The sequence below is a fragment of the Kitasatospora sp. NPDC022785 genome, from assembly GCF_055561295.1.
The window spans coordinates 1-57,671 of the sequence record NZ_JBVHHB010000034.1; the positions used below are offsets into that span (position 1 = coordinate 1).

Annotated in this window: 32 protein-coding genes and 2 pseudogenes (1 of these 34 running past the window's edge); 27 read left to right on the plus strand and 7 right to left on the minus strand. The window is 74.2% G+C overall.

Annotated features, from left to right (window positions below; all coding sequences use genetic code 11):
* From ACZ3YO_RS35550 to ACZ3YO_RS35610, 13 genes are all read left to right on the plus strand, one after another.
* A partial coding sequence (locus ACZ3YO_RS35550) for a type I polyketide synthase (protein WP_465577828.1) occupies positions 1 to 3,768 on the plus strand: 3,768 nt, incomplete at its 5' end.
* Between the two features lie 190 nt (positions 3,769 to 3,958).
* Complete coding sequence (locus ACZ3YO_RS35555; protein ID WP_465577830.1) at positions 3,959 to 4,909, plus strand: proline iminopeptidase-family hydrolase; 951 nt, start codon at positions 3,959 to 3,961, stop codon at positions 4,907 to 4,909.
* Positions 4,906 to 6,111 (plus strand): cytochrome P450, encoded by a 1,206-nt coding sequence (locus ACZ3YO_RS35560; protein WP_465577832.1) that lies wholly within the window; start codon positions 4,906 to 4,908, stop codon positions 6,109 to 6,111. Before ACZ3YO_RS35555 ends, ACZ3YO_RS35560 begins: the two co-directional genes overlap by 4 nt.
* Positions 6,108 to 6,347, plus strand: a complete 240-nt coding sequence (locus tag ACZ3YO_RS35565) for a ferredoxin (protein WP_465546866.1) — start codon at positions 6,108 to 6,110, stop codon at positions 6,345 to 6,347. The genes ACZ3YO_RS35560 and ACZ3YO_RS35565 overlap by 4 nt, the downstream gene beginning before the upstream one ends.
* Before the next feature lie 11 nt (positions 6,348 to 6,358).
* Positions 6,359 to 7,327, plus strand: a complete 969-nt coding sequence (locus ACZ3YO_RS35570; RefSeq protein ID WP_465577834.1) for an ACP S-malonyltransferase — start codon at positions 6,359 to 6,361, stop codon at positions 7,325 to 7,327.
* A gap of 124 nt (positions 7,328 to 7,451) precedes the next feature.
* Entirely contained in the window at positions 7,452 to 7,700 is a 249-nt protein-coding gene (locus ACZ3YO_RS35575; protein WP_396325923.1) for a phosphopantetheine-binding protein, read from the plus strand.
* Complete coding sequence (locus ACZ3YO_RS35580) at positions 7,700 to 9,292, plus strand: AMP-binding protein (RefSeq protein WP_465577836.1); 1,593 nt, start codon at positions 7,700 to 7,702, stop codon at positions 9,290 to 9,292. Before ACZ3YO_RS35575 ends, ACZ3YO_RS35580 begins: the two co-directional genes overlap by 1 nt.
* Positions 9,293 to 9,451: 159 nt before the next feature.
* Positions 9,452 to 10,972: an AMP-binding protein gene (locus tag ACZ3YO_RS35585; protein WP_465577928.1), complete on the plus strand. Its 1,521-nt coding sequence runs from the start codon at positions 9,452 to 9,454 to the stop codon at positions 10,970 to 10,972.
* A complete protein-coding gene (locus ACZ3YO_RS35590; RefSeq protein WP_465577838.1) occupies positions 10,969 to 12,198 on the plus strand; it encodes a type III PLP-dependent enzyme domain-containing protein in 1,230 nt (409 codons plus the stop codon). Before ACZ3YO_RS35585 ends, ACZ3YO_RS35590 begins: the two co-directional genes overlap by 4 nt.
* Entirely contained in the window at positions 12,195 to 12,698 is a 504-nt protein-coding gene (locus tag ACZ3YO_RS35595; RefSeq protein ID WP_465577840.1) for a cobalamin B12-binding domain-containing protein, read from the plus strand. The genes ACZ3YO_RS35590 and ACZ3YO_RS35595 overlap by 4 nt, the downstream gene beginning before the upstream one ends.
* 62 nt (positions 12,699 to 12,760) lie before the next feature.
* Entirely contained in the window at positions 12,761 to 14,068 is a 1,308-nt protein-coding gene (locus tag ACZ3YO_RS35600; RefSeq protein ID WP_465577930.1) for a methylaspartate mutase, read from the plus strand.
* A gap of 295 nt (positions 14,069 to 14,363) precedes the next feature.
* On the plus strand, positions 14,364 to 25,241 hold the full coding sequence (locus ACZ3YO_RS35605) for an SDR family NAD(P)-dependent oxidoreductase (RefSeq protein ID WP_465577932.1): 10,878 nt from the start codon (positions 14,364 to 14,366) through the stop codon (positions 25,239 to 25,241).
* 20 nt (positions 25,242 to 25,261) lie between these two features.
* The gene (locus ACZ3YO_RS35610; RefSeq protein ID WP_465577842.1) at positions 25,262 to 35,824 is read left to right on the plus strand and encodes an SDR family NAD(P)-dependent oxidoreductase; all 10,563 of its coding nucleotides are present in this window, start codon (positions 25,262 to 25,264) and stop codon (positions 35,822 to 35,824) included.
* A 461-nt stretch (positions 35,825 to 36,285) separates the two neighbouring features.
* Here the strand turns inward: ACZ3YO_RS35610 and ACZ3YO_RS35615 are convergent, their stop codons facing one another.
* Positions 36,286 to 38,088, minus strand: a complete 1,803-nt coding sequence (locus tag ACZ3YO_RS35615; RefSeq protein ID WP_465577844.1) for an MFS transporter — start codon at positions 38,086 to 38,088, stop codon at positions 36,286 to 36,288.
* Positions 38,089 to 38,200: 112 nt separating this feature from the next.
* Between ACZ3YO_RS35615 and ACZ3YO_RS35620 the strand changes: the two genes are divergently transcribed.
* Entirely contained in the window at positions 38,201 to 38,845 is a 645-nt protein-coding gene (locus ACZ3YO_RS35620) for a TetR/AcrR family transcriptional regulator (RefSeq protein ID WP_465577846.1), read from the plus strand.
* Here the strand turns inward: ACZ3YO_RS35620 and ACZ3YO_RS35625 are convergent.
* Entirely contained in the window at positions 38,754 to 39,440 is a 687-nt protein-coding gene (locus ACZ3YO_RS35625) for an MBL fold metallo-hydrolase (RefSeq protein WP_465577848.1), read from the minus strand. The genes ACZ3YO_RS35620 and ACZ3YO_RS35625 overlap by 92 nt on opposite strands.
* Positions 39,441 to 39,704: 264 nt before the next feature.
* On the opposite strand from ACZ3YO_RS35625, the gene ACZ3YO_RS35630 reads away from it, so the two are divergent.
* The 8 genes and pseudogenes from ACZ3YO_RS35630 to ACZ3YO_RS35665 all read left to right on the plus strand — a co-directional run bounded on the left by ACZ3YO_RS35630 (position 39,705) and on the right by ACZ3YO_RS35665 (position 49,243).
* On the plus strand, positions 39,705 to 41,477 hold the full coding sequence (locus ACZ3YO_RS35630) for an LCP family protein (RefSeq protein ID WP_465577850.1): 1,773 nt from the start codon (positions 39,705 to 39,707) through the stop codon (positions 41,475 to 41,477).
* Between the two features lie 113 nt (positions 41,478 to 41,590).
* Positions 41,591 to 42,037: an SRPBCC family protein gene (locus ACZ3YO_RS35635; protein WP_465577852.1), complete on the plus strand. Its 447-nt coding sequence runs from the start codon at positions 41,591 to 41,593 to the stop codon at positions 42,035 to 42,037.
* Between the two features lie 241 nt (positions 42,038 to 42,278).
* Positions 42,279 to 43,064, plus strand: coding sequence for a VOC family protein (locus ACZ3YO_RS35640; protein WP_465577854.1), 786 nt, complete (start codon positions 42,279 to 42,281; stop codon positions 43,062 to 43,064).
* Positions 43,065 to 43,200: 136 nt separating this feature from the next.
* On the plus strand, positions 43,201 to 43,950 hold the full coding sequence (locus ACZ3YO_RS35645) for an HAD family hydrolase (RefSeq protein WP_465577856.1): 750 nt from the start codon (positions 43,201 to 43,203) through the stop codon (positions 43,948 to 43,950).
* Positions 43,947 to 46,355 (plus strand): glycoside hydrolase family 65 protein, encoded by a 2,409-nt coding sequence (locus ACZ3YO_RS35650; protein WP_465577858.1) that lies wholly within the window; start codon positions 43,947 to 43,949, stop codon positions 46,353 to 46,355. Before ACZ3YO_RS35645 ends, ACZ3YO_RS35650 begins: the two co-directional genes overlap by 4 nt.
* 111 nt (positions 46,356 to 46,466) lie before the next feature.
* Positions 46,467 to 48,200 (plus strand): annotated as a pseudogene (locus tag ACZ3YO_RS35655) (pyruvate dehydrogenase).
* Between the two features lie 177 nt (positions 48,201 to 48,377).
* Positions 48,378 to 49,013: a helix-turn-helix domain-containing protein gene (locus ACZ3YO_RS35660; RefSeq protein ID WP_465577860.1), complete on the plus strand. Its 636-nt coding sequence runs from the start codon at positions 48,378 to 48,380 to the stop codon at positions 49,011 to 49,013.
* A gap of 32 nt (positions 49,014 to 49,045) precedes the next feature.
* Complete coding sequence (locus tag ACZ3YO_RS35665) at positions 49,046 to 49,243, plus strand: DUF6126 family protein (protein WP_465577862.1); 198 nt, start codon at positions 49,046 to 49,048, stop codon at positions 49,241 to 49,243.
* A gap of 26 nt (positions 49,244 to 49,269) precedes the next feature.
* On the opposite strand, the pseudogene ACZ3YO_RS35670 reads toward ACZ3YO_RS35665, so the two are convergent.
* Positions 49,270 to 49,464: pseudogene (locus tag ACZ3YO_RS35670) on the minus strand (RNA-guided endonuclease TnpB family protein); the annotation flags it as partial.
* Positions 49,465 to 50,934 carry a MocR-like pyridoxine biosynthesis transcription factor PdxR gene (pdxR, locus tag ACZ3YO_RS35675; protein ID WP_465577864.1) on the minus strand — a complete coding sequence of 490 codons (1,470 nt, stop codon included), beginning with the start codon at positions 50,932 to 50,934 and terminating at the stop codon, positions 49,465 to 49,467.
* A gap of 234 nt (positions 50,935 to 51,168) precedes the next feature.
* Between pdxR and ACZ3YO_RS35680 the strand changes: the two genes are divergently transcribed.
* The 4 genes from ACZ3YO_RS35680 (at position 51,169) to ACZ3YO_RS35695 (ending at position 54,656) form a co-directional block, all read left to right on the plus strand.
* Positions 51,169 to 52,068: a sigma-70 family RNA polymerase sigma factor gene (locus tag ACZ3YO_RS35680; RefSeq protein WP_465577866.1), complete on the plus strand. Its 900-nt coding sequence runs from the start codon at positions 51,169 to 51,171 to the stop codon at positions 52,066 to 52,068.
* Between the two features lie 202 nt (positions 52,069 to 52,270).
* A complete protein-coding gene (locus tag ACZ3YO_RS35685; RefSeq protein WP_465546899.1) occupies positions 52,271 to 52,633 on the plus strand; it encodes a YciI family protein in 363 nt (120 codons plus the stop codon).
* Positions 52,630 to 53,880 (plus strand): RNA polymerase sigma factor, encoded by a 1,251-nt coding sequence (locus tag ACZ3YO_RS35690; protein ID WP_465577869.1) that lies wholly within the window; start codon positions 52,630 to 52,632, stop codon positions 53,878 to 53,880. The genes ACZ3YO_RS35685 and ACZ3YO_RS35690 overlap by 4 nt, the downstream gene beginning before the upstream one ends.
* A complete protein-coding gene (locus tag ACZ3YO_RS35695) occupies positions 53,877 to 54,656 on the plus strand; it encodes an alpha/beta fold hydrolase (RefSeq protein ID WP_465577871.1) in 780 nt (259 codons plus the stop codon). Before ACZ3YO_RS35690 ends, ACZ3YO_RS35695 begins: the two co-directional genes overlap by 4 nt.
* Before the next feature lie 55 nt (positions 54,657 to 54,711).
* Here the strand turns inward: ACZ3YO_RS35695 and ACZ3YO_RS35700 are convergent, their stop codons facing one another.
* The gene (locus ACZ3YO_RS35700; protein ID WP_465577873.1) at positions 54,712 to 55,497 is read right to left on the minus strand and encodes an alpha/beta fold hydrolase; all 786 of its coding nucleotides are present in this window, start codon (positions 55,495 to 55,497) and stop codon (positions 54,712 to 54,714) included.
* 115 nt (positions 55,498 to 55,612) lie between these two features.
* Positions 55,613 to 56,569, minus strand: a complete 957-nt coding sequence (locus ACZ3YO_RS35705) for a GlxA family transcriptional regulator (protein ID WP_465577875.1) — start codon at positions 56,567 to 56,569, stop codon at positions 55,613 to 55,615.
* Positions 56,570 to 56,671: 102 nt separating this feature from the next.
* Here ACZ3YO_RS35705 and ACZ3YO_RS35710 point away from each other — a divergent pair, with 102 nt between their 5' ends.
* Entirely contained in the window at positions 56,672 to 57,265 is a 594-nt protein-coding gene (locus tag ACZ3YO_RS35710; RefSeq protein ID WP_465577877.1) for an MBL fold metallo-hydrolase, read from the plus strand.
* 88 nt (positions 57,266 to 57,353) lie between these two features.
* On the opposite strand, the gene ACZ3YO_RS35715 is transcribed toward ACZ3YO_RS35710, so the two are convergent.
* Positions 57,354 to 57,671: the 3' portion of a hypothetical protein gene (locus ACZ3YO_RS35715; RefSeq protein ID WP_465577879.1), read on the minus strand. 102 nt of this gene lie beyond the right edge of the window; only the last 318 of its 420 coding nucleotides appear in the window; the start codon falls outside the window, past its right edge; the stop codon is at positions 57,354 to 57,356.

The following is a 57,671-nucleotide window of genomic DNA, read 5'->3' on the forward strand; positions in this document are numbered from 1 at the left end:
GGCCCCGACGGCGTGCTGACCGGCATGGCCCAGGCCTGTCTGGCAGACCCCGACGACGCGCTCCTCGTCCCGGCCCTGCGCAAGGGCCGCGACGAAGCCCCCGCCCTGCTGGCCGCCCTGGCCGCAGTGTTCGAGGCGGGCGCGGACGTCGACTGGGCGGCCGTGTTCCGGGGCAGTGGCGCGCGCCGCGTCGACCTGCCGACCTACGCCTTCCAGCACGAGCGCCACTGGCTCGACGCCGCGGCCGACCTGAGCGACGCGGCCGCCTTCGGGCAGGTCGATGCCGAGCACCCGTTCCTGCGGGCCGGTGTCGAACTCCCGGACTCCGGCGGGTTCGTGCTGACCGGGCGGATCGGGCTGGACACCCACCGCTGGCTCGCCGACCACACGGTGGCGGGCACCGTCCTGCTGCCGGGGGCGGCCCTGGCCGACCTGGTGCTCAGGGCGGGCCGGCAGGTCGGCTGCGAGCGGATCCGCGAACTGACCCTGACCGCCCCGCTGGTGCTGCCCGAGAGCGGCGCCGTCGTGCTGCAGGTGGTGCTCACCGGCGCGGACGAGGACGGCGAGCGCGAGGCCCGGGTGTACGCGCGGGCCGGTGACGCCGAGGAGGGCGCCGCGTGGACGCGGCACGCCACCGGCGTGGTGGGGGCGGGCCGCGGCGCGCCGGCCGACGACGCCGCCGCGTGGCCGCCGCCGGGCGCGCAGCCAGCCGACGTGGCGGAGCTGTACACGAACCTGGAGGAGGGCGGCCTGGTCTACGGGCCGGTGTTCCGCGGGCTGACGGCCGCCTGGACGCTGGACGGCGAGGTGTTCGCCGAGGTCGTCCTCCCGGACGGCGCGCACGCCGACGCCGAGCTGTTCGCCCTCCACCCGGCCGCCTTCGACGCCGCCCTCCACGCGGTGGGCCTCTCCGCGGCCGTGGGCGACGGCGGCCTGCCGTTCGCCTGGTCCGACGTCGAGGTCTTCGCCACCGGCGCGACGGCGCTGCGCGTCCGCGTTCGGGCGGCAGGCCCGGAGTCGGGCGGAGAGCCGGGCGCCGTGACGATCGACCTGGCCGACGGCGAGGGCCGCCCGGTCGCCTCGGTCGGCTCCCTGGCCGTCCGTCAGGTGCCGGCCGCCGGGCTCGGGCCGGCCGGCGGGGCCGGCGACGCGCTGTTCCAGCTCGACTGGGTGGCCGTACGCGCGCCCAAGTCCGTCCCCGTTCCCGCTGGTTGGGCCGTGCTGGGCGGCGGCGGGGCGGCCTTCGGGCCGGGCACGCCGGTCCACCCCGGGTTCGACGGGCTGACCGCGGCGCTGGACGCGGGCGAGGCCGTGCCCGAGGTGGTCGTCCTGCGGCAGCCGCCGGCCGCCGGGCAGGGCCTGGTCGAGCGGGCCCACGAGACGGCCCGGTACACCCTGGACGTGCTCCGGCGCTGGGTCGCCGAACCGCGCCTCGACGGCTCCCGCCTGCTGGTCCTCACCGAGGGCGCGGTGGCGGTCTCCGCCGAGGAGGCGGTGCCCGGGCTCGCCGAGACCCCGGTCTGGGGCCTGCTGCGCTCCGCGCACGAGGAGTACCCGGGCCGGTTCACCACGCTGGACACCGGCGGCGCCGACGTCGCGCCGCGGCTGCTGGCCGCGGCGGTGGCCCTGGACGAGCCCGAGCTCGCGGTCCGCGGGGGCCGGCTGCTGGCCCCCCGCCTGCGCCGCGCGGGGCGGTCCGGGGCGGACGCCGGGACGCCCGTGTTCGACCCCGACGGCACCGTGCTGGTCACCGGCGGCACCGGCGGGCTCGGCCGGGTCGTCGCCCGGCACCTGGTGGCGGCGCACGGCGTGCGGCACCTGCTGCTGGTCAGCCGCAGCGGCGAACAGGCGCCCGGGGTGGCGCAGCTGCGCGAGGAGCTGGCCGGTGCGGGCGCCGACGGCGTCACCGTCGCCGCCTGCGACGTCGCCGACCGTACGGCCCTGGCCGGGCTGCTCGCCGCCGTGCCGGCCGAGCACCCGCTGACCGGCGTCGTGCACACGGCCGGCGTGCTGGACGACGGCACCGTCGCCGCGCTGACGCCCGAACGCCTGGAGCGGGTGCTGCGTCCGAAGGTGGACGCGGCCGTGCACCTGGACGAGCTGACCCGCGGCGCCGGCCTGGCCGCGTTCGTCCTGTTCTCCTCGCTCGCCGGCACCATGGGCAGCGCCGGGCAGGCCAACTACGCCGCGGCCAACGCCTTCCTGGACGCCCTGGCACAGCGGCGCCGCGCCGCCGGCCTGGCCGCCGTCTCGCTCGGCTGGGGCCTGTGGACGGCGACCGACGGCATGGCCGAGTCCCTCGGCGAGGCCGACCGGCAGCGCCTCGCGGCCTCCGGCATCCTGGCGCTCTCCGGTGACGAGGGTCTGGAGCTCTTCGACACCGCACTGCGAGCCGACCGGGCCGCTCTCGTCCCGGTGCGGCTCGACACGGCGCCGATCAGGGCCCGGGCGGCCGTGGTCGAGGTGCCCGCCCTGCTGCGCGAGCTGGTGCGGGTGCCGGTGCGCCGGGCCCGGGAGGCCGGCGCGGCGGGCGGTCTGCCCGCCGGATTCGCCGGGTTGGCCGCCGCCGAGCAGGAGCGGATCCTGCTGGGCATCGTCCTGAGCCGGACGGCCGTGGTCCTCGGCTACGCCTCGGCGGACGAGGCGGAGCCCGAGCGGGACTTCCTGGAGGCCGGCGTGGACTCGCTGTCGGCGACGGAGATCCGCAACCTGGTGAACAAGGCGACCGGTGCGGACCTCACCACCAGCGCCCTGTTCGACCACCGCAACCCGGTGGCGCTCGCCGCCCACCTGCGCGAGCGGCTGGCCGACGCCGCCGTGCGGGGCGGCCGGCCCGGCCCGGCCGCCGAGGGGGCGGACCGGCCGGGGGAGAACCCGGAGTCCTTCCGCGGCCTGTTCCGGCAGGCGATCCTCGGCGAGAACCTGCCGGGCGGCATCCGGTTGCTGAAGGCGGCCGGGCACGTCCGGCCCTGGTTCCACTCGCTGGCGGACCTGCGGGAGAAGACGGCCGCCGAGGGCGGTCCGGAGGCGGCGGTGTTCCCCGAGCCGGTCCGGCTGGCGCGCGGGCCGCAGGGCCCGGCGCTGGTCTGCCTGCCGTCGCCGATGGCGATGGGCGGTGCCCAGCAGTACGCGCGGTTCGCGGCCGGCTTCCGCGACGTGCGGGACGTGATCGCCCTGCCCGTCATCGGGTTCCACCCCGCCGACCGGCTGCCGGCGACCGTCCCTGCGGCCGTGGAGGCCTTCGCCGCGCACATCCTCCAGGCGGCCGCCGGGCAGCCGTTCGTGATCGTCGGCTACTCGTCCGGGGGACAGTTCGCGCACGCGGCCGCCGAACACCTGGAGCGCGCGGGGACTCCCGCGGCCGGCGTGGTGCTGCTCGACTCCTACCTGCCGAACACCGGCGACGACGACAACCAGTCGCACGGGTTCTGGGGCCAGATGATGGTCGGCATGTTCGACCGGGAGGACGACTTCGGGGGGTTCAACGTGACCCGCCTCGGCGCCATGGGCCGCTACGTCGAACTGATCGGCAGTGTGCGGCCGGCCGAGATGGAGACCCCGGTGCTGTTCGTGCGGCCCACGGAGTCCTTCGTGGTCGTCCCCAAGGCCGGTGAGGAGGAGTGGCGGGCGGTCTGGCCGACCGCGCACACCCTCACGGAGGTTCCGGGCACGCATTTCACCATCATCGAGACCTACGCGGCGGACGCCGCCGCGGCCGTCGAGGAGTGGGTCCAGGTGGCGTGCCGTCAGTTTGCGTCCGGCCGTTGAGGAACAGCCTGGCTCTGGGGTTCGTAGGGGCCGCTTAGGGGTCTGTCCGGGGAAGGCGGCTCGTATAGCGTGCGTCCACAGGATCAGCTCCCGCGGCGCCGTCAGTACGGGCACGTCCTCCCCGGTGGACCCAGGCAGTTCAACCCGGAGGTGGGTAAATTCGCCGGACAATTCGGAGAGGAATAGAACGATGTCAAGACCAGCGAGTGCCAAGGGTGTTGTCTCTTTCGGGAAATACAAGACCTGGTACCGCGTGACCGGTGATCTGGCTTCGGGCAAGCCGCCGGTCGTGGTGCTGCACGGAGGCCCCGGCAGCACCCACGACTACCTGCTGGCGCTCACCGAACTGGCCGACTCCGGCTGGCCGGTGATCCACTACGACCAGCTCGGCAACGGCGGCTCCAGCCATCTCCCGGACCGGGGCAAGGACTTCTGGACCGTCCAGCTCTTCAAGGACGAACTGAACAACCTGCTCGACGCGTTGAACGTGGCCGACGACTACATCCTCTTCGGCCAGTCCTGGGGCGGCATCCTCGGAGCCTCGCACGCGGCCGGGCGTCCGGCCGGCCTGCGCGGCCTGGTGATCGCCAACTCCCCGGCCTCCTACGTCCTGTGGCTCCAGGAGATGGAGGTGCTGCGCGCCGGGCTGCCGGCCGACGTCCAGGAGACGCTGCGCCACCACGAGGTGGCCGGCACGACGGACAACGAGGAGTACTTCACGGCGATGCGGGTCTTCTACGACCGGCACGTCTGCCGGGTCGTGCCCTGGCCGCGGGACTTCGTCGCCTCCTTCATGGAGATCTACGACGACCCGACCGTGTACTACACCATGAACGGCCCGAACGAGTTCCACGTGATCGGGACGCTCAAGGACTGGTCGGTCATCGACGAGGTGGACCGCATCAAGGTGCCCACCCTGCTGCTCACCGGCCGGTACGACGAGGCCACGCCGGCCACCGTGCAGCCGTACTTCGACCGGATCCCCGAGGTGCGGTGGGAGATCCTGGAGAACTCCAGCCACGTGCCGCACCTGGAGGAGCCCGAGCGGTTCAAGGAGATCCTGCTCGGCTACCTCGAAGGACTTCTCCCCGGTGCCGGGCTGCCCCCCGACGCCGTAGCGGCACCCGGAGGACGCGGATGACGGCGAGCACACCACGGGTACGCGCGTACCCGTTCAGTCCGGCCCGGGCCCTGGAGCTCGACCCCGCCTACGCGCGGCTGCGCGCGGAGGAGCCGCTGAGCCGGGTGCGGATGCCGTTCGGCGAGAACGGCTGGCTCGTCACCCGGGCCGCGGACGTGCGCCTGGTGATGAGCGACCCCCGGTTCAGCCGGGAGCGCGCGGTCGCCGGCGACCCGCCCCGGCTGCGGGAGGTCGACGCCTCGGGCACCGGCCTGCTCGCCATGGACCCGCCCGACCACGCCCGCGTCCGCAAGATCATGGCGAGGGTGTTCACCGCCCGCCGGGTCGAGACGATGCGCGAGGACACCCAGCGGACCGTCGACGGGCTGCTCGACGAGCTGGTGGCGCGGCCCGGGGACCGGGTGATCGACGTGGTCGAGTCGCTGGCCTTCCAGATCCCCTCGGCGGTCATCGGCAAGCTGATGGGCCTGGAGGACAAGGACCAGGAGAACATCAAGGAGTGGTCCCAGGCCCTGATGTCGACGGCCGAGGGCAGCGAGGAGTCGGTCCGGCAGGCCTTCGAGGCGCTGTTCGGGTACGTCGCCGAGCTGGTGGCGACCCGCCGGGCCCACCCCACCGACGACCTGGTCGGCATCATGGTCGGGGCCCGGGACGAGGGACAGCGCCTCAGCGAGGAGGAACTCGCCACCCACATCGTCGGGTTGATCACCACCGGCGCCGAGACCACCTCCTCGCAGATCCCGAACTTCCTGTACGCGATCCTCACTCACCCCGACCAGCTCGCCCTGCTGCGCCGGGACCCTGCGCTGGTGCCGCGGGCGGTCGAGGAGCTGCTGCGCTGGATCCCGTTCAACTCGGCCGCGCTGTTCCCCCGGTACGCCACGGAGGACGTGCGGTTCCGGGACACGACGGTCCGCGCGGGCGAGTTCGTGCTGCCGTCGCTCTCGGCGGCCAACCGCGACCCGGAGGTCTTCGCCGACCCGGACCGACTGGACATCACCCGTGAGCACAACCCGCACATCGCCTTCGGGCACGGCGCGCACCACTGCGTCGGCGCCCAGCTCGCCCGGATGGAACTCCAGGTGATGCTCGGAACGATGGTGCGGCGCTTCCCGGAACTGGCCCTGGCCGGCGACCCGGTCGCCATCCCCTGGAAGCAGGGTCTGGTGCGCGGCCCGCTCGCTCTGCGGGTGACGTGGTGAGCGAACGTCCCGGAGAACGCTGGAACATCACCGTCGACACGGCCGCCTGCATCGGCTCGTCGATGTGCGCGGCCGCGGCGCCGCGCCACTTCGTCATGAAGGCCGGCAAGGCCGAATCGCCGGCCGGGACGGTCGGGCCCGACCAGACGGTGCTCGACGCGGCCGAGACCTGCCCGGCACTCGCCATCACGGTCACCGACGCAGACACGGGCCGCCAACTGGCCCCCGAGGCCTGAGAGGTACCTCCATGAACACCGCGATCAGGGCGCAGACCGCGATCGTCTTCCCCGGCATGAGCGCCTCCCCCTTCACCGAGGTGGGCAAGTTCATGCTGATCAACCCGGCCGCCCGCGAGTTCGTCGCGCGGGCGGACGAGGCGCTCGGCTACAACCTCCTCGACCGGTTCCGGGACGACCAGGACGGCGGCGACTACTCGGAGGCCTCGCAGGTGGCCTTCCTGGTGAACTGCCTGGCCTCCGCGGAGTGGGCGGCCGGACAGCTCGGCTTCGTGCCCGAGGTGTGCACCGGCCCCAGCTTCGGCGAGAAGGTGCTCGCCGCGTACTCGGGCGCGCTCTCCTTCGAGGAGGCGGTCCTGATGACGGCGGAGGTCGCCCGCTGCATGGAGGACTGGTTCCGCACCGAGCACCAGGACGTCGTGACGCACTCCTTCCTGCGCACCCCGCAGGAGCAACTGGCGGAGCTCTTCGCCGAGTTCGACGAGCGCGGCGAGTTCCGCGAGGTGTCGTGCCACGTCGACCACGACTTCCACATGGTGTCGATGCGCGAGCCGAGCCTGGAGTGGTTCCTGCCGAGGCTGCGCTCGCTGGGCGGCATGTCGCTCTACACCATGCGCCCCCCGGTGCACTGCACGGCCTTCGGCGGGCTCCGGGACCGGGTCGAGCGGGAGGTCTTCGGCTCGCTCACCTTCCACGACCCGAAGCTGCCCGTGGTCGCGGACCAGGACGGCCGCGTCCTGACGACCGCGGCCGAGGTGCGCACCATGCTCCTCGACAGCTTCGTCACGCCGATGCGGTGGCCCTCGGTCGTCGCCTCGCTGAAGGAGCTGGGCGTGCGCCGGGTGTGCGTGTCGGGGCCGGACTCGCTGTTCGGCCGCGTCCCGGTGACCCGCGACAACTTCGAGGTCGTCGCGGCCTCGCCGGCCCTCGCCATGCGGCCCCGCGCCCGTGCCCGCCGGGCGGCGGCGACCGCGGCCTGAGCCCGTACCGCCGCACCGCCGGCACCGCACCCGCACCGCCCGGCACCGCACCCGCACCGCACCCGCACCCGCATCCGCCTCACCCCGCCTCCGCGTCCACCTTCACCGAACAGGGAGACCACCCATGTGGGACGACACCTTCGAAGAGATCCTGCTCACCTACCTGCCCTTCCTCGACGAGGACGAGAAGCTGGAGGCCGACACGCCGCTGCGTGACCTCGGCCTCGACTCGCTCGGCACCGTCGAGCTGCTGGCCGCCCTCGAGAACGCCTACGACGTGCGCTTCCAGGACGACGCGCTGAGCCTGGAGACCTTCCGGTCGCCCGGCGTCCTGTGGGCCGCCCTCTCCTCGTTGCTCCAGCCGGCCGCGTGATGGGCGGGCCGTCTGCGCACACACTCGCCGGGCGGTTCCTGCGCGGTCTGGCGCTCTCGCCGCAGCGCGCGGCGTTCCGGGCCGGGGCCGAGACGCGTACGTACGAGCAGACCCACGAGCTCGCCCTGCGCTGGGCGGGCTCCCTGCTCGCCGCGGCGGACGGGCGGCCGGCGGCCGTCGGCGTGCTCGCGGGCAAGGGCGTCACCGCCTACACCGGCATCCTGGCGGCGCTCTACGCGGGCGCCGCCGTGGTGCCGCTGCGGCCCGACTTCCCGCAGGCCCGGACGAGGGCGATGCTGGACGCGGCGCCGCTGTCGGCGGTCATCGCGGACGGTCCGGGCAGCGCCGCGCTGCCCGGCCTGCTCGGCCCCGGCGGCGACGTCCCGGTGCTCGTCCCCGACGATGCGGTGCTGGGCGCGGGGCTGCGCCGGGTCGACGTCCGGGACCGGCACGCGCTCGACGCGCCCGCCGCCGTCCGGCCGGAGGACCGCGCCTATCTGCTGTTCACCTCCGGCTCGACCGGGCGGCCCAAGGGCGTGCCGCTCACCCACGGCAACACGAGCCACTACTTCGACCTGCTCGACCGGCGCTACGACTTCAGCCCGGACGACGTGTTCTCCCAGACCTTCGACCTGAACTTCGACTGCTCGCTGTTCGACCTGTTCTGCGCGTGGGGCGCCGGGGCGACCGCCCAGTGGATTCCGCCCCAGGGCTACCGCGACCTGCCCGGCTACCTGGCCGAGCACCGGATGACGGTGTGGTTCTCCACCCCCAGCGGCATCTCGCTGGCCCGCCGCACCGGTGCCCTCGCCCCGGGCGCCCTGCCCGGGCTGCGCTGGAGCTTCTTCGCCGGCGAGGCGCTCAAGTGCCAGGACACGGCCGACTGGCAGCAGGCGGCCCCGGGCTCGGTCGTCGAGAACCTGTACGGCCCCACCGAGTTCACCGTCACCATCGCCGCCCACCGCTGGGACCCGGAGCTCTCGCCGGGCCTGGCCGTCAACGGCGTCGTGCCGATCGGGGCCGTCCACGAGGGCCACGCGTACGAGTTGCTGGACGCGGACGGCCGAGTGGTGGCCGACGAGGGCGAACTCTGCGTCTCCGGGCCGCAGATGGCGCCCGGCTACCTCGACCCGGCCGACGCCGCCGGCCGCTTCGTCGAACGCGACGGCCGGACGTGGTACCTCACCGGCGACCGGGTGCGGCGGGTCGGCGATCCGGCCGGCGGCCAGCTCGCCTACCTCGGGCGGATGGACGCCCAGGTCCAGCTCCAGGGCTGGCGGGTCGAACTCGCCGAGATCGACCACGCGCTGAGCACCGTCGAGGGCGTCATCGAGGCCGTCACCGTGGACGCGGTGACGGACGACGGCATCCGGCTCGTCGTCTTCTACACCGGCCCCGAGGCGGTCCGCCCCGCCGCGTTCGCGAAACAACTGGGAGAGGTGCTTCCGCAAGGACTCCTGCCCAAGCGCTATGTACTGCTCGGTGAAATGCCCCTGAACGCCAACCGGAAAGTCGACCGCAAGGAACTGCGGAATCGCGCCGGCGCCCTGATTGCCGCAGGTAAAGAAGGCGGCGGCAGTAGGGGGAACTAGGGGTGGTGTGTCCGGCCCTCCGCTAAGTAGCGTCGTTGGGGATTGAATCCCCCATTCGAGGTCCGCGTCGGTCGTTTCCCGGCCGGCGCGGACCCCGGATTCGGCGACAGGAGAATGGCGTTGGACACCCTTTCCTACGGGGATCGAATAACTGCGGAAATAACCGCAGCAGGGAATTCCGGCCGGGCCGCACTCGTTCATGAACTGCTGGCCGAAGCGGTGGCCGACTCCGCCGGGTCCAAGGCGGTCAGCGACACCGCCGGCACCTGGACGTACGAGCAGCTCGACGGCTACGCCCAGGCATTCTCCGCCTGGCTGGCCGACCAGGGCCTGCGCCGCGGCGACCGGCTCGTCGTGCAGATCCCCACCACCCGGGAACTGGTCGCCATGTTCTTCGGCGCCGCCATGCGCGGCGTCGTCTTCGTCCCGCTCAACCCGGGGATGAAGAACTTCCACCTCGGGCCCGTCCTGGCGAATGCGGAACCGGCCCTGGTGCTGGTGACCGAGGCCGCCGCGGAGAACGTCTCCACCCTCACCGGGGCGGCCGTCCGCGACCGGGACTCCGTCTGGGGCGAGGTCGAGAAGTACGCCGAGACCGGTGCCCGGACGCAGAACGCCGCGGTCGAACCGGACGACGTGGCCGTCCTCGTCTACACCTCGGGTTCGACCGCCGCCCCCAAGGCGGTGATCTGCCCGCACGCCCAGATCACCTTCGCGTCCGCGGCCATCGAGAACGTCATCGGCTACCGCCCGGACGACGTCGTCTTCTGCCGCTTCCCGATCTCCTGGGACTACGGCCTCTACAAGGTCCTGCTCTCCGTCCTCGGCCGCTCCGAGATCGTCCTCGCCGACGGCGCCTCCGACCTGGTGCTGCTGCGCCGCATCCGCGAGTCCGGGGCCACCATCGTGCCGATCGTGCCCTCGCTGGCCGCGATGATCGTGCGCCTCGCCGAGCGCGAGGAGGACCCGGCGCCGAACGTCCGGCTCTTCACCAACACCGGTGCCGCGCTGCCGCAGGCGACCATCGACGCGCTGCGGGCCAAGTTCCCGGGCTGCCGGGTGGTCCGCCAGTACGGGCAGACGGAGTGCAAGCGCATCACCGTCATGCCGCCCGCGCAGGAGCGCGAGCGCCCCGACGCGGTCGGCCTGCCGCTGCCCGGTACCGAGGTGCTCATCCTGGACGAGGACGGCCGCGCGCTGCCCCCCGGCGAGACCGGCGAGATCGTCGCCGTCGGCCCCCACGTCATGCCCGGCTACTGGCGCAACCCCGAGCAGACCGCCCGGGCGTTCCGCACCGAACCCGTCACCGGCGCGCGCCGCCTGCACACCGGCGACTACGGCCGGCTCGACGAGGACGGCTACCTGTACTTCGACGGCCGGCGCGACGACATGTTCAAGCGCAAGGGCGTGCGGATGAGCACCGTCGAGATCGAGTCCGCCGCCACCGACATCGACGGCGTGCGCGCCGCGGCCGTGCTGCCCCCCGAGGGGGAGCGCGACCTGGTCCTGTTCGTCGAGACGCAGCGCGGCCGGGCCGAGGTCCTGCGCGAGCTCAACGTCCGCCTGGAGGCCCAGAAGGTGCCCTCCGCCTGCTACGTCGTCGACGCGATACCGCTCACCCAGAACGGCAAGAACGACAAGAAGAAGCTCGTCGAGCTTCTCGAGGGGACCTCCAAGTGACCCGTTACGCCGACCTCGCGGAGCGCTACGGCACCCCGCTGTACGTCTACGACCTCGACCGGGTCCAGGCGGCCCGGGACGACCTCTTCGCGGCGCTCCCGGAGGGCTTCGAGCTCTTCGCCGCCGTCAAGGCCAACCCGCACCCGGAGGTCCTCCGGGCGCTGCGGGAGGGCTCCGACCACGCCTGCCGCGCCGAGATCAGCTCCACCGGCGAGCTCGCCGCGGCCCTGACCGCCGGGTTCGACCCGGCGGAGATCCTCTACACCGGCCCCGGCAAGACCGACGGCGAGCTGGACGAGGCGATCGCCAAGGGCGTGCGGATGTTCTCCGTGGAGTCGGCCACCGACCTGGAGCACATCGGCGCCGTCGCCCTGCGCCACGGCGTCGTCGCCGACGCCCTGCTGCGCGTCAACAGCGTCTCGGCGAGCGCCACCACAAGCATCCGGATGACCGGCGCCCCCTCGCAGTTCGGCATCGACAGCGAGAAGCTCGTCGAGCTGATGCCGCGGCTGCGCGCGGTGCAGGGCGTCCGCCTCGCCGGCGCGCACTTCTTCCCGCTGAGCAACGCCCGCGACGAGGACGCCCTGATCGGGGAGTTCCGCAACACCGTCGCGGTCGCCGCCCAGACCTTCGCCGACACCGGCATCGAACCGCGGTTCCTGGACATCGGCGGCGGCTTCTCGGCCCCGTACGCGGTGCCCGGCACGCGCCCCGTCTACACGCGGCTGCGCGCCGCCCTCACCGAGATCCTCGACGAGCACTTCCCGCGCTGGCGCGAAGGGTTCCCCACGGTGGCCTGCGAGTCCGGGCGCTACCTCGTCGGTGACGGCGGCACGCTGCTCGCCGGGGTGGTCAACATCAAGGAGAGCCGCGGCCGCACCTTCGTCATCCTCGACGCGGGCATCAACACCTTCGGCGGCATGTCCGGCCTCGGCCGGCTGCTCCCGGTCGCGGTCAGCCCCGACGCGGAGGGCGCGGACACCGCCGAGTGGACCAAGGCCAGCCTGGTCGGCCCGCTCTGCACCCCCGGCGACGTCCTGGGCCGCGACGTGAAGCTGCCGCCGCTGGACGGCGGCGACGTCATCGAGATCCCCAACGCCGGCGCGTACGGGCCCACGTCGAGCCTGCTGATGTTCCTCGGCCGCCCGGCCCCGACCGAGGTCGTGGTGCGCGGCACCGAGGTCGTCTCCATCTCCCGCATCGAACACGTCAGGACGTACGCATGAGCGAGCTCACCCTGGCCGGTACCACCGCGGTCGCCGCCGGCCCCACCGCGACCGCCCTGCCCGACGCTCCCGGGCCCGGCGGCGGGACGGTCATCGTCAGCGGGCTCTCGTCGGACGCCCACACCTGGAACCTCGTCTTCCTCCAGCTCCTGATCGAGGAGCTCGGCTACGACGTCGTCAACCTCGGCCCGACCGTCCCGGACGAGCTGCTGGAGTCGGAGATCCGGGCGCACGACCCGGCCCTCGTGGTGATCAGCAGCGTCAACGGCCACGGCTACCAGGACGGGGTGCGGGTCATCCGCAAGCTCCGCGCCGTCCCCGCCCTCGCCCGCACCCCGATGGTGATCGGCGGGAAGCTGGGCATCGCCGGCGGCAGCGACGAGGCCCACCTCCGGGAGCTGGTCGAGGCCGGCTTCAACGCCGTCTTCGAGGACGGCCGCACGGAACAGGGCTCCTTCGAGCGCTTCCTCGTCTCGCTGCCGCAGAAAGCGCTCAGGTGACCGAGGAGAACGCCCAGTCCCCCGCCGTCCCGGCGGGATCCCCCGAGGCCCGGGCGGGCACCGTGCCCGCCGACTTCGGCCGCTTCGTGCGCGCCGCGCACGAGGCCGGCCGGCTGGTGGTGCAGCCGCGCATGGGGTTCAGCGACCCCGCGCGGATGCGCCGCGGCCTCACCGCCACCCGGAACGCCCGCGCGACCACCGTCGGCACCCTCACCCTCGACAGCTACACCCGGGTCGGGGACATGGCGGCCGTCGAGGAGGCGCTGCGCCTGGGCACCGGCATCAACGGCTACCCGATCGTCAACTACAGCCCGGAGCAGACCCGGGAGGTCCTCGACGGGCTGCACGGGCCCGCCTTCCCGGTGCAGGTCCGGCACGGCTCCGCCAAGCCGTTCCACATCTTCGAGGCGCTGGTGCGGGCCGGCCTGAGCGCCACCGAGGGCGGCCCCGTCTCCTACTGCCTGCCGTACGGGCGGACCCCGCTCGACCAGTCGGTGCGGGAGTGGGACCGCTCCACCAAGCTCTTCTCCCGGCTGCGCGAGAGCGGCGTCGAACCGCACCTGGAGTCCTTCGGCGGCTGCATGCTCGGGCAGCTCTGCCCGCCCAGCCTGCTGGTGGCGATCAGCGCCCTGGAGGCGCTCTTCTTCCACCGCAACGGCATCCGCAGCATCTCCGTCAGCTACGCCCAGCAGACCCACCCGGAGCAGGACGCCGAGGCGGTCGCCGCCCTGCGCGCCCTGTGCGCGCGGCTGCTGCCGGACACCGTCTGGCACGTGGTGATCTACACCTACATGGGGGTGTACCCGACCACCGACGCCGGGTCCTACCGGCTGCTCGGCGAGGCGGCCCGGCTGGCGGCGCGGTCCGGATCGGAACGCATCATCGTGAAGACGGTCGCGGAGTCCCGGCGCATCCCCACCATCGAGGAGAACGTCGCGGCGCTGGAGTACGCCTCGGACGTCGCGGCCGACGAGCCCGCCGTCCCGACCCTCGCGGCCGGGGCCGACGGCCGGTCGCCGGCCACCGAGGTCCTCGCCCGCACCGACTCCCAGACCTACACCGAGGCCGCCGCCCTCGTCGACGCGGTGCTGAACCTCCACGACGACGTGGGCCAGGCACTGCTGCTCGCCTTCAAGCGCGGGTACCTCGACGTCCCCTACTGCGTGCACCCCGACAACATGGGGCGCACCCGGAGCTTCATCGACGGCACCGGGCGGCTGCGCTGGGCGACCACCGGGGCCCTGCCGATCGGGCGCGTCGCGGACGCCTCGGGGAACCGGCGGGTGACGTCCCGTGAACTTCTCGAAGCGCTCACCTACATACAGCGCACCTTCGATGACGAGGCCTTCCGCAGCCCGCTGCCCGGATAGCGGAGCCGCAGGTCCGGCCCCGGCATAGGGGCCGTTAGGGGTGTGGCCCGCCCGATTCCTGTCGTTAGTTTTGGGGCGTATTGCCGTCCGGAGCGTCGAGGGCGTACCGCCCGACGCCCCGGGGCGCCTGCCGCCCGACCTTTCGCCTGCCAGCAACTGGATGAGTAGTGGAGTGCGCGGAATGAGCGAGTCCGAAAACTTGGTTCACCAGACGGGTGGCGCGCCGGTGCAGGACAGCAGCGCGCTGGCCCGCCGTCTCTCGGGGCTGAAGCCGGCCGAGCAGCTGCGCGCCGCGGTGGCACTGGTCGGCGAGCAGGTCGTCGCGACCCTGCGGCACGCCGGCGCCGAGGTGCCGCGCACCGTCGACGAGAACCGCCCCTTCCTGGAACTGGGCTTCGACTCGCTCGCCGCGGTCGACCTCCACGCGCGGCTGGCCGCGGCGACCGGGCTCGACCTCCCGGTCACCCTCGCCTACGACCACCCGTCGACCGCCGCGCTCGCCGCCTTCCTGCGCGGCACCGCGCTGGGTCTGGCCGAGGAGACCGTGGTCGCCGAGCGGGTCGGCGCCGACGACGACCCGATCGCGATCGTCGGCATCGGCTGCCGCTACCCCGGCGGCCTCTCCTCCCCCGACGACCTCTGGCGCCTGCTGATGGACGAGGCCGAGGTGCTCGGCCCGTTCCCCACCGACCGCGGCTGGGACGTCGAGGGCATGTACGACCCCGAGCCCGGCGTGCCCGGCAAGAGCTACGTGCGCGAAGGCGGCTTCCTCTCCGAGGCCACCCTCTTCGACGCCGAGTTCTTCGGGATCAGCCCGCGCGAGGCGGTCGGCATGGAGCCGCAGCAGCGGCTCGTCCTGGAGACCGCCTGGGAGGCGCTGGAGCGCGCCGGCATCGCCCCGGACACCCTGCGCGGCGCCCGCACCGGCGTCTTCGTCGGCGCCGAGGTGCACGACTACGGCACCCGCATCCAGGACGCCCCCGACGGCCTCGCCGGCTACCTGATGACCGGCAACACCCCGAGCGTCATCTCCGGCCGGCTCTCCTACCTGCTCGGCCTCGAAGGCCCGGCCATCACCCTGGACACCGCCTGCTCCGGCTCCCTGGTGGCCCTGCATCTGGCCGCCAACTCGCTGCGCCAGGGCGAGAGTTCGCTCGCCCTGGCGGGTGGCGTCACGGTCATGGGCAGCCCCGGGATGTTCAGCGCCTTCAGCCAGCAGCGCGGCCTCGCCCCCGACGGCCGCTGCAAGGCCTTCGCGGCCTCCGCGGACGGCACCGGCTTCGCCGAGGGCGTCGGCATCTTCGTCCTGGAACGGCTCTCCGACGCCCGCCGCAACGGCCGCCGGGTGCTCGCGGTGATCCGCTCCTCCGCGATCAACCAGGACGGCGCCAGCAACGGGCTCACCGCCCCCAGTGGCCCCTCGCAGCAGCGCCTCATCCAGCAGGCCCTGGCCAACGCGGGCCTCACCGCCGCCGACATCGACGCGATGGAGGCGCACGGCACCGGCACCACCCTGGGCGACCCGATCGAGGCCCAGGCCGTCCTCGCCACCTACGGCCAGGGGCGTCCGGCCGGCCGGCCGCTGCTCCTCGGCTCCATCAAGTCCAACCTGGGCCACACCCAGGCCGCCGGCGGCGTCGCCAGCGTCATCAAGCTGGTTATGGGCATGCGGCACGGCGTGCTGCCCAAGACCCTGCACATCGACGAGCCGACCCCGCACGTCGACTGGTCGACGGGCCGGGTCGAGCTGCTCACCGAGGCCAGGCCGTGGGAGGCCGCCGAGGGACAGCCCCGCCGGGCCGCCGTCTCCGCGTTCGGCATCAGCGGCACCAACGCCCACCTGATCATCGAGGAGGTCCCGGCGACCGAGGACGCCGGGCCCGCGGGGGACGCCGGCACCGAGCGGCCCGGCACGCTCACCCCGTGGCTCGTCTCCGGCCGCGGCGCCGAGGCGCTGCGCGGCCAGGCCGCCCGCCTCGCCGCGTTCGCCGCCGGCTCCGACGCCTCGCCCGCCGAGCTCGGCCACGCGCTGGCCACCACCCGCAACCAGCACGCCGACCGTGCCGTCGTCCTCGCCGCCGACCGCGAGTCCTTCGTGGCGGGCCTGACCGCGCTCGCCGAGGGCGTCTCCGTGCCTGCCGCGGTGTCCGGCCACGCCGGCCCCGGCCTGCTCGCCTTCCTCTTCACCGGCCAGGGTGCGCAGCGCCTCGGCATGGGCCGCGAACTGTACGACACCTTCCCGGTGTTCGCCGACGCGCTGGACGACGCCGCCGACCTCCTGGACCTCCAGCTGGAGACCCCCCTCCTCGACGTGCTGTTCGCCGAGCCCGGCAGCCCGGAGGCCGCGCTCCTGGACCGGACCGCCTACACCCAGACCGCGCTCTTCGCCGTCGAGGTGGCGCTGTTCCGCCTGCTCGAGTCCTTCGGCGTGCGCCCCGACCACCTGGCCGGCCACTCCGTCGGCGAGATCGCCGCCGCCCACGTCGCCGGCGTGTTCTCGCTGGAGGACGCCTGCGTGCTGGTGGCCGCCCGCGGCCGGCTGATGCAGCAGCTGCCGGCCGGCGGTGTGATGGCGGCGGTCCGCGCCGCCGAGGCGGACGTGCTCCCGCTGCTGGCGGGCCGCGAGCACGAGGCGGGCATCGCCGCGGTCAACGGCCCGGCCTCCGTGGTGATCTCGGGTGCCGGGGCCGCCGTGGACGAGATCCTCGCCGCGCTGGCGGACCGCGGCATCAGCGGAAAGCGGCTGACCGTCTCGCACGCCTTCCACTCGCCGCTGATGGAGCCGATGCTCGACGAGTTCCGGCGTGTGGTCCGGGCCGTCCGCTTCGACGAGCCGCTCATCTCCGTCGTCTCCAACGTCACCGGCCGCCTCGCCACCGGCGACGAGCTGCGCGACCCCGAGTACTGGGTGCGCCACGTCCGCGAGGCCGTCCGCTTCGCCGACGGTGTCCGAGCCCTCGAAGAGGCCGGTGTCACCACCTACCTCGAACTCGGCCCCGACGGCGTCCTCACCGCCATGGCGCAGCCCTGCCTCCAGGATCCGGACGAGGCCCTCCTCGCCCCGGTCCTGCGCCGGGAGCGCCCCGAGGAGCGCGAGCTGCTCACCGCACTCGCCCACGCCCACACCCGCGGCCACGCCGTGGACTGGACGCCGTTCTTCCCCGGCGTCGCCTCCCCGGGCGTCGAGCTGCCGACCTACGCCTTCCAGCGCCGCCGCTACTGGCTCGACGCGGGCACCTCGCAGAACGACCCGGCCGCCGTCGGCCAGTTCGCCGTCGACCACCCGCTGCTCGGTGCGGGCGTCCAGCTGCCCGGCTCCGACGGTGTCGTGCTCACCGGCCGCCTCGACCTGCGCACCACCGCCTGGCTCGCCGACCACGCCATCCGCGGGCAGGTCCTGCTCCCGGGCACGGCCTTCGTGGAGCTGGCCGTCCGGGCGGGCGACCAGGTCGGCTGCGAGGCCCTGGAGGAGCTGACGCTGCAGGCCCCGCTCGTCCTCCCCGAGGGCGGCGGGGTGGCGGTCAGCATCCTGGTCGGGCCGGCCGACGAGACGGGCCGCCGCAGCCTGGCGGTCTACTCCCGCGCCGACGACGTCTCGTTCGACGACCCGTGGACCCAGCACGCCGCGGGCGTCCTCGCCCCCGAGGCAGGCCCGGCCGCGCCGGCGGAGCTCACCGCCTGGCCGCCGCAGGACGCCACCGCGCTCGACCTCTCCGGCGCCTACGCCCGGATGACCGAGCAGGGCTACGACTACGGCCCGGTCTTCCAGGGGCTGCGCGCCGCCTGGCAGCGCGGTGACGAGATCTTCGCCGAGATCGCGCTTCCCGAGGGCGAGCAGGGCGTCGCGGCCGCGTTCGGCCTGCACCCGGCCCTGCTCGACGCCGCCCTTCAGGCCGCCGACCTGGCGTTCCCGGATGCCGGGACCGGCGACGACGCCACCCTGCTGCCGTTCGCCTGGAACGACGTCACCCTGCACGCGGTGGGCGCGGACACGCTCCGGGTGCGCATCGCGGTCGACGGCCGGGAGAAGTCCTCGTTGCTGATCGCCGACGGCACGGGCCGGCCGGTCATGTCGGTCGGCTCGGTACTGGCCCGCCCGGTCTCCTCCGCCCAGCTCTCCTCGACCGGCGCCGGCCCGCTCTACCGCTTCACCCTCAGGGAACTCCCGGTGGATGCGGGTGTGGTGCGGGAGGGTCGTTGGGTGGCGTTGGGTGCCGGGGTGTCCGGTGTGGAGGCGGTCGCGGATCTGGGGTCGGCTGCGGGTGCGGCCGTGGTGGTGCTGCCGGTGGGTGGTGGTGAGCCGCGGGACGCCGTTTCCGGTGTGCTGGCGATCCTTCAGGAGTGGTTGAAGGATGGGCGGTTCGCGTCGTCGCGGTTGGTGGTGGTGACGGAGGCCGGGTCCTTGGCCGGTGGTGCGGTGGCGGGTCTGGTGCGGTCGGCTCAGGCGGAGGAGCCGGGGCGGTTCGTGTTGGTGGAGCTGGCCGGCGGTGATGCGTGGCTGCGGCTGCTGCCCGCGGCCGTCGCCTCGGGCGAGCCCGAACTGGCCCTGCGGGACGGCACGGTGTTCGTTCCGCGGCTGGTGCGGGCCGAGACCGGGTCCGGTTCGCCGTTCGGCGGGGCCGGGACGGTGCTGGTGACCGGTGGCACGGGTGGTCTGGGTGCGGTGGTGGCCCGGCACCTGGTGACCGGCCACGGGGTGCGGAGCCTGGTGCTGGTGAGCCGCCGTGGTGAGGCGGCGCCGGGCGCTGCGGAGCTGCGGGACGAACTCGTGTCCCTGGGTGCGGAGTCGGTGCTGGTGGAGGCGGCGGACGTCGCCGACCGTGAGGCGCTGGAGGCCGTGCTGGGCCGGGTGCCGCAGGACCGTCCGCTGACGGGTGTGGTGCACACGGCCGGTGTGGTGGACGACGGGACGATCGGCTCGCTGACCCCCGAGCGGGTGGACGCGGTGCTGCGTCCGAAGGCGGATGCGGCCTGGCACCTGCACGAGCTGACGCGGGACCTCCCGGTCAAGGCGTTCGTCCTGTTCTCGTCCGTGGCGGGCACGCTGGACGGCGCCGGCCAGGGCAACTACGCCGCGGCCAACGCCTACCTGGACGCGCTGGCCCGCCGGCGCCGGGAGGAGGGCCTGCCCGCGCTCTCGCTGGCCTGGGGTCTCTGGGACACCGGCACCGGCATGGGCGGCAACCTCTCCCAGGCCGACGTCCAGCGTCTCAACTCCTCGGGCATGGTGGGCCTTTCGGCCGAGGAGAGCCTGGCCCTCCTCGACGCCGCGCTCACGAGCGACGAGCCCGTCCTCCTCCCCGTCCGCCTCGACCAGACCGATCTGCGGGCCCGCGCCGACGGCGTCCCCGCCGTCCTGCGCGACCTCGTCCGTACGACGACCCGGCGCGCCGCCGAGAAGGCCGGCGCCGGCCAGGCCGCGTCCCCGATCGCTCAGCGCCTCGCCGGGCTCTCCGCGGACGAGCGCACCAGGACCCTGCTCGACCTGGTGCGCACCCACGTCGCCGCCGTCCTGCACCACGACAGCAGCGCGGCCATCGACAGCAAGCGCGCCTTCACCGAGATCGGCTTCGACTCCCTCTCGGCCGTCGAGCTGCGCAACCGGCTCAACCAGGAGACCGGCCTGCGGCTGCCCGCCACGCTCGTCTTCGACTACCCGACCCCCCAGGCGCTCGCCGACCACATCAAGGAGACCGTGGTCGGAGCCGACACCCCGGCCGTCGAGGCCGCCCCCGCCGTGGTGCTCACCGACGACGAGCCGATCGCCATCGTCGGGATGAGCTGCCGCTTCCCGGGCGACGTCCGCTCGCCCGAGGAGCTGTGGGAGCTGCTGGCCGCCGGCCGCGACGGCATCACCCGGTTCCCCGAGAACCGGGGCTGGGACACCCAGGGCATCTACGACCCCGAGCCGGGCAAGCCGGGCAAGACCTACTCCAACGAGGGCGGCTTCCTGCACGACGCGGCCGACTTCGACGCCGAGTTCTTCGGCATCAGCCCGCGCGAGGCGATGGCCACCGACCCCCAGCAGCGCCTGCTGCTGGAGGCGTCCTGGGAGGCCATCGAGCGGGCCGGCATCGACCCGTCCTCGCTCAAGGGCAGTCAGACCGGCGTCTTCGCCGGTGTGATGTACCACGACTACGCCTCGCGCCTCGGCGCCGTCCCGGAGGACCTGGAGACGTACCTGGGCAACGGCAGCCTGGGCAGCGTGGTCTCCGGCCGCGTCGCCTACAGCCTGGGCCTGGAGGGCCCGGCGGTGTCGGTGGACACGGCCTGCTCGTCCTCGCTGGTGGCCCTGCACTGGGCGATCCAGGCGCTGCGCCGCGGCGAGTGCACGCTGGCCCTCGCGGGCGGCGTCACCGTCATGGCCACCCCCGAGACCTTCACCGACTTCAGCCGGCAGCGCGGCCTCGCCAAGGACGGCCGCTGCAAGGCGTTCGCGGAGGCGGCGGACGGCACCGGCTGGGGCGAGGGCGTGGGCGTGCTCCTGGTGGAGCGGTTGTCGGACGCGCGTCGGCTCGGGCACGAGGTGCTGGCCGTGGTCCGCGGTTCGGCGATCAACCAGGATGGTGCGAGCAACGGGCTGACGGCGCCGAACGGTCCGTCGCAGCAGCGGGTGATCCGGGCGGCGCTGGCCGACGCGGGGCTGTCGACGTCCGACGTGGACGCCGTCGAGGCGCACGGCACGGGTACGACGCTGGGTGACCCGATCGAGGCGCAGGCGCTGCTGGCGACGTACGGCCAGGACCGTCCGGAGGGCCGGCCGCTCTGGCTCGGCTCGATCAAGTCGAACCTGGGCCACACCCAGGCTGCCGCCGGTGTCGCGGGCATCATCAAGATGGTGCAGGCGATGCGCCACGAGGTGCTGCCGAAGACCCTGCATGTGGACGCCCCGTCCTCGCACGTGGACTGGTCGGCCGGTGATGTCGAGCTGCTGGCCGAGGCCCGCGCCTGGGAGAAGGCGGAGGGTGCGCCGCGTCGCGCGGGTGTGTCCTCGTTCGGCATCAGCGGCACCAACGCGCACGTGATCCTGGAGGAGGCCCCGGCGACCGAGCCCGTCGAGGAGCCCGTCGAGGAGCCCGGCGCGGGTTGGCCGGCGGGTGTGCCGGTGCCGCTCGCGGTCTCCGGGCGTACGGAGGAGGCGCTGCGGGCGCAGGCCGGGCGGCTGCGGGAGTTCGTCGCCGCCGACTCCTCGCGCCTGCTGGACCTCGGTCACTCGTCGCTGACCACGCGTACCGCGCACGCCCGGCGTGCAGTGGTGTTCGGTTCGACCCGCGAGGACTTCCTGAGCAGCCTGGCGGCGATCGCGGACGGCAACGGCACCGGGACGGGCGTTGCGCGCTCCGAGGGCCGGACGGCGTTCCTGTTCACGGGCCAGGGTTCGCAGCGGGTCGGGATGGGTGGTGAACTGTACGAGGCCTTCCCGGTGTTCGCGGCTGCGCTGGACGAGGTGTGCGCGCTGCTGGACGGCGAGTTGGGTGTGTCGCTGCGCGAGGTCATCGCCGGCACGTCGGGTTCGCTGGACGACACGGTCTTCACACAGTCGGCGCTGTTCGCGGTCGAGGTGGCGCTGTACCGGCTGGTCGACTCGCTGGGTGTGCGCGCGGACTTCCTGGCCGGGCACTCGGTGGGCGAGATCGCGGCCGCGCACGTGGCCGGCGTCCTGTCGCTGGCGGATGCGTGCACGCTGGTCGCCGCGCGTGGCCGGCTGATGCAGGCGCTGCCCGCCGGTGGGGTCATGGTCGCTGTCCGGGCGGCCGAGGCGGACGTGCTGCCGCTGCTGAAGGGCCACGAGAAGCAGGTCGGTGTCGCGGCGGTCAACGGCCCCGCCTCCGTGGTGATCTCGGGTGCCGAGGCGTCGGTGGGCAAGGTCGTGAAGAAGCTGGAGGAGCGCGGCATCGCCTCCGTCCGGCTGACCGTCTCGCACGCGTTCCACTCGCCGCTGATGGAGCCGATGCTGGAGGAGTTCCGGACCGTCGTGAGCGGCCTGGCGTTCGCCGAGCCCAAGCTCGCCGTCGTCTCCAACGTCACCGGAGAGCTCGCCACCGGCGAGGACCTGCGCGACCCGGAGTACTGGGTGCGCCACGTCCGCCAGGCCGTCCGCTTCGCCGACGGCATCCGGGCGCTGGAGGACGCGGGCGTGACCCGCTTCCTGGAGCTGGGCCCCGACGGCGTGCTGACCGGCATGGCCCAGGCCTGCCTGGCAGACCCCGACGACGCGCTCCTCGTCCCGGCCCTGCGCAAGGGCCGCGACGAGGCCCCCGCCCTGCTGGCCGCCCTGGCCGCAGTGTTCGAGGCGGGCGCGGACGTCGACTGGGCGGCCGTGTTCCGGGGCAGTGGCGCGCGCCGCGTCGACCTGCCGACCTACGCCTTCCAGCACGAGCACTACTGGCTCGACGCCGTGGCGGCGGCCGGTGATGCGGCCTCCCTGGGCCAGGCCGCGACGGAGCACCCCTTCCTGGGGGCGGCCGTCGAACTGCCCGACTCCGACGGCTACCTGTTCACGGGCCGGGTCGGTCTCGACTCGCACCCCTGGCTGGCCGACCACACCGTCGCCGGGTCCGTCCTGCTGCCGGGCACGGCCTTCGTCGACCTGGCGATCCACGCGGGCCTGCACACCGGTCACGGCTTCCTGGAGGAGCTGACCCTCCAGGCGCCGCTGGTCTTCCCCGAGCGCGCCGGCTGCCAGCTGCGGGTCGTCGTCGGCGAGACGGAGGAGGCGGGCCGACGCCCGTTCTCGGTCTACTCCCGGCTGGAGGACGCGCCGGGTGAGCGCCTGTGGCTGAAGCACGCCACGGGCACGCTGACCGACGCCGCACCGGAGGCGGCCGCGGGCCTGAGCGTCTGGCCGCCGAAGGGCGCCGAGGCGATCGCCCTGGACGGCCTCTACGCCGAACTGGCCGCCGACGGGCTGGGCTACGGCCCGGTCTTCCAGGGGCTGCGGGCCGCCTGGAAGCGCAACGGCGAGATCTTCGCGGAGATCGCCCTCCCGGAGGAGGCGCACGTGGACGCGGCCGCCTTCGGCCTGCACCCCGCGCTGCTCGACTCCGCGCTGCACGCCACGGAGTTGCTCGACAACTCCCCGCGCGGCACCGAGGGGGCCTCGCTGCCCTTCGCCTGGTCCGACGTCTCCCTGCTCACGCCGGGCGTCACCGGGCTGCGGGTGAAGGTCTCCTCCTCTTCGCCGGACGAGTCGTCGCTGGTCATCGCCGACAGCGCGGGCCTGCCCGTGATGACGGTGGGGTCGATGGTGGCGCGGCCGGTGTCGGTCGACCAGATCGAGGCGGCGCGCAGCGGCGGCGCCACCCGCACGGTCTACCGGATGGAGTGGGTGGCCGAGCCGCTGGACCCCGCGGTGCCGATGGAGGGCCGCTGGGCCGTGGTCGGCCCGCAGTCGGACGCCTGGGCGGCCCAGTGGGGCGTCGAGGCCGCCCCGGAGCTCGACGCGGTGGCCGGTTCGAAGGTCGTGCTGCTGCCGGCCGGCGGGCCGGACGACAGCTCCGCCGGGGTGCGGGCGGAGACGGCCCGCGTGCTGGAGGTGCTCCGGTCCTGGCTGGCGGACGAGCGGTTCGAGTCCTCGCGCCTGGTCGTCCTGACGGAGGCCCCGTCACTGGCCGGCGGTGCGGTGGCCGGCCTGGTGCGGTCGGCTCAGGCGGAGAACCCGGAGCGGTTCGTGCTGGTGGAGCTGGCCGGCGGCGACGCGTCGCTGCGGCTGCTGCCCGCGGCCGTCGCCTCGGGTGAGCCCGAACTGGCCCTGCGGGACGGCACGGTGTTCGTTCCGCGGGTGGTGCGGGCCGAGACCGGGTCCGGTTCGCCGTTCGACGGCACCGGGACGGTGCTAGTGACCGGTGGCACGGGTGGTCTGGGTGCGGTCGTGGCCCGGCACCTGGTGACCGGCCACGGGGTGCGGAGCCTGGTGCTGGTGAGCCGCCGTGGTGAGGCGGCGCCGGGCGCTGCGGAGCTGCGGGACGAACTCGTGTCCCTGGGTGCGGAGTCGGTGCTGATGGAGGCGGCGGACGTCGCCGACCGTGAGGCGCTGGCGGCCGTGCTGGGCCGGGTGCCGCAGGACCGTCCGCTGGCCGGTGTGGTGCACACGGCCGGCGTGGTGGACGACGGGACGATCGGCTCGCTGACCCCGGAGCGGGTGGACGCGGTGCTGCGTCCGAAGGCGGATGCGGCCTGGCACCTGCACGAGCTGACGCGGGACCTCCCGCTGCGCGCCTTCGTCCTGTTCTCCTCGGTGGCGGGCACGCTGGACGGCGCCGGCCAGGGCAACTACGCCGCGGCCAACTCCTACCTGGACGCGCTGGCCCGCCAGCGCTGGCTGGACGGCCTGCCCGCGCTCTCGCTGGCCTGGGGTCTCTGGGACACCGGCACCGGCATGGGCGGCAACCTCAGCCGCGCCGACGTCCAGCGCATCAACTCCTCCGGCGTGGTGGGCCTTTCGGCCGAGGAGAGCCTCGCCCTGTTCGACGCCTCGCTGAGTGCCGACGAGGCGGTGCTGCTGCCCGTCAAGCTCGACCCGGCGGGCCTGCGCGCCCGTACCGGCGGCGTCCCCGCCATGCTGCGGACCCTGGTCCCGGCGGCCGAACCCCGCGCGCCCCGGGCGGCCAAGGGCGCTCCGGCCGCCGCGCCCGCGGCGGACGAGAGCCTGGAGTCGCAGCTCGCAGGCCTGTCGCAGGACGAGCAGCTCCACCTGCTCCAGAACCTGATCTGCGCGCACGTGGCCGCCGTCCTGGGCCACACCTCCGCCGCCACGGTGGACCCGGCGCGCTCCTTCCAGGAGGTCGGCTTCGACTCGCTCACCGCCGTCGAACTGCGCAACCGGCTCAACAAGGCCACCGGGCAGCGCCTGCCCGCGACGCTGATCTTCGACTACCCGAGCCCGGTGGCGCTCTCCAAGTACCTGCTCACCGAAATGCTCCCGGACATCCCCGAGGTGGCCGCCGCCTCCGGCGGCGAGCTGGACGAGGAGGCGTTCCGTCAGACGCTCGGCACCCTCTCGCTCACCCGCGTCCGCGAGGCCGGGCTGCTCGACCAGCTGCTCGCGCTCGCCGGACCCGGCGGGCCCGCGCAGCAGGACGACACCGCGCAGGCGGACCAGAGCGAATCGATCATGGCGATGGACCTCGAGGCCCTGTTGGCCGAGGCGGCCCGGCGCAGCGACTCCGAGTGACCGAGGAAGGCGTAGGAACTGTGAGTACTTCTGTCGAGCAGATAGCGGACGCGCTGCGCAAGTCGCTGCTGGAGAACGAGCGGCTGCGCCGGCGGCACGACCAGGTCACCGCCGCGGCCCAGGAGCCGATCGCGATCGTCGGGATGAGCTGCCGCTTCCCCGGCGGGGTCGAGAACGCGGACGACCTGTGGCGGCTGGTCGCCGAGGGCCGGGACGCCGTCACCGGGTTCCCCGAGGACCGGGGCTGGGACCTCGAAGGCGTCTTCGACACCGACGCCTCGCGGTCCGGCAAGACCTACGCCAAGGAGGGCGGGTTCCTGCACGACGCCCCGCTGTTCGACGCGCCGTTCTTCAGCATGAGCCCGCACGAGGCCTCCGCCACGGACCCGCAGCAGCGGATGGTCCTGGAGGCGTCCTGGGAGGCGTTCGAGCACGCCGGCATCGACGTGCACACGCTGCGCGGCAGCCAGACCTCGGTGTTCGTCGGCGTCATGGCCGCCGACTACCACGCACGGCCCGGCACGGTCGCCGAGGGCGCGGAGGGGTTCCTGGTCGTCGGCACGGACAGCAGTGTCGTGTCGGGGCGCGTGTCGTACAGCCTGGGCCTGGAGGGTCAGGCCATCTCGATCGACACCGCCTGCTCGTCCTCGCTGGTGGCCGTGCACCTGGCGGCCCAGTCGCTGCGCCAGGGCACCTCCACGCTGGCGCTGGCCGGCGGTGTGACGGTGATGTCGACGCCGCGCACCTTCGTCGAGTTCAGCCGTCAGCGCGGCCTCGCCCCCGACGGCCGCTGCAAGTCCTTCGCCGAGGCCGCCGACGGCACCGGGTGGTCGGAGGGCGTGGGCATGCTGGTCCTGGAGCGCCTCTCCGACGCGCGCCGGAACGGGCACCGGGTGCTGGCCGTCGTCCGGGGCTCCGCCCTCAACCAGGACGGCGCCAGCAACGGGCTCACCGCACCCAACGGCCCGTCCCAGCAGCGCGTCATCCGCGCCGCGCTCGCCAACGCCCGGCTCTCCGCCGCCGAGGTCGACGCGGTGGAGGCGCACGGCACCGGCACCCGCCTCGGCGACCCCATCGAGGCGCAGGCGCTGCTCGCCACCTACGGCCGGGAACGGCCGGAGGGCCGGCCGCTCTGGCTGGGCTCGATCAAGTCCAACATGGGCCACACCCAGGCCGCGGCGGGTGCCGCGGGCATCATCAAGATGGTCCAGGCGATGCGCCACGGGGTGCTGCCCCGGACCCTGCACGTGGACGCGCCGACCTCCCAGGTGGAGTGGGAGGCGGGCGCCGTCGAACTGCTCGCCGAGGCCCGGCCGTGGGAGCAGGCGGACGGCGCGCCGCGCCGGGCCGGCATCTCCTCGTTCGGCATCAGCGGCACCAACGCGCACGTGATCATCGAGGAGGCCCCGGCCGAGGAGGACGCGGCCGCCCAGGAGGCCCCGGCCCGCGGCGACGCGGCGCCGGCCGGCACCGACGGGCCCCGGGCCTGGACGGCCGGGGGCACCGCCGCGCTGCCGTTCGTGCTCTCCGCCCGGGACGAACCCGCCCTCCGCGCCCAGGCCGAGCGCCTCCTGCACCGCCTGGAGGAGGCAGGCGCCCCCGGCCTGCCGGACGTCGCGTACTCCCTGGCGCTGTCCCGTGCGGCCCTGGAGCACCGGGCCGCGCTGACCGTCACCGACGCCGAGGCGCTGAGCGCCGGCCTGCGCGCCCTCGCCCGGGGCGAAGAGTCCGCCGGGCTGGCCCGCGGTGTGGCCGGGCGAGAGCCCCGCACCGTCCTCGTCCTGCCCGACCACGGCGGCGCCGCCGGCACCGGGCCCGCCGACTGGGCACCGCTCGCCCGCGGTCTGGCCGCCGCCTCCCCGCTCTTCGCCGAGCAGCTGCGGGCGGTGGCCGCCGAACTGCGCACCCACACCGGCTGGGACCTCACCGCGGTGGTCGGGGGAGCGCCGACGGCGCCGGCCCCGGACCGCCCGGACGTCGCCCGGGCCGGCGCCTACGCCGTCCAGGTCGCGCTCGCCGCCCTGTGGCGCGCGCACGGCCTGCGCCCCACCGCCGTGCTCGGCCACGGCAGCGGCGCGATCGCCGCCGCCCGGCTGGCCGGGACCGTCGCCCCGGAGGAGGCGGCCCGGCTCGCCGCCGACGCCACCGCCGAGCTGCCGGCCGGCACCGGCACCGGCACGGCGGCCGTCCAGCTCCACCTCAGCCGGACGGACGAGGAGTACGCCCGGGCGGTGCACGCCCTGGTCGGGAACGGCCACACCCTCTTCGTCGACGCCGGCCCGGCCGCCCTGCCCGCCGCCATCGTCCTGGAGGCGGCCACCGCCGACGTCCCCACCGCCGTGATCGCCCCGCCGGGTCCGAACGCCCCCGCCGAGGGCTTCACCGAGGCGCTCGGCCGGGCGCACACCCTGGGCGTCGCGGTGGACTGGCAGGTCTTCCACGCGGGCCGCGGCGCCCACCGGGTGGACCTGCCGACCTACGCCTTCCAGCACGAGCGCTACTGGCCCGAGTCCGTCGCCGACACCGGCGACCCGGCCGCGCTCGGCCTGGCCGCGGCCGACCACCCGCTGCTCGGCGCCGCCATCGCCATCGCCGACGCGGACGAGGCACTGCTCACCGGGCTGCTCAGCCTGGAGACCCAGCCGTGGCTCGCCGACCACGCCGCGGGCGGCACGGTGCTGCTGCCCGGCACCGCCTTCGTCGAGATGGCGATCCGGGCCGGTGACCAGGTCGGCTACGGCCTGCTGGACGAACTGACCCTGACCGCGCCGCTGGTCCTGCCCGCGCGGGGCGGCGTGCAGGTCCAGGTCTCCGTCGGCGCCCCCGGCGACGGCGGCGGCCGCCCCGTCCGCATCCACGCCCGCCCCGACGACCGGTCGGTCTCCGCCGGCGCGGGGGAGCGGCCGTGGACCGTCCACGCCACCGGCACGCTGCTGCCGGGGCAGAGCGGGCCGTCCTTCGACCTGACCGCCTGGCCGCCGAAGGGCGCGGCCGAGGTCGACGTGTCGGACGCCTACGCGCGGATGACCGGACAGGGCTACGGCTACGGGCCCGCCTTCCAGGGGCTGCGCGCCGCCTGGCGGCGCGGTGACGACGTCTTCGCCGAGGTCGTCCTGCCCGAGGAGGTCCGGGACCAGGCCACCCGCTTCGGCCTGCACCCGGCGCTGCTCGACGCCGCCCTGCACGCCGCCGGCCAGGGCGCCCAGGTGGCGGACACCGCGCTGCGGCTGCCCTTCGCGTGGAGCGGCGTGCGCCTGCACGCCACCGGGGCGTCCGCGCTGCGGGTCCGGCTCACGGCCCGGGGCGCCGGGGCGATCTCCCTGGAGCTCGCCGACCCGAGCGGCGCGCCCGTCGCCTCCGTCGACTCGCTCGCCCTGCGCACCGTCACCCCCGAGCAGCTCTCGGCCGCTCCGGCCGCCACGCACGACGCACTGTTCCGGCTGGACTGGACTCAGCTCCCGGTGGATGCGGGTGTGGTGCGGGAGGGTCGTTGGGTGGCGTTGGGTGCCGGGGTGTCCGGTGTGGAGGCGGTCGCGGATCTGGGGTCGGCTGCGGGTGCGGCCGTGGTGGTGCTGCCGGTGGGTGGTGGTGAGCCGCGGGATGCCGTTTCCGGTGTACTGACGGTCCTTCAGGAGTGGTTGAAGGATGGGCGTTTCGCGTCGTCGCGGTTGGTGGTGGTGACGGAGACCGGGTCCTTGGCCGGTGGTGCGGTGGCGGGTCTGGTGCGGTCGGCGCAGGCGGAGGAGCCGGGGCGGTTCGTGTTGGTGGAGCTGGCCGGTGGTGATGCGTCGCTGCTGGGGGCTGCGGTGGCTTCTGGTGAGCCCGAACTGGCCCTGCGGGACGGCAGGGTGTTCGTTCCGCGGCTGGTGCGTGCCGAGGCCGGGACGGAGTCGCCGTTCGGTGGTGCCGGGACGGTGTTGGTGACCGGTGGCACGGGTGGTCTGGGTGCGGTCGTGGCCCGGCACCTGGTGACCGGCCACGGGGTGCGGAGCCTGGTGCTGGTGAGCCGCCGTGGTGAGGCGGCGCCGGGCGCTGCGGAGCTGCGGGACGAACTCGTGTCCCTGGGGGCGGAGTCGGTGCTGGTGGAGGCGGCGGACGTCGCCGACCGTGAGGCGCTGGCGGCCGTGTTGGGCCGGGTGCCGCAGGACCGTCCGCTGGCCGGTGTGGTGCACACGGCCGGTGTGGTGGACGACGGGACGATCGGCTCGCTGACCCCCGAGCGGGTGGACGCGGTGCTGCGTCCGAAGGCGGACGCCGCCTGGCACCTGCACGAGCTGACGCGGGACCTCCCGGTCAAGGCGTTCGTCCTGTTCTCGTCCGTGGCGGGCACGCTGGACGGCGCCGGCCAGGGCAACTACGCCGCGGCCAACGCCTATCTGGACGCGCTGGCCCGCTGGCGCCGGGAGGAGGGCCTGCCCGCGCTCTCGCTGGCCTGGGGTCTCTGGGACACCGGCACCGGCATGGGCGGCAACCTCTCCCAGGCCGACATCGACCGCATCGCCGCCGGCGGCGTCCTCGCGCTCACGGCGGAGAAGGGCGTGGAGCTCTTCGACGCGGCGCTCGCCTCCGAGGAGCCGGTGCTGCTGCCGGTCCACTGGGACTTCGCCGCCGTCCGGCGCTCGGCCGAGCCCGTGCCGGCGATGCTCCGCGGTCTGGTCCCCGTGGCCGCCCGCCGGGCCGCAGCCGGAGCCGGCGCGTCCGACAGCCTGCGCGACCGTCTCGTCCGCATGGCGGCGGACGAGCGCGACACCTTCCTGCTCGACCTGGTCCGCGCCGAGGTCGCGGGCGTCCTGGGCCACGGCGGCAAGGACGCCGTGGAGCCGCAGCGCGCCTTCAAGGAGCTCGGCTTCGACTCCCTCGCGGCAGTGAGCCTGCGCAACCGGCTCAACCAGGAGACCGGCCTGCGGCTGCCCGCCACGCTCGTCTTCGACTACCCGGCCTCCGACGTGCTGGCCCGCTTCCTGCGGGACGAACTCGTCGGCGCCGAGAAGGAGTCCGGCGCCGAGGCAGGCCCCGCTGTCGTGTTCTCGGACGACGAGCCGATCGCGATCGTCGGCATGAGCTGCCGCTTCCCCGGCGACGTCCGCTCGCCCGAGGAACTGTGGGAGCTGCTGGCCGCCGGCCGTGACGGCATCGGCGGATTCCCCGAGAACCGTGGCTGGGACACCGACGCCATCTACGACCCGGAGCCGGGCAAGCCGGGCCGGACCATCAGCCGCGAGGGCGGGTTCCTGTACGACGCGGCCGACTTCGACGCCGAGTTCTTCGGCATCTCCCCGCGCGAGGCGCTGGCCCTCGACCCGCAGCAGCGGCTGCTGCTGGAGGCGTCCTGGGAGGCCATCGAGCGGGCCGGCATCGACCCGTCCACGCTCAAGGGCAGCCAGACCGGCGTCTTCGCCGGCGTGATGTACCACGACTACGCCACCCGGCTCGACGCCGTCCCCGAGGACGTCAGCGGCTACCTGGGCAACGGCAGCCTGGGCAGCGTGGTCTCCGGCCGGGTCTCCTACAGCCTCGGTCTGGAGGGCCCGGCGGTGTCCGTCGACACCGCGTGCTCGTCCTCGCTGGTCGCCCTGCACTGGGCGATCCAGGCGCTGCGCCGCGGCGAGTGCGACCTCGCACTGGCCGGCGGTGTCACCGTCATGGCCACCCCGGACACGTTCATCGACTTCACCCGCCAGCGCGGTCTGGCCGCGGACGGCCGCTGCAAGCCGTTCGCCGAGGCGGCGGACGGCACCGGCTGGGGCGAGGGCGTCGGTGTGCTCCTGGTGGAGCGGCTCTCGGAGGCCCGCCGCAAGGGCCACCAGGTCCTCGCGGTCGTGCGGGGCTCCGCGGTGAACCAGGACGGTGCGAGCAACGGGCTGACGGCGCCGAACGGTCCGTCGCAGCAGCGGGTGATCCGGGCGGCGCTGGCCGACGCGGGGCTGTCGACGTCCGACGTGGACGCCGTCGAGGCGCACGGCACGGGTACGACGCTGGGTGATCCGATCGAGGCGCAGGCACTGCTGGCCACCTACGGCCAGGACCGTCCGGAGGGCCGGCCGCTCTGGCTCGGCTCGATCAAGTCGAACCTGGGCCACACCCAGGCTGCCGCCGGTGTCGCGGGCATCATCAAGATGGTGCAGGCGATGCGCCACGAGGTGCTGCCGAAGACGTTGCACGTGGACGCCCCGTCCTCGCACGTGGACTGGTCGGCCGGCGACGTCGAGCTGTTGACGCAGGCACAGCCGTGGGAGAGGACGGACGGCACACCGCGCCGGGCCGGTATCTCCTCGTTCGGCATCAGCGGCACCAACGCGCACGTCATCCTGGAGGAGGCCCCGGTGGCCGAGCCCGTCGAGGAGACCGAGCGGACCGCCGAGGGGCAGTGGCCCGACGGCGCCCTGGTCCCGCTCGCGGTCTCCGGCCGGACGGAGGAGGCGCTGCGGGCGCAGGCCGAGCGGCTGCGGGAGTTCGTCGCCGCCGACCGCTCCCGCCTGCTGGACCTCGGCTACTCGTCGCTGACCACGCGCACCACGCACCCCCACCGCGCGGTGGTGCTGGGTGCGACGCGTGAGGAGGTGCTGGCCGAGCTGGCCGCGGTGGCCGAGGGCCGCCCTTCGGACCTGGCGGTCACCGGCCGGGCGGGCACAGGCCGGACGGCGTTCCTGTTCACCGGTCAGGGTTCGCAGCGGGTCGGGATGGGCGCCGGGCTGGCGTCGGTGTTCCCGGTCTTCTCTGCCGCGCTGGACGAGGTGTGCGCGCTGCTGGACGGTAAGTTGGGCGTGTCGCTGCGCGAGGTGATCGCGGGTGCGTCGGGTTCGCTGGACGACACGGTCCACACCCAGGCGGCGCTGTTCGCCGTCGAGGTGGCGCTCTACCGGCTGGTCGAATCGCTCGGCATACGCGCGGACTTCCTCGCCGGACACTCGGTCGGCGAGATCGCGGCCGCGCACGTGGCCGGCGTCCTGTCGCTGGCGGATGCGTGCACGCTGGTCGCCGCCCGCGGCCGGCTGATGCAGGCGCTGCCCGCCGGTGGCGTCATGGTGGCCGTCCGGGCGGCCGAGGCGGACGTGCTCCCGCTGCTGAAGGGCCGTGACACCCAGGTCGGGGTGGCGGCCGTCAACGGGCCCGCCTCCGTGGTGATCTCCGGTGCCGAGGCCGCAGTGGACGAGGTGGTCACTCAGCTGAAGGAGCGCGGCATCGCCTCCGTCCGGCTGACGGTCTCGCACGCGTTCCACTCGCCGTTGATGGAGCCGATGCTGGAGGAGTTCCGGACCGTCGTCCGGGGCCTCTCCTTCGGCGAGCCCAGGCTCGCCGTGGTGTCGAACGTGACGGGTCGCATCGCGGCCGGTGACGAGCTGCGTGATCCGGAGTACTGGGTGCGCCACGTCCGCCAGGCCGTCCGCTTCGCCGACGGCATCCGGGCGCTGGAGGACGCCGGCGTCACCCGCTACCTCGAACTCGGCCCCGACGGCGTGCTGACCGGCATGGCCCAGGCCTGTCTGGCCGACCCCGACGACGCGCTCCTCGTCCCGGCCCTGCGCAAGGGCCGCGACGAGGCCCGGACCTTCCTCGCCGCCGTCGCGGACGCCTACATCAGCGGCTGGGTGCTCGACGGCGAAGGCCTCTTCCACGGGTCCGGCGCCCGCCGGGTGGACCTGCCGACCTACGCCTTCCAGCACGAGCGCTACTGGCTCGACGCGGCGCCCGCCGCCGTGGACGCCTCCGCCCTGGGCCTGCGGCCGACCGCGCACCCGCTGCTCGGCGCGGCCGTCGAACTCCCCGACTCCGACGGCGTGGTGCTCACCGGCCGGCTCTCCGTGGCCGCCCAGCCCTGGCTGGCCGACCACGCGGTGGCCGGCACCGTCCTGCTGCCCGGTTCCGCGTTCGTGGAGCTGGCCGTCCGGGCCGGTGACCAGGTCGGATCCGGTCGGCTCGACGAGCTGACGCTGACCGCCCCGCTGGCCCTGCCCGAACACGGCGCGGTCCAGATCCAGGTGGCGGTCGGCGCACCGGACGAGGAGGGGCAGCGGCCGGTCCGCGTCCACGCACGCCCCGAGGGCGCGGAGCCCGGCCACGAGTGGACGGTCCACGCGAGCGGCATCCTGCTGCCCGGCGACCAGTCCGCCGAGGAGGGCGCCGAGGAGAGCGCCGAGCTGACGGTATGGCCGCCCGAGGGGGCCGAGGAGCTGCCCGTCCTGGACGCCTACGACGAACTGGCCGGCCAGGGCTACGGCTACGGCCCGGCCTTCCAGGGCCTGCGCAAGGCCTGGCGGAGCGGCGACGACGTGTTCGCGGAGGTGGCGCTGCCCGAGGAGGCCCACGCGGACGGCGAGGCCTTCGGTCTGCACCCGGCCCTGCTCGACGCGGCGTTGCACGCGACGCTGCTGCCGGGCGCCGGCGTGGACGACGACCCGGCGGCCGGGCCGCGGCTCCCGTTCTCGTGGAACGGCGTGACGCTGTTCTCGGCGGGGGCCACCGCCCTGCGCGTCCGGCTCCGGGTCTCCGGGCCCGAGGTGGTCGCCGTCGAAGCCGCCGACCCGTCGGGTGCACCGGTCCTCTCGGTGCGCTCCCTGGTGGCGCGCGCCGTGCCGGCCGAGCAGCTCGCTCCGGCCGGAGGCGCCGCCGGTGCGATGTACCGGATCTCCTGGCGGACGGCGGCCGCGCCCGCCACCGTCCCGGACGTCCGCTGGGCCGTCCTCGGGGCCGGCCCGGCCGCCGACGAGCTCGGCGCGGGCGTCGACACCTGGGGCGAACTCGCCGATCTCACCCGGGCGTTGGATGAGGGTGACACCACGCCCGAGGTGATCGTCCTGCACGACCCGGCCGGTGGCGAGGCACGGGCGGTCGTCCGACGCACCGCCGAGACGCTCGCCCGGCTGGTCGCCGACGACCGGCTGGAGGGCGCCCGCCTGGTCGTCCTCACCGCGGGCGCGGTGGCGGCCACGGCCGGGGACGCCGTGCCGGATCTCGCCCACGCACCGCTGTGGGGCCTCCTGCGCTCCGCTCAGGAGGAGTACCCGCAGCGGCTGACCCTGGTCGACGCGGACCCGGCGGACGGCTTCGGGCTGCTGCCCGCGGCCGTGGCCCTCGGTGCGCCGGAGGTGGCGGTCCGCGACGGCGCGCTGCTGGTCCCGCGCCTGGTCCGGGCCGAGCCTCCGGTGACCGGCGGTGCGACCGACGACTCCGAGCCCGCCTTCGACCCGGACGGAACGGTGCTGGTCACCGGCGGCACCGGCGGCCTGGGCACCGCCGTGGCCCGCCACCTGGTCTCCGGGCACGGCGTGCGGCACCTGCTGCTGCTCAGCCGGCGCGGGGAGCGGGCGGCCGGAGCACCGGAGCTCCGTGACGAACTGCTGGAGCTGGGCGCCAAGAGCGTCACCGTCCGGGCCTGCGACGTCACCGACCGGGCGGCCCTGGCCGAGGCGCTGGACGCGATCCCGGGTGCGCACCCGCTCACCGGGGTGCTGCACACGGCGGGCGTCCTGGACGACGGGACCTTCGCGTCCCTGACCCCGGAACGCTACGACACGGTGCTGCGGCCCAAGCTCGACGCCGCCGCCCACCTGGATGCCCTGACGGCCGGTCACCCGGTCCGCACGTTCGTCCTCTTCTCCTCTCTGGCCGGCACCATGGGCAGCGCCGGCCAGGCCAACTACGCCGCCGCCAACGCCTATCTGGACGCCCTGGCGCAGCACCGCCGGGCGGTCGGCCGGCCCGCCGTCTCGCTGGCCTGGGGTCTGTGGGAGTCGGGCGGCCGGGCGGTCGGCCGGCCCGCCGTCTCGCTGGCCTGGGGTCTGTGGGAGTCGGGCGACGGCATGGGCGAGGGGCTCGGCGAGACCGACCGGGCGCGGATGTCGCGTTCGGGGGTCACCGCGCTCCCCGTGGCGGAGGGCCTCGCGCTCTTCGACGCGGCCCTGCGCTCCGACGAGGCCGTGCTCCTTCCGGTCCGCCTCGACATCGCGCCGATCCGGGCGCGGGCCGCGGCGGAGGGTGTTCCGCACCTGCTGCGCGAACTGGTCCGGGTGCCGGTGCGGCGCGACCGCCGGGCGGCCGGGAGCGGGCAGCAGGCCGGGGCCGACGGCCTCGTTCAGCGGCTGTCGGCGCTCGCCGAGGAGGAGCAGCTCGCCCTGCTGCTGACCCTGGTCCGGACGCACGTCGCCGCGGTCCTCGGCCACGCGGGCCCGGAGGCGGTCGACGCCGAACGGGGCTTCTCCGAGCTGGGATTCGACTCGCTGGCCGCGGTCGAACTGCGCAACCGCCTCGGGGCGGCCTGCGGGGTGCGGCTCCCGTCCACGCTGATCTACGACCAGCCGACCTCGGCCGCCGTCGCCGCGTACCTGCGGGGCGAACTGGTCGGGACGGCCGGCGCGCCCAGCCTGGAGGACGAACTGGCCCGCCTGGAGGCCGTCCTGGGAGCCGCCACCCCCGACGGGGCCGAACACGCCCGGATCGCGGCCCGGCTGCGGGCGCTCAGCGCCCGTTGGGCCGACGGCCCGGGCGCCGAGGAGAACGGAACGGAGCCCGCCGCCGAGGCCGCGCTCGAAGCAGCCTCCGCCGAGGACCTGTTCGACATCCTCGACAACGAACTGGGCGTCTGACCGGACGCCTCGCAGGACCTGCCTCCCCGAGGCCGGGTCGGGCCGTTGCCCCCCACCGACGGCCCGACCCGGCCGAGCCCGTGCCACCGGGGCCTTCCCCGTGTCTCCGGTGGCACGGGCCTTTTCGTGTGTCGGGGCCGGCCGTCCGCGCCGGGGGAGCGGGGCGTCCGTCTCCTTCCTTCTCCTCCCCTCCCCTCTCCTCTCCTCTGCTCTCCTCTCCGCCCCCGGCCGGCCCTCCGCCGCACCGCCCCGCCCGGTCCAGGACCGCTGTCCGCCCCGGCCGTCCCGAGCCCCTCGCCGTCGCGAGCCCCCTCGCCGTCCCGACCCCCGGGGTCGTCCCGGCCCCCGTCGGCGCCGAGCCATTCGGTGACCCCGGACCGCCCCCGCCACGCAAAGAAGCGTGTGCCGGACCGGTTGCCCGGTCCGGCACACGCTTCGGTTGCCGCTGTCCTGCCGTTCACTCACCGCCGTTCGAACGGGTTCTCCTCACCTCCCCGGCGGTGCCGCGCCCGGCCCTGGCCCGCGGTGCCGTAGCTGCCGGGGTCGCCGTACTGCTCGGAACCACCCTGCGGGCCGTAGAAGTTGGCCTCCGTCGACCCTCCGTAGCCGGCGGACCGGTCCTGGGAGGTGCCGTAGCCGTCGTGGCCGTACTGGCCCGGCGCCCCCTGGAAGGCGTGGACCGGCCGCGGCTCGGGCTGGTGCAGCACCGGGGCCACGGGGGCCTCGGGGGCGGCCGGCTCCGCCGACTTGGTCGGGATGCTGACCTTGCGCAGCAGCGTGACGGCCAGCAGCGCCATCAGGACCAGCAGGCCGGCGGCGGTGAACATCGCCATCTGGAGGCCGTGGGTGAAGGAGGTCCGGGCCGCGTCGGCGAGCGCCTGGCCGAGGTCCTTCGGCATCCGGCTGGTGACGTCGAGGGCGGTGCCGAGCGTGTCGCGGGCCGATTCGAGCGTCGCCGGGGCGACCCCCTGCGGTGCCTTGTCGGCGAGGTCCGAGCGGTACACCGCGGTGCCGACGCTGCCCAGGATGGAGATGCCGAGCGCTCCGCCGAACTCGGTGGCGATCTGGGAGAGGCCGGAGACCGTGCCCGCCTTCTCCGGCGGCGCGGTGGAGATGATCATGTCGGAGGAGATGGTCAGGACGAGCGTGATGCCGCCGGCCATGGTCGCGGTGCCGGCGACCAGCGCGGCGATCCCGGTGCCGCCGTCGACCTGGCCGAGGATGACGAAGCCGACCGCACCGATCAGCAGGCCGGTGCCGACGACGAAGGCGGGGCGCACCCGGCGGACGACGATCGGCGCCAGCGAGGCGGCGGTCATCGCGGCGCCGGCCGCGGGGAGTGCGTACAGACCGGCGACGAACGGCCGGACGCCCGCCACCATCTGGAGGTACTGGGTGGTGAAGAGGCTGGAGCCGACCATCGAAAAGACACCGAGCGTGTTGGCGGTGATCGACGCGGTGAAGGCCCGGCTGCGGAAGAGCTTGATGTCCAGCATGGGCTGGGCGAGCATCCGCTGGCGGCGCAGGAAGACGTAGCCGACGGTCAGACCGATCACGATGGTGGCGATCGGCAGGGCGCTGACGCCCTCCCCGGCCATGTGCTGCACGCCGTAGATGGTGGGGAGCAGCGCGGCCAGCGAGAGGAACGAGCTGAGGAAGTCGAACCGGCCGGGGTTCGAGTCCTTGGACTCGGGGAGCAGCAGCGGCGCGAGCACCACGAGCACAGCCATGACCGGGAGGTTCACCAGGAAGACGGCGCCCCACCAGAACTTCTCCAGGATCGCGCCGCCCATGAGCGGTCCGAGCATGGCACCGCCGGCGAACGCGCCGGTCCAGACGGCGATGGCGGCCCGGCGCTGCTCCGCGTTGTGGAACATGTTGCGGATGAGCGAGAGCGTCGACGGCATCAGGGTCGCGCCACCGACGCCGAGCAGTGCGCGGGTCAGGATGAGCATTTCCGCGCTGCTGGAGTAGGCGCCGAGCGCGGACGCGGTGCCGAAGGCGACCGCACCGAACATCAGCAGCTTCCGCCGGCCGATCCGGTCACCGAGCGTGCCCATCGTGAGCAGCAGCCCGGCCAGCATGAACGGATAGATGTCGATGATCCACAGCAGCTCCGAGCTGCTCGGTTCCAACGAGCTGCTGATCATGGGCAGCGCGTAGGACAGGACGTGCATGTCGAGGGAGACCAGCAGGACGGGAAGGACCAGGACGGCAAGACCGATCCACGCCTTCCGGTCGGCACGTTGCGTGTCTGCGTTCATGGTTGAAGCATACGTACGTCCTAGATGCTTGTCTAGTACGCCCGTCTAAGATGTACGAGCGTCTCTGACGAACGTATGTCGCAAACGGCCTTCCGTGGCTACGATGGGCAACGTGGGAAATCGTGAAGATCTGCTGGTTGGTGCCAAGAAATGCCTGTATGAGCGGGGCTATGCCCGGACCACCGCGCGCGACATCGTCGCCGCGTCCGGGGCCAACCTCGCCTCGATCGGGTACCACTTCGGCTCGAAGGAGGCGTTGCTCAGCGAGGCAGTGATCGAATCGTTCGAGGACTGGGGTACCGAGCTCCGCAGAATCCTCGACGAGGCCACCGATCCTTCGATCGACACGGCCTGGCGGAGCGTCACGGAGTTCTTCGACTCCCAGCGACCCCTGCTGCTCGCCAGTATCGAGGCGTTCGCCCAGGCCGACCGGGTGCCGGGCCTGCGCGAACAGCTCGCCCGCGCCTACGAGCGGGCCCGGCTCGCCCTGGCGGCGCCGCTCGGCCTGGACGAGATCGGCGAGGGGGACGAGAAGACGGTGCGGCTGGTGGGCTCGTTCCACCTGGCCCTGGTCTCGGGTCTCGGCCTGCAGTGGCTGCTCGACCCGGAGGGGGCGCCGAGCGGGGACGAAATCGCCCAGGCTATGCGGGTGTTCGTCGACGCGGTCAACCGCGCCGGCGCCGCTCCGGAGGCCGGCGCCGCTCCGGAGGGCGGTGCCCCGGAAGCCGGCGCTCCGCCGGCCGCGACCGCCGACTGAGGCGTCGCGGCCGACACCCCCTATGGGGGGCGTGGGGCCTAACTCCACCTCTCATAGGGGGCTTTGGCAGGTTCTCGTAGCGGCGGGCCCGGCCTAGCCTGGGATTGTTACCGTCAGCGGTCGGCCGTGCGTGAGGAGCTACCGGCTCCGGAGGCCGACTGCCGGGCATCCGGCCAGCCAAGAGGAGCTTGCGTTGAGGGAGGACGAGGAGATGTGGACACGGGTGCGGCCCGTGTCCGGCGTGACCGGCTCCGTCGGAGCCGGGGGCATGCTCGAACTGCGCCGGGGTGCGACCGGCGAGCGGTGGAGCTGCGGGGCCTCCGCGGCGGCGATGTGGATCGCCCTGCAGCAGCACGGCTGGCGCCTCGACGCCACCGCGGTCGGCCTGAGCCGCGCCTGGGGGATGGACCCGCTGCTGGTGCGGGTGGCGCTCGGCCGGTGGGTGGAGGAACTCCTGGAGCAGGGTGTGGTCGAGGACGCCAGTGAGCCCTGCCTGCGCGGCCGCCCGCCCGGGAGCGTCGCGGGCGACCACATCGACCCCGGAGGCCTCCCCGCCGATTCCTGACGCCGCGCCACCCTGGCGCGTCCGTACCACCCGCCCCGTCAACTGCCGTGTTCGCCCGGGGCCATGCCCGGGGGGACCCGGAGCGGGCCGAGAAAGAATATGACCGGCTTGTATGCTCCGAATGGGCTACCTGTGGCTACAGGGGCTCCGGAGGGGAGCGGGGATGGTCCCCGGGGGGCGTTCGTCGGTCATTACGACCGTCGTATGTGCAACCTGGGGCCGGTTTCGGCCGTCTCTCTGTGTGCAGTGCGCCCGGGAGGACGGGCGCCGCGTCCGCCGGTGAAAGGTACACGGATGTCAGGTCAGTGGGGCGAGGGCCCGGCTCGTGGTGACGACGCGCCCGGTGCGCTCACGACCGACGGTGGCGATGGCGCGGTGCCGCAGCCGCGGGCCGGCGGGCGGGCCGAGGCCCGGCGCGCGGCCCAGGGCAAGGGTGCCCAGGGCAAGGGCGCGCAAGGCAAGGACGGCCAGGCGGCCCCCGATGCGTCGGCGGCCGGCGGCCGGGCGGCGGCGCGCAACAGCCGCAAGCCGAAGAAGAACGTGAAGAAGATCGTGGCCTGGTCGGCGGCCGGCGTGCTGGTGCTGATAGCCGGCGCGGGCGGCGCGATCTACCTCAAGCTCAACGGCAACATCAAGTCCTTCGACGCGGACGCCATCGCCGCCGACCGCCCGCCCGAGGCCCAGGCCGACGCGAACGGCAACAAGCCGGTCAATGTGCTGCTGATCGGCTCCGACAGCCGCGGAAAGAACAATTCCGACCTCGGCGGCGGCAACGAGGACGGCGGTGCCCGCTCGGACACCACGATCCTGTTGCACGTCTATGCGGACCACAAGCACGCCGTCGGGATCTCGATCCCGCGCAACGCCATGGTCACGATCCCGTCCTGCAAGCTGCCGAACGGCAAGTGGACCAAGGAGACGCCGAGCGACCTCTTCAACGCCGCCTTCTCCAAGGGCGAGAGCGACGACGGCAACCCGGCCTGCACCCAGAACACGGTCGAGAAGCTCACCGGCATCCGGGTCGACCACACCATCGTGGTCGACTTCCAGGGCTTCTCCTCGATGACCAAGGCGGTCGACGGGGTGGACGTGTGTCTCCCGAAGCCGATCTACGAGGGCGACATCAACCCCAAGCTCCCCAAGAAGGGCAGTGTCGTCCTGCCGCAGGGCAAGCAGAAGGTCTCGGGGCAGCAGGCGCTGGACTACGTCCGGCTGCGCCACGGCATCGGAGACAACTCCGACATCGGCCGGATGAGGCGTCAGCAGGCCTTCCTCGGTTCACTCGCGGCGAAGATCAAGGGCGAGGGGCTGAACCCGACGACCCTGCTGCCGCTCGCGGACGCCGCCACCAAGTCGATGACCGTCGATCCCGGGCTCGGCTCGGTGGACAAGCTGATGTCGTTCGCCCTGTCACTGAAGGGCATCGACCTTCACGACCTCAAGTTCGTCACCCTGCCCTGGCGGTACCGCACCCAGGACCAGAACATCGACATCATCAAGCCGGACGCCGACAAGCTCTGGGCGACGCTCAAGGCCGACCGGACCATCGACGGCCAGAACGCCACCGGCGAGCAGCCGGCCGAGGCCACCACGCCCGCCGCCCCGAACACCCCGGCTCCCGCCGCGACCACCGCGGCCTCCGCGCCCGCCTCCGACGCGGGCAACGCCGCCATCAAGGTGGCCGTCTACAACGGGACCACCACCACGGGGATGGACGGCAAGGCGGCCGAGCTGCTCAAGGGAGCCAAGTTCAACGCCACCAAGGCGGGCCCCGCGGCCAGCACCAAGCGGGCGACGACGGTGGTCGAGTACGGCTCCGGCCAGAAGGCCAATGCCCAGAAGGTCGCCGAGCTCTTCCCCGGGGCGACCGTCGAGGCCGGATCCTCGGCGGGCATCCTCGTGGTCGTGGGCAAGGACTTCGTGGCCGCCAACGGCGGCGGCGCGGCCTCCACGGCCGCCTCCGGCGCCCCGGCCGCGCCCGCAGCGCCCGCCCCGCTGCCCAGCAGCGTCACCGAGAACACCCGCTCGGCGGATGACGACATCTGCGCGGACGTCTCCTACGGCTGACAGACGGTGGCGACGCCGTCGCACAGGGCCCGGGGTGTGCCGACCCCGGGCCCTGTGCCATGGTGGCCGGAGGGGGACCGATCAGGGGGGCGCAGGCCCGAAAGGCGGACCCCATGGCCGAGATCGCCCTGCAGCTCGACATCGCCGCACCCCGCGCCGTCGTCCTCGCCGCGCTCAACACCCACGACGGGCTCACCAGCTGGTGGACCACCGAGGTGGACCGTGACGGGGACGTGCTGCTCTTCGACTTCCCCGATGTCCCCGAGCCGTTCCGGCTGCGCCGCGAGCGCGCCGACCGGGACCGGGTGGTCTGGACGAACGTCGGCACCTTCCCGCCGCACTGGGCCGGCACCTGGATCAGCTGGGACCTCGCCGGCCAGCCCGACGCCCCCGACCGCACCCGGCTGCTGTTCCGCCACGGCGGGTGGCAGCCCGGCACCGAGGACGGCGTGCCGATGGTGGCCGGCACCTGGGCCGAGCTGCTGGTCCGGCTCAAGGACTACGCGCAGAGCGGCAAGGTGCAGCCGTACTTCGTGAAGCCGGCGCCGCACGACTCTTAGCCCGCCGGGCCGTACCCGTCTCCCCCGCCAGGCGTCGCCCCCCGCCGTCCCCTGCCAGGCGCCGTCCCCCGGCGGGCGCCGTCCGGTGGCGGGAACGCGGGGCCGCGGCGAAGGTGGGCGGTGTGCCGCCGGTCCGGCCGCGCATCCGCCGTACCCGCGCCCCGAGCACGACCGGCAGCCGGGACCGGCCGTGGCCCCCGGCCGGCCGTGGCGGAGGACCATCGCCCTTGGAGGCCCAGCAATGCCCGAAGTCACCGCTCCCTACAAGCCTGGCACCCCGTGCTGGGTCGACCTGATGACGAGCGACCAGCAGGCCGCGCTCGACTTCTACCGCGACCTGTTCGGCTGGCAGGGCGAGATCGGCCCGCCCGAGTTCGGCGGCTACGCGATGTGCCTGCTGAACGGCAAGCCGGTCGCCGGGATCATGGCGCAGATGGCCCCCGAGGGCCAGCCCGTCCCGCCGGTCTCCTGGACCACCTACCTGGCCTCGGACGACGCCGACGCCACCGGCCGGGCGATCGCCGAGAGCGGCGGCACGATCCTCTACCCGGCGATGGACGTCGGCACGGTCGGCCGGATGCTGGTCGCCGCCGACCCGACGGGCGGAGTGTTCGGCGTCTGGCAGAAGGTCGACTTCATCGGCGCCGGCATCGTCAACGAGCCCGGCTCGCTGGTCTGGAACGAGCTCAACACGACCGACACCGACGCGGCCGGGGCGTTCTACCAGCAGGCGGTGGGCCTGCGCCCGGCGACCCTCCAGGGCATGGAGGGCTACTTCACGCTCAACGCCGGCGACCGCGCGGTGGGCGGCATGCAGAAGCTGCCCGACTACCTGGCGCCCGGTACGCCGCCGCACTGGATGACCTACTTCTCGGTGGACGACACCGACTCCACCGTGGACGCCCTGGTCAAGGCCGGTGGCTCGGTGATCCAGCCGCCGTTCGACATGCAGTCCGGCCGGATGGCGGTCGTCACGGACCCGCAGGGTGCCGTCTTCGCGATGGTCGCCTCGCCCGACTCGCCGTAACGAGCCGCAACGCGCCCCGACTCTCCGTGACGTACCCGGACCCGCCCGGAGCCGCTGCGGCCCGGAAGCCGTCCGTTCCCGCGACGCGCCGCCGGGAATGGGCGGCTTCCCGCTGTCCGCGGGTAAGACTGCACCCATGCTGGGGCTTCCGGACGACATCCGTGCTTTCCTCTTCGACCTCGACGGGGTGCTCACCCAGACCGCCAAGGTGCACACCGCGGCCTGGAAGGACACCTTCGACGCCTTCCTGAGCGCCGAAGCGGCCCGCAGCGGCGGGCAGTTCGTCCCCTTCGACGCCGTCGACGACTACGACACCTACGTCGACGGCCGCCCGAGACTCGACGGCACCCGGGCCTTCCTGCACAGCCGTGGCGTCGACCTGCCGGAGGGCACCGACGCCGACCCGCCGGGCACCCGCACCGTGCACGGGATCAGCCTGGCCAAGAACGACACCGTGCTGCGGATGATCCGCGAACAGGGCGTCCAGCCGTACGAGGGCTCGGTCGCGTACGTGCACCGGCTGCGGGCGCTCGGGCTGCCCAGCGCGGTGGTCTCGTCCAGCGCCAACTGCCGTGACGTGCTGCGCGCCGCCGGGATCGAGGAGCTGTTCGACGTGATCGTGGACGGCGTCGTCGCCCGGCGCGAGGGACTGCCGGGCAAGCCCGCGCCCGACACCTACCTGGCCGCCGCCCGGGCACTCGGCGTCGGGCCCGCGCACGCCGCCGTCTTCGAGGACGCGCTCGCCGGGGTCGCCTCCGGGCGGGCCGGCGGCTTCGGCGCGGTGGTCGGCGTGGACCGTACCGGCCAGGCCGCCGAACTGCGCCGCCACGGCGCCACCGTGGTCGTCAACGACCTCGCGGAGCTGCTCGAAGGGGGCTCGGCATGACCGGACTGGACAACTTCACCGTCGACCCGTGGCAGATCGCCGAACAGGGCCTCGACCTGGCCTCGATGGCCCGCGCCGAGTCCGTCTTCGCGCTCTCCAACGGTCACATCGGCCTGCGCGCCAACCTCGACGAGGGCGAGCCGCACGGCCTGCCCGGCACCTACCTGAACGGCGTCTTCGAGCTGCGCCCGCTGCCGTACGGCGAGGGCGGCTACGGCTATCCGGAGTCCAGCCAGAGCGTCATCAACATCACCAACGGCAAGATCATCCGACTCCTGGTCGACGACGAGCCGTTCGACCTGCGCTACGGCGAACTGGTCAGCCACCGGCGGTGGTTGGACTTCCGGGACGGCCTGCTGCGGCGCGAGGCGGAGTGGACCTCCCCGGCCGGGCGGACCATCAGGGTGCACTCCACCCGGCTGGTCTCGCTCACCCAGCGGGCCATCGCCGCCGTCGAGTACACCGTGGAGGCGGTGGACGCGCCGGTGCGGATCGTCCTCCAGTCGGAGCTGGTCGCCAACGAGCAGCTGCCCGGCGGGCCCGAGGGCGACCCCCGGGTGGCCGCCGTACTGGAGGCCCCGCTGATCGCCGAGGTGCACCACGCCGGCGGCAGCAAGGCCGTCCTGGTGCACCGCACCCGCTACAGCGGCATCCGGGTCGCCGCCGGGATGGACCACGTCATCGAGGGGCCGGACCGGCTGGACACCGTCGCCGAGGCCGAGGCCGACCACTGCCGGATCAGCGTCACCACCCTGCTCGAACCCGGCGAGAAGCTGCGGCTGGTCAAGTTCATGTCCTACGGCTGGTCCGCGACCCGCTCGCTGCCCGCCGTCCGGGACCAGGTGGAGGCCGCGCTGACCGCCGCCCGGTACACCGGCTGGGGCGGTCTGGTCGCCGAACAGGCCCGTTTCCTCAAGGAGTTCTGGGAGACCAGCGACGTCGAGATCGAGGGCGATGTCGAACTCCAGCAGGCCGTCCGGTTCGCCGTCTTCCACGTGCTCCAGGCCGGCGCCAGGAGCGAGGAACGGGCCATCCCCGCCAAGGGGTTGACCGGCCCGGGTTACGACGGGCACAGCTTCTGGGACACCGAGACCTTCGTCCTCCCGGTGCTCACCTACTGCCTGCCGTCCGCCGTCAACCAGGCACTGCGCTGGCGCCACACCACCCTCCCGCTGGCCCGTGACCGGGCCACCCAACTCGGGCTCTCCGGCGCGGTGTTCCCGTGGCGGACGATCCGCGGCGAGGAGTGCTCCGGCTACTGGCCGGCCGGCACCGCGGCGTTCCACATCGGCGCCGACATCGCCGCCGCCGTCGCCCGCTACGTCCGGGCCACCGGGGACGTCGAGTTCGAGCGCGAGTACGGCCTGGAACTGCTGGTCGAGACCGCCCGGATGTGGCGTTCGCTCGGCCACCACGACGCCGTCGGCAAGTTCCGCATCGAGGGCGTCACCGGACCGGACGAGTACAGCGCCGTCGCCGACAACAACGTCTTCACCAACCTGATGGCGCAGACCAACCTGCGCGCCGCCGCCGAGGCCGCGGGCCGGCACCCGCGCGAGGCCGCCGTCCTCGGCGTCGACACCGAGGAGACCGCCGCGTGGCGGGACGCCGCCGCCGCGATGTTCGTCCCGTACGACGAGAACCTCGGCGTCCACCCGCAGGCCGACGGCTTCACCGACCACCAGTTCTGGGACTTCGAGCACACCCCACCCGAGAACTACCCGCTGCTGCTCCACTACCCGTACTTCGACCTGTACCGGAAGCAGGTGGTCAAGCAGGCCGACCTGGTGCTCGCCATGCAGGTCCGCGGCGACGCCTTCACCGACGAGCAGAAGGCCCGCAACTTCGCCTACTACGAGCGGCTGACCGTCCGCGACTCCTCGCTCTCCGCCTGCACCCAGGCGGTGATCGCCGCCGAGGTCGGCCAGCTGGACCTCGCCTACGACTACACCGCCGAAGCCGCCCTGATGGACCTCCACGACCTCGGCGGCAACACCCGCGACGGCCTGCACATGGCCTCGCTCGCCGGTACCTGCGTCGCCCTGGTGGCCGGCTTCGGCGGGCTCCGGGACCACAGCGAGACGCTCTCCTTCCGGCCCCGGCTCCCGGCCGGGCTGATGAAGCTCGGCTTCTCGCTGATGGTGCGCGGCCAGCTGCTCGGTGTCCGGATCACCCACGACGGCACGACGTACACGCTGCGCCGCGGCGAGGTGATCCACCTGCGGCACGACGGCGAGGCGGTCCAGGTGAAGGCGGGCGCACCGGTCACCGTCCCGACCGTCGTCCCGCCCGTCCAGGAACGGTGCAGCCAGCCCCCCGGCCGTGAACCGGCCCGCCGCCAGCCCCAGGCCGGCGTCGTCGCCGGCACCCTGGGCCCGGGCCCGGACCACCTCGCGGCGGAGTAGGGGTCCCCGGCTGCTTCACCCCTTCGGCCCCTCCCCGCATGCGTCGTGCCCCCTCCCGTCCGAGGGTGCAGGTGTCCTGTGGCAACCGGCGGCCGGTGAAGGAGTGCCCCCGTGGTGAGTGTGGCCGAGCAGATGGTGGAGGTGCTCCGGCAGGCCGGGGTGGAGCGGGTGTACGGGGTGGTCGGCGACAGCCTCAACCCGGTGGTGGACGCGATCCGCCGGGCCGAGGGGATCAGCTGGGTGCACGTCCGCAACGAGGAGGCCGGCGCCTTCGCGGCCGCCGCCGAGGCCGAGCTGAGCGGGCGCCTCGCGGTCTGCGCGGGCTCCTGCGGCCCCGGAAACACCCACCTGATCCAGGGGCTCTACGACGCCCAGCGCAGCGGCCTGCCGGTGCTCGCGCTGGCCTCGCACATCCCGTCCGCGTAGATCGGCACCGGCTTCTTCCAGGAGACCCACCCCGAGCGGGTGTTCACCGACTGCAGCACCTGGTGCGAGATGGTCTCCACCGCCGAGCAGATGCCCCGCCTGGTCCGCGTGGCGATCCAGCACGCGCTGGGCGCCCACGGCGTCTCCGTGCTCGTCTTCCCCGGTGACGTGGCCGCGCTGCCCGCCGCCGGGCCGACCGGGACGAGCCACTTCCTCACCGAGCAGGCGGTGGCCGCCCCGCCCTGGTCGCAGGTGCAGGCGCTCGCCCGTGCCCTCAACGAGGCCGGCCGGGTGGCCCTGTTCTGCGGCGCGGGGGTGCGCGGGGCGCACGCCGAGGTGCTGGAGGTCGCGGAGGCCCTCCACGCACCGGTCGGGCACTCCCTGCGGGGCAAGGAGTGGATCCAGTACGACAACCCGTACGACGTCGGGATGAGCGGCCTGCTCGGCTACGGCGCCTGCCACGAGGCGCTGCACTCCGCCGACCTGGTGCTGCTGCTCGGTACCGACTTCCCCTACGACTCCTTCCTGCCGCAGGCCCGCACCATCCAGGTGGACCACGACGCCACCCGGCTGGGCCGCCGCACCCCGCTCGAACTCGCCGTCCACGGCGACGTCTCGGCGACCCTGCGCGCCGTCCTGCCGCTGCTGGAGACGAAGAGCGACCGCACCTTCCTGGACGACATGCTGCGCAAGCACTGGCGGGCGCTGGAGGACGTGGTCGGCGCCTACACCCGGGACATCGAGAAGCACCTGCCGATCCACCCCGAGTACGTGGCCTCGGTGCTGGACGAGGTGGCCGCCGACGATGCGGTGTTCACCGTGGACACCGGGATGAACAACGTCTGGGCCGCCCGCTACCTGCGGCCCAACGGGCGCCGCCGGGTGATCGGCTCGTTCCTGCACGGCTCGATGGCCAACGCCCTGCCGCACGCGATCGGCGCCCAACTGGCCTGCCCCGGGCGGCAGGTGGTGGCGATGGCGGGTGACGGCGGGCTGTCGATGCTGCTGGGCGAGCTACTCACGGTGGCGAGGCACCGGCTGCCGGTGAAGACGGTGGTGTTCAACAACGGCGCGCTCGGCATGATCAAGCTGGAGATGCTGGTCTCCGGCTACCCGGAGTCGGAGATCGACAACGGGGACGTCGACTACGCGGGGATCGCCCGGGCGATGGGCATCCCGGCGAAGCGGGTCACCGATCCGGCGCGGGTGCGGGAGGTGCTGGCGGAGGTGCTGGAGCGGCCCGGCCCGGCGCTGGTGGACGTGGTCACCGACCCGAACGCGCTCTCCATCCCGCCGCACATCACCGCCGCCCAGCTGAAGGGCTTCGCCCTGGCGGCCGGGCGGACGGTGCTCTCGGGCGGGGTCGGTCGCATGATCGACCTGGCCCGGAGCAACCTGCGGAACATCCCCCGGCCGTAGCGGCGCAGGGCCTCGCGGGGCGGGTCCGCCGGGGTCTCGTGCGGCCGGACTGCCGAGGTCTTCCGGGGCCGGCCCGACAAGGCCTTCCGAGGGGGCCTCCCAAGGCGGTTCGCCTTCGAGGTTTGCCTCTGAGGCAACTTTCTTGCCCCTGCGGCACGCCGGGTGTCCACTGGTCCCATGACCACCAGCCCACCCGGCCCCTCAGCCCCCGGCGACCAGCCCGACGACCAGGAGGTCGTCGGCCTCGCCGCGAGGCTGCGCGAGCACCGGCTCGGCAGCCGCCTCACGCTGGAGGTCGCCGCCGCCCGGGTCGGTCTCTCCCCAGCCTATCTGTCCCGGCTGGAGACCGGCCGCCGGCAGCCCTCGCTGCCCGTCCTGCTGGGCCTCGCCCGCGCCTACGGCACCTCCGTCTCGGGCCTCCTCGGCGAGGCCCTGGTGGAGCCGGACCCGGTGGTGCGCGGCGGCGCGATCGAACCGGGCCGCGCGGGCGGCTGGGGCTACCGCCGGGCCGGCGCCCCCGGCCGCGCCATGCAGGCGCTGCGCGTGCACGTCCCCCCGGGCGTGCAGGACGCCGTGGTCCGGGTCCACCCCGGCGAGGAGTGGCTGTACGTCCTCCAGGGCCGGCTGAGGCTGACCCTCGGCGACCACGTCCACCTCCTCGCGGAGGGCGACTCCGCGCACTTCGACTCGCTCACCCCGCACTGCATCGCCGCCGAGTCGGCGGACGGGGTCGAGCTGCTCTTCGTCCACACCCTGCTGCAGAGCCCCGGCGGCGAACTCTGCCTCGGCGGCGGCCCTGCCGCACCCCACTGACCGTACGTCAAAACTCCCGGAGGAGATCTCCCATGGCTGATCCCGCCACCACCGTCACCGAGCCCGCCGCTTCCGTCGGAGCCCCTGTCGCCGAGGCTCCGAAGACCATCGACGCCGGCAAGTGGGCCAACCGCCGGGTCGGCATCCGGGTGCTGATCTACATGGTCGCCACCCACGCCTTCGCGGGCTTCATCATGCTGCTCTTCGAGCTGGGCAACCGCAACAATTGACTTCCGCTCCCGACTGGGATTCCTGCCACGGTCGTCCGACCGTCTCGGTGGGTTCCTGCGGCCTTGTACTCCAGCACGGACACGAAGGCCGACCATCCGGCATCGTGGACCGACTCGGCCAGGCGTGTGCGGGCGAGCCCCTTCACCGCCAGGTTCTCAACGGCCACCGCCTGGTTCTCGCAGATGATCTTCGTCGAGAGCTGGTGATGGAACTCGCGCTTTCAGCAGTCCCGCAGCAGCTCGCAGAGCGCGTCCAGGGCGGCCGGGAAGTCGCGGTCGGGCGGGGTCCCGTAGCCGACCACCAGGGCGGGCGGGGCGTCCGGGGCGGAACCGGGCTCGGCGAGGTGCCGGGTGAGGCCGCTGAGCACCAGTCCGGCCGCCTCGGCGCGGGCCAGCAGCTCGGCCTCCGGCGGTGCGCCGGGCGGCAGTTGCAGCACGGCGTGCAGCCCGGCGGCGATGCCCGTCACCCGGACGTGCGGAGCCCGCTCGGCGAGCGCCGCGACGAGTAGGTCGCGGCGGCGCCGGTAGTGCAGCCGGGAGCGGCGGACGTGCCGGTCGTGGGTGCCGGAGGTGATCAGCTCGGCGAGGGTGAGCTGGTCGAGAACCGGCGACATGGTGTCCGCCAGCTGCTTCAGCCGGGCCACCGGCTCGACCAGCGCGTCCGGCAGCGCCAGCCAGGCCAGCCGGAGGCCGGGGGCGAGGCTCTTCGCGGCCGTCCCCGCGTACACGACCCGCTCGGGGTCGAGCGCCTGCATCGCGCCCAGCGGCTGCCGGTCGTAACGGAACTCGCCGTCGTAGTCGTCCTCGATCACGTAGCCGTCGTGCTCGCGCGCCCAGGTGACGGCGGCGGCCCGGCGTTCGGCGGCCAGCGCCACGCCGGTCGGGAACTGGTGGGCGGGGGTGAGCAGGACGGCCGCGTCCCGCCGTCCGTCCAGCAGGTCGGTGCGGGCGCCCGCCTCGTCCAGCGGCAGCGGGACGGCGGCCAGCCCGGCGGCGCGGACCATGGCGCGCTGCGGCGCCAGCCCGTAGGCCTCGACGGCCAGTGACGGGGCGGCGCGCTGGTGCCGGGGCCGGCGCTCGCGCAGGGCGGTGCAGAGCAGGCCGAGCCCCTGCGTGAACCCGGCGCAGATCAGCAGGTGTTCCGGGTCGGTCCGCACGCCGCGCACCCGGGCCAGGTAGTCGGTGAGCGCCTGCCGCAGCTCGATCCGCCCCAGCGGGCTGCCGTAGTCGAACGCCTCGTGCGGCGCGGTGGCGAGCGCCCGCCGGGCGGCCGCGAGCCAGGCGCTGCGCGGGAAGAGCGAGACGTCCGGCCGCCCCGGCATCAGGTCGTACCGGCCGGTGGGGCGGCCGCGCGGCACGCCCGCCGCCCGTCGGCCCGGGCGTGGTGTCGTCCGCTCGGCCACCGTGGTGCCCGAGCCCTGCCGCGAGGTGAGCCACCCCTCGGCGGTGAGCTGCCCGTACGCCTCGACCACGGTGTTCCGGGCGATCCCGAGGTCCTCGCCGAGCGCCCGGGAGGACGGCAGCCGGGTGCCGGGCGCCAGCCGTCCGTCCTGCACCGCCTCCCGCAGTGCGTCCTCCAGCGCCGCCCGCACCCCGGCCCCGGCGGCCCGCCGCCCGGTGAGGTCGAGGTGCAGGTCGCCGCCGAAGGTGGTCCACGCGGAGGTGCGGGAGGTGGCGCGGGAGGTGGTCATGGGCTGAGGGGCCGTTCCGTGCGTTCCGTTGCCGAGGCTGTCCGTACGGGGATTATCCCTTCTCCCGCGCGGGCTCTCCCGCTGGTCGCGTTCCGGGTCCCGCGGCTCCACGACGGCCACGACGCGGCCTCGAACGGCGTGGGAGGGCACGCCGCGTCGGGCCGGGTGCCCCGCCCGCCCGGCCGGTTATCGTCCTTCACAGCACCGACGGATCAGAGCTGGGGGATGTGACAGGTGATCGGGGAAGATTTCCAGGCGCAGCAGTTCGAGGAGCAGCGGCACCAACTGCGGGCGGTCGCCTACCGGATGCTCGGCTCGCTCAGCGAGGCCGAGGACGCCGTGCAGGAGACGTGGCTCCGGCTCAGCCGCACCGACACCACCGAGGTGGCCAACCTCGGCGCGTGGCTGACCACCGTCGTCGGCCGGATCTGCCTGGACCTGCTGCGCTCGCGCACGGCCCGGCGCGAGGACCCCCTGCAGGACCAGGACGGGCGGTTCCGGCTGCCGGACCCGGTGGTCGGCCCCGCCTTCGGCGCCGTCGACCCGGAGCACGAGATCCTCATGGCCGACTCGGTCGGCATCGCGCTGATGGTCGTCCTGGAGACGCTCGCCCCGGCCGAGCGGCTCGCCTTCGTGCTGCACGACCTGTTCTCCGTGCCCTTCGACGAGATCGCGCCGATCCTCGGCCGCACCTCGGCCTCCACCCGGCAGCTCGCCAGCCGTGCCCGCCGCCGCGTCCAGGGCGCCGCCCCGGCCCCCGACAGCGACCTGGCCAAGCGCCGCGAGGTGGTGGAGGCCTTCCTCACCGCCTCGCGCGCCGGGGACTTCGACGCCCTGCTCGCCGTCCTCGACCCCGAGGTGGTGGCCCGCTCCGACGGCGGCACGCTCCGCCCGAGTGTGCTCCGCCGCGGCGCGGCCGACGTCGCCTCCCAGGCGATCACCTTCGCCCGCTTCGCCCAGGACGGCTGCCCGGTGCTCATCAACGGCTCGCCCGGTGTGCTCTCGCTCGCCGACGGCAAGCCGCTCTCGCTCATGGCGTTCACCGTCCACGGCGGCCGGATCATCGCGATGGACTTCCTCACCGACCCGGAGCGCCTGGCCCAGCTCGACCTGTCGGCCCTGCTGAACAGCTGAGGCCGGGAGCGTCTCCGCGCGGCGGGCCGCACCCGGCCCGCCGCGCGGCCGCCGATCGGCCTGCCCCGCGTTCCAGCAGGTCGGCAAAGGTCCGAAAGAACTCCGAAGTAATCTGTCGACGGGTGTCGAGGGCGTGGGAGTCGCTCCGACTGAAGGGTGACAGCGCGCCGACGGGGCGCGCGGGACGGGGAGGACACCCGAGATGAAGTACGTCGCGATGATCTACGGCAACCAGGCCAAGTGGGCGTCGTTCCCGGCCGAGGACTGGCCCGAGGCGATCGCCAAGCAGGACGCGTTCAACAAGAAGTACCGCGGGAGCGGCGAGCTGATCGGCGCCTACGGCCTCGCCGACGCGGCCAACGCGCAGCTGGTCCGCCGCGAGGCAGGCCTGCCGGCCGTCACCGACGGCCCGTACCTGGAGACCAAGGAGTACGTCGCCAGCTTCTACCTGCTGGACTGCGACAGCCTGGAGCGGGCCCAGCAGATCGCCGCCGACATGCCGTTCGCGGACGTCGACCCGGTCGAGCTCTGGCCGGTCCTGCACGACGCCGCGGCGGACGTGTGACCGCGTTGCTCCCGGACGGCATCGAGGGCCTGCTGCGCGAACTCGCGCCGCAGGCCCTCGGGGCGCTCGTCCGCCGCTACGGCGTCTTCGACGCCTGTGAGGACGCCGTGCAGGAGGCCCTGCTCGCCGCGGCCCTCCAGTGGCCCGAGGCCGGCATGCCGGAGAACCCGCGCGGCTGGCTGGTCACCGTCGCCTCCCGCCGCCTGGTCGACCAGGTGCGCAGCGAGACGGCCCGCCGCCGCCGCGAGGACGCCCTCGCCCTGGCCACCCCGCAGTCCGCACTGCTCAGCCACGCCGCCGACGCCCGGCCGGACGCCGACCGGGACGACTCGCTGGCGCTGCTCCTCCTCTGCTGCCACCGCGCGCTCTCCGCGCCCAGCCGGATCGCGCTGACCCTGCGCGCCGTCGGCGGCCTGAGCACCGCTCAGATCGCCGCGGCCTTCCTGGTCCCCGAGGCGACCATGGCCCAGCGGATCAGCCGGGCCAAGGCGACGATCAAGGGCCTGCCTCTCGCCGCGCCGCAGGGACCGGAGCGGGCCGAGCGCCTGGAGGAGGTCCGGCAGGTGCTCTACCTCGTCTTCAACGAGGGCTACACCACGACCGACGGCGCCGACCTCACCGCGCCCGAGCTCTCCACCGAGGCGATCCGCCTCACCCGGCTGCTCCTGCGCCTGGCCCCCGAGGACGCCGAGACGGCCGGCCTGCTCGCCCTGATGTTGCTCACCGACGCCCGCCGCCCGGCCCGCACCGGCCCCGGTGGGGAGCTGGTGCCGCTGGCCGAGCAGGACCGGGGGCAGTGGGACGCGCGGCTCGTCACGGAGGGCGTGGAGCTGATCAGCCGTACCCTGCCGCGCGGACAGGTCGGCCCGTACCAGCTCCAGGCGGCCATCGCGGCGGTGCACGACGAGGCCACGGACGACGCGTCCACGGACTGGCCGCAGATCCTCGTCCTGTACGGCCTGCTGGAGCAGTTCGGGCCGAACCCGATGGTGACGCTCAACCGCGCGGTCGCCGTCGCGATGGTGCACGGGCCTGCCGCGGGGCTGGAGCTGCTCGCCGCGCTGGAGGCCGACAAGCGGATGGCCCGCCACCACCGCCTGCTCGCCACCCGGGCCCACCTTCTGGAGTTGTCGGGCGACAAGGCGGGTGCGGTGGCCGCCTACCGTGAGGCCGCCCGCCGCACCACCAGCGCGCCCGAGCGGCGCCACCTGACGGAATGCGCACGGCGTTCGGAGGCCACGGTATGAGGTTCGTCGTTCGTGACGGGGTGCGGCTCGCCTGCCGTGACTCCGGCGGCCCGGGGACGCCCGTGGTGCTGCTGCACGGGCTGGCCGGCCACGCGGGGGAGTGGGACGCCGTGGCGCGGAGCCTCGGCGCCCGGCACCGCGTCGTCGCCGTCGACCAGCGCGGCCACGGCGCCAGCGAGCGCCGGCCGCGGGACGTCTCGCGAGCCGCGTACGTGGCCGACGTGGTCGCGGTGATCGGACAACTCGGCCTGGAACGCCCGGTCCTGGTCGGCCAGTCCTACGGCGGTCACGCGGCGATGCTCACCGCTGCCGCACACGCGTCGCTGGTGAGCGGCCTGGTCCTGGTCGAGGCCGGGCCGGCCGGGTCCGACCCGCAGACGCAGGCCGGAATCGCCGGCTGGTTCGACTCCTGGCCGACGCCGTTCCCCTCCCGCGAGGCCGCCGTCGCGTTCCTCGGCGGCGGGCCGGTCGGCGAGGGCTGGGCGGCGGGCCTGGAGGAGCGCGACGGCGGGTGGTGGCCGCGCTTCGACCGCGACGTGATGGTCACGTCGCTGGACGAGAACGCGCAGCGCTCCTGGTGGGACGAGTGGGCGGCGGTGGCCTGCCCGACCCTCGTCGTCCTGGGCCAGTCCGGCATCGTCGGCGCCGAGGAGATCGACCGCATGCTCCGCACCCGGCCGGCGACGGTCGCCGTCGGCGTCCCCGGCACGGGCCACGACCTCCATCTCGAACGCCCTGCCGAGCTGGCGCGGTTGATCGGCGAGTTCGTCCGGTAGGCCCCGTGCCCGCCCGCTCGGCCCGTGAAGGCCTGCTCGGCCTCTGCCGGGCCGCTCACGTCGCGTCGGCGTACAGCTCCTCCACCAGCCGTGCGACGGCTGCCGGCTCGCGCAGCGTCGGGTAGTGGTCGGATCCCGCCAGCCGGATCAGCCGGCAGCCGGGGATCCGGGCCGCCATCTCCTCGTTGCAGCGCACGACCGCCGGCCGGTCCTGCTCCCCCAGCGCCAGCACGGTGGGTGCGGTGATCTCCCCGAGCCGGTCGAAGGCCGGCGCATCGGTCTCCTGGTACCCGACGTTGCTGAACCAGGCGGGCAGGACCGCCCGGAGGTGCGCGGCGCCGACCGGATCGGCCTCGGGCGTGCCCCCGCCGGCCAGGCCCCAGAGGCCCAGCCCGAGCCGGACGACGCCCTCCAGGTCGCCGGCCGTGGCCAGCCGCTGCACGTTCTCGTACAGCTCGGTCTCGTCGAGCCCGTCGTACCCGGTGACCCCGGGGACGAACAGCGCGAGGCCCGCCACCCGCTCCGGGGCGTCCAGCGTCAGGTTGATCGAGGCGGCCCCGCCCATGCTGGAGCCGACCAGGACCGCCCGCGCCAGCCCGAAGTGGTCGAGCACCGCGGCGAGGTCCTCGGCCGGGGAGTACGCGGCCGTGGGCGCGGGCGACCGCCCGTAGCCGCGGGCGTCGAAGCGGATCACCCGGTGCTGCGCGGTGAGCGCAGGGAGCACCGGGTCCCAGACGGTCGAGTCGCCGACGCCCGGGTGGACCAGGACCAGCGGCAGCCCGTCCCCTCCCGAGTCCTCGGCCCAGAGTTCACCGCTGGCGACAGGCACCGTGGTTTCCATGACGCCCAGTCTGTTCGACCGGACGACCCGCCGCCATGAGATGTCGGCCCTTTGGCGGGAATTCCCCCCGACCGGAACGGCCGGCAGGCGGCCTCGCCCGCCGGCCGGACAGGACCTAAGGGGTGCGGGCGAAGGAACGGCGGTAGGAGCGCGGCGGTACGCCCCGGCGGCGGACGAACTGGGCCCGCAGGACGGCCGCGCTCCCGTAGCCGACGCGGCGGGCGATCTCCTCGACCGGCAGGTCCGTGGTCTCCAGCAGTTCCTCGGCGCGGTTCAGCCGAAGGTTGAGCAGCCAGGCGTGGGGGGTGGTGCCGGTCGCGGCGGTGAAGCGGCGGGCGAAGGAACGCCTGCTCATCAGGGCCCGGCGGGCGAGTTCGGCGACGGTGAGCGGTTGGTCGAGGTGTTCGTGGGCCCAGGTCAGGGCGTCGGTCAGGCGTTCGTCCCGGCAGTCCTCGGGGGCGGGGCTGGTCAGGTACTGGGCCTGTCCGCCCTCGCGGTGGGAGGGCAGCACGAGGTCCCGCGCGATGGCGTTGGCCGTCGCGGCGCCGTACTCGCGGCGCAGGAGGTGCAGGCACAGGTCGAAGCCTGCGGCGGCTCCGGCGCCGGTGGTGATCCGGCCCTCGTCGACGTAGAGGGCGTCGGGTTCCACGGTGACGCCGGGGTAGCGGTCGGCCAGCAGGCCGGCGAAGCGCCAGTGCGTGGTGGCGCGCCGGCCGTCGAGCAGCCCGGCCGCGGCGAGCGCGAACGCGCCGACGCAGTGCGCGGCTACGATCGCGCCGCGCCGGTGCGCCGTGGTCAGCGCATCGAGGACGTCGGGCCCCGGGGGCGTCCGGAAGCCGGTCCACGGCAGCGTGATCACCAGGTCGGCCGTGGCGAGCCGGTCCAGGCCGTGCTCGACGGTGAGCGGCAGTCCGACGTCGCTGCGGACCTGCCCGGGCCGGTCGGTGCAGAGCGCGAAGTCGAAGCTCGGCAGCCCCTGGCCGCGCGCGTCGAAGACCTCGGAGGCGATGCCGGCCCCGAGCAGGCCCACACCGGGCGGGGCGTACGCGGCGACGGTCACGAAAGGCGGCATGCGGGGAGTGTGGCACCCTTCCCCGGCTCCTGGCACGTTTCCTGCGATCAGTGGCAGCACGGCCACTCGTGGGGGACCGGCCGGCACCGAAGAATTGAGGGCATGACAGACGCTCCCCTGGGCCGCACCGCCGCCTACACGATCCTGACCACCGGCTACACCCTGTCCACCGGCCCCGGGGTCGCCGCCACGGTCTCCTACGTACGTGACGGCGACCGCCACGTGATCGTCGACCCCGGCATGGTGGCCGGCCGGGACCGGATCCTCGGCCCGCTCGCCGAGCTCGGGCTCGGCCCGGACGACATCACCGACGTGGTGCTCAGCCACCACCACCCGGACAACACCATGAACGTGGGCCTGTTCGGCAGTGCCCGCGTCCACGACCACAAGGCGATCTACCAGAACGACCAGTGGACCGACCGCGACGCGGAGGGCTACGAGCTCACCCCGTCCCTGCGGCTGATCCGCACCCCGGGGCACAGCGCCGAGGACATCACGCTGCTGGCGGGTACGGAGACGGGCGTCGTGGCCTTCGTCGGTGATCTCTGGTGGCGGCCCAACGGCCCGGTGGTCGACCCGGTGGCCCCGGACCTCGACGGCCTGCGGGCCTCCCGCCTCCGTGTGCTCGCGGCCGCGGACCTGCTCGTCCCCGGCCACGGCGGCCCCTTCCCGGCCGACGAGAGCGCCCCCCTGTGACCGCGGGCTCGCGGACCTGACCGAACCCGCGCGGCCGGCCGCCGTCCGCGCGTCGTACGGCGCCGCCGGCTACGGGCCGCCGGCCCGCTCAGTCGAACCGCGGGCCGGTCCTGCCGGTGAACGGAAAGAGCGGATAGCCGTCCGTGCAGTCGCCCCCGGGCGGCGTGTACGGCCAGTCCATCCCCAGCCGGTACAGCAGGGTGAGCAGGACGACGGCCACGACGGGCGCCGTCCACCGGGTGGCGCGTCCGCCGGGGAGGGGCCGGCGGCGCAGCGCGAGTTGGAGGAGGAACACCAGCAGGCTCATGCAGAGCCAGACCACGGGCATCGCCATCTGCAGGCCGGTGTTGTTGCCGACGTCGTTCCCGAGCGGGCAGTCCGCCCACGACCGGACGGTCCACACCGT

Bases quoted from the DNA above. Each gene is read 5' to 3' on its own strand.
- ACZ3YO_RS35685 (WP_465546899.1), top strand. From the start codon at position 52,271: ATGAAGTACGTCGCGATGATCTACGGCAACCAGGCCAAGTGGGCGTCG.
- ACZ3YO_RS35615 (WP_465577844.1), bottom strand. From the start codon at position 38,088: ATGAACGCAGACACGCAACGTGCCGACCGGAAGGCGTGGATCGGTCTT.
- ACZ3YO_RS35575 (WP_396325923.1), top strand. From the start codon at position 7,452: ATGTGGGACGACACCTTCGAAGAGATCCTGCTCACCTACCTGCCCTTC.
- ACZ3YO_RS35635 (WP_465577852.1), top strand. From the start codon at position 41,591: ATGGCCGAGATCGCCCTGCAGCTCGACATCGCCGCACCCCGCGCCGTC.
- ACZ3YO_RS35705 (WP_465577875.1), bottom strand. From the start codon at position 56,569: ATGCCGCCTTTCGTGACCGTCGCCGCGTACGCCCCGCCCGGTGTGGGC.
- ACZ3YO_RS35645 (WP_465577856.1), top strand. From the start codon at position 43,201: ATGCTGGGGCTTCCGGACGACATCCGTGCTTTCCTCTTCGACCTCGAC.
- ACZ3YO_RS35695 (WP_465577871.1), top strand. From the start codon at position 53,877: ATGAGGTTCGTCGTTCGTGACGGGGTGCGGCTCGCCTGCCGTGACTCC.
- ACZ3YO_RS35560 (WP_465577832.1), top strand. From the start codon at position 4,906: ATGACGGCGAGCACACCACGGGTACGCGCGTACCCGTTCAGTCCGGCC.
- ACZ3YO_RS35595 (WP_465577840.1), top strand. From the start codon at position 12,195: ATGAGCGAGCTCACCCTGGCCGGTACCACCGCGGTCGCCGCCGGCCCC.
- ACZ3YO_RS35570 (WP_465577834.1), top strand. From the start codon at position 6,359: ATGAACACCGCGATCAGGGCGCAGACCGCGATCGTCTTCCCCGGCATG.
- ACZ3YO_RS35650 (WP_465577858.1), top strand. From the start codon at position 43,947: ATGACCGGACTGGACAACTTCACCGTCGACCCGTGGCAGATCGCCGAA.
- ACZ3YO_RS35630 (WP_465577850.1), top strand. From the start codon at position 39,705: ATGTCAGGTCAGTGGGGCGAGGGCCCGGCTCGTGGTGACGACGCGCCC.
- ACZ3YO_RS35700 (WP_465577873.1), bottom strand. From the start codon at position 55,497: ATGGAAACCACGGTGCCTGTCGCCAGCGGTGAACTCTGGGCCGAGGAC.
- ACZ3YO_RS35660 (WP_465577860.1), top strand. From the start codon at position 48,378: ATGACCACCAGCCCACCCGGCCCCTCAGCCCCCGGCGACCAGCCCGAC.
- ACZ3YO_RS35555 (WP_465577830.1), top strand. From the start codon at position 3,959: ATGTCAAGACCAGCGAGTGCCAAGGGTGTTGTCTCTTTCGGGAAATAC.
- pdxR (WP_465577864.1), bottom strand. From the start codon at position 50,934: ATGACCACCTCCCGCGCCACCTCCCGCACCTCCGCGTGGACCACCTTC.
- ACZ3YO_RS35710 (WP_465577877.1), top strand. From the start codon at position 56,672: ATGACAGACGCTCCCCTGGGCCGCACCGCCGCCTACACGATCCTGACC.
- ACZ3YO_RS35640 (WP_465577854.1), top strand. From the start codon at position 42,279: ATGCCCGAAGTCACCGCTCCCTACAAGCCTGGCACCCCGTGCTGGGTC.
- ACZ3YO_RS35665 (WP_465577862.1), top strand. From the start codon at position 49,046: ATGGCTGATCCCGCCACCACCGTCACCGAGCCCGCCGCTTCCGTCGGA.
- ACZ3YO_RS35580 (WP_465577836.1), top strand. From the start codon at position 7,700: ATGGGCGGGCCGTCTGCGCACACACTCGCCGGGCGGTTCCTGCGCGGT.